The sequence below is a fragment of the Bradyrhizobium sp. NBAIM01 genome, from assembly GCF_020194115.1.
GTDB lineage: Bacteria > Pseudomonadota > Alphaproteobacteria > Rhizobiales > Xanthobacteraceae > Bradyrhizobium > Bradyrhizobium yuanmingense.
This window is the reverse complement of the sequence record NZ_JADYVU010000009.1, coordinates 1-57,671: the sequence shown is the minus strand read 5'-3', so window position 1 is coordinate 57,671 and position 57,671 is coordinate 1. Positions and strand designations below refer to the sequence as shown.

The 57,671-nt window shown below is 64.9% G+C and carries 47 protein-coding genes and 1 tRNA gene (1 of these 48 running past the window's edge); 10 read left to right on the top strand and 38 right to left on the bottom strand.

The window, feature by feature from the left end; all coding sequences use genetic code 11:
- The 3 genes from I6F31_RS26010 to I6F31_RS26000 form a co-directional block, all read right to left on the bottom strand.
- Positions 1-554, bottom strand: partial view of a branched-chain amino acid ABC transporter ATP-binding protein/permease gene (locus I6F31_RS26010; RefSeq protein ID WP_225112879.1) — the 5' end (the start) only. The gene continues 1,117 nt to the left of window position 1, outside the view; the window shows 554 of its 1,671 coding nt (coding positions 1-554); the start codon lies at positions 552-554; its stop codon lies off the left edge, out of view.
- Positions 551-1,426, bottom strand: coding sequence for a branched-chain amino acid ABC transporter permease (locus tag I6F31_RS26005; RefSeq protein ID WP_109143775.1), 876 nt, complete (start codon positions 1,424-1,426; stop codon positions 551-553). Before I6F31_RS26005 ends, I6F31_RS26010 begins: the two co-directional genes overlap by 4 nt.
- A 64-nt stretch (positions 1,427-1,490) precedes the next feature.
- Complete coding sequence (locus I6F31_RS26000) at positions 1,491-2,705, bottom strand: amino acid ABC transporter substrate-binding protein (protein WP_225112880.1); 1,215 nt, start codon at positions 2,703-2,705, stop codon at positions 1,491-1,493.
- 255 nt (positions 2,706-2,960) lie between these two features.
- Here I6F31_RS26000 and I6F31_RS25995 point away from each other — a divergent pair, with 255 nt between their 5' ends.
- The 4 genes from I6F31_RS25995 to I6F31_RS25980 all read left to right on the top strand — a co-directional run bounded on the left by I6F31_RS25995 (position 2,961) and on the right by I6F31_RS25980 (position 9,648).
- Positions 2,961-3,836 (top strand): helix-turn-helix domain-containing protein, encoded by an 876-nt coding sequence (locus I6F31_RS25995; protein ID WP_225112881.1) that lies wholly within the window; start codon positions 2,961-2,963, stop codon positions 3,834-3,836.
- 212 nt (positions 3,837-4,048) lie between these two features.
- On the top strand, positions 4,049-5,341 hold the full coding sequence (gene fsrB, locus I6F31_RS25990; RefSeq protein ID WP_036039542.1) for a siderophore utilization protein FsrB: 1,293 nt from the start codon (positions 4,049-4,051) through the stop codon (positions 5,339-5,341).
- Between the two features lie 87 nt (positions 5,342-5,428).
- Positions 5,429-6,256 carry a hypothetical protein gene (locus tag I6F31_RS25985; RefSeq protein ID WP_225112882.1) on the top strand — a complete coding sequence of 276 codons (828 nt, stop codon included), beginning with the start codon at positions 5,429-5,431 and terminating at the stop codon, positions 6,254-6,256.
- A 302-nt stretch (positions 6,257-6,558) separates the two neighbouring features.
- Positions 6,559-9,648, top strand: coding sequence for an adenylate/guanylate cyclase domain-containing protein (locus I6F31_RS25980; RefSeq protein ID WP_225186328.1), 3,090 nt, complete (start codon positions 6,559-6,561; stop codon positions 9,646-9,648).
- 27 nt (positions 9,649-9,675) lie between these two features.
- Here I6F31_RS25980 and I6F31_RS36735 read toward each other — a convergent pair whose 3' ends face one another.
- The 8 genes from I6F31_RS36735 to I6F31_RS25940 all read right to left on the bottom strand — a co-directional run bounded on the left by I6F31_RS36735 (position 9,676) and on the right by I6F31_RS25940 (position 22,720).
- Entirely contained in the window at positions 9,676-13,266 is a 3,591-nt protein-coding gene (locus tag I6F31_RS36735; RefSeq protein ID WP_225186327.1) for a Dyp-type peroxidase, read from the bottom strand.
- Between the two features lie 519 nt (positions 13,267-13,785).
- Positions 13,786-14,781 (bottom strand): FAD:protein FMN transferase, encoded by a 996-nt coding sequence (locus tag I6F31_RS25970; RefSeq protein ID WP_225147966.1) that lies wholly within the window; start codon positions 14,779-14,781, stop codon positions 13,786-13,788.
- Positions 14,778-15,347, bottom strand: coding sequence for a nitrous oxide reductase accessory protein NosL (locus tag I6F31_RS25965; protein ID WP_036039555.1), 570 nt, complete (start codon positions 15,345-15,347; stop codon positions 14,778-14,780). The genes I6F31_RS25970 and I6F31_RS25965 overlap by 4 nt, the downstream gene beginning before the upstream one ends.
- Positions 15,344-16,171, bottom strand: a complete 828-nt coding sequence (locus I6F31_RS25960) for an ABC transporter permease subunit (RefSeq protein WP_225140876.1) — start codon at positions 16,169-16,171, stop codon at positions 15,344-15,346. Before I6F31_RS25960 ends, I6F31_RS25965 begins: the two co-directional genes overlap by 4 nt.
- Positions 16,168-17,088, bottom strand: a complete 921-nt coding sequence (locus I6F31_RS25955) for an ABC transporter ATP-binding protein (RefSeq protein WP_225186326.1) — start codon at positions 17,086-17,088, stop codon at positions 16,168-16,170. Before I6F31_RS25955 ends, I6F31_RS25960 begins: the two co-directional genes overlap by 4 nt.
- Positions 17,085-18,443, bottom strand: a complete 1,359-nt coding sequence (locus I6F31_RS25950) for a nitrous oxide reductase family maturation protein NosD (protein ID WP_109143766.1) — start codon at positions 18,441-18,443, stop codon at positions 17,085-17,087. Before I6F31_RS25950 ends, I6F31_RS25955 begins: the two co-directional genes overlap by 4 nt.
- 13 nt (positions 18,444-18,456) lie before the next feature.
- Positions 18,457-20,403, bottom strand: coding sequence for a TAT-dependent nitrous-oxide reductase (gene nosZ, locus I6F31_RS25945; RefSeq protein WP_128261662.1), 1,947 nt, complete (start codon positions 20,401-20,403; stop codon positions 18,457-18,459).
- Between the two features lie 22 nt (positions 20,404-20,425).
- Positions 20,426-22,720, bottom strand: a complete 2,295-nt coding sequence (locus I6F31_RS25940) for a NosR/NirI family protein (RefSeq protein ID WP_225186325.1) — start codon at positions 22,718-22,720, stop codon at positions 20,426-20,428.
- 198 nt (positions 22,721-22,918) lie between these two features.
- Between I6F31_RS25940 and I6F31_RS25935 the strand changes: the two genes are divergently transcribed.
- The 4 genes from I6F31_RS25935 to I6F31_RS25920 all read left to right on the top strand — a co-directional run bounded on the left by I6F31_RS25935 (position 22,919) and on the right by I6F31_RS25920 (position 28,899).
- A complete protein-coding gene (locus tag I6F31_RS25935) occupies positions 22,919-23,797 on the top strand; it encodes a ferritin family protein (RefSeq protein WP_225186324.1) in 879 nt (292 codons plus the stop codon).
- Between the two features lie 479 nt (positions 23,798-24,276).
- A complete protein-coding gene (locus I6F31_RS25930; protein ID WP_225186323.1) occupies positions 24,277-25,308 on the top strand; it encodes a TRAP transporter substrate-binding protein in 1,032 nt (343 codons plus the stop codon).
- Positions 25,309-25,338: 30 nt separating this feature from the next.
- The gene (locus tag I6F31_RS25925) at positions 25,339-27,228 is read left to right on the top strand and encodes a TRAP transporter large permease subunit (RefSeq protein WP_225186322.1); all 1,890 of its coding nucleotides are present in this window, start codon (positions 25,339-25,341) and stop codon (positions 27,226-27,228) included.
- Positions 27,229-27,249: 21 nt separating this feature from the next.
- Positions 27,250-28,899, top strand: a complete 1,650-nt coding sequence (locus tag I6F31_RS25920; RefSeq protein WP_225112888.1) for an acyl-CoA synthetase — start codon at positions 27,250-27,252, stop codon at positions 28,897-28,899.
- Positions 28,900-28,953: 54 nt separating this feature from the next.
- Here I6F31_RS25920 and I6F31_RS25915 read toward each other — a convergent pair whose 3' ends face one another.
- The 9 genes from I6F31_RS25915 to I6F31_RS25875 all read right to left on the bottom strand — a co-directional run bounded on the left by I6F31_RS25915 (position 28,954) and on the right by I6F31_RS25875 (position 38,689).
- Positions 28,954-29,931, bottom strand: a complete 978-nt coding sequence (locus I6F31_RS25915) for a TRAP transporter substrate-binding protein (protein WP_057029200.1) — start codon at positions 29,929-29,931, stop codon at positions 28,954-28,956.
- 39 nt (positions 29,932-29,970) lie between these two features.
- On the bottom strand, positions 29,971-31,284 hold the full coding sequence (locus I6F31_RS25910) for a TRAP transporter large permease subunit (RefSeq protein ID WP_035999234.1): 1,314 nt from the start codon (positions 31,282-31,284) through the stop codon (positions 29,971-29,973).
- A 2-nt stretch (positions 31,285-31,286) separates the two neighbouring features.
- The gene (locus I6F31_RS25905; RefSeq protein WP_035999231.1) at positions 31,287-31,880 is read right to left on the bottom strand and encodes a TRAP transporter small permease; all 594 of its coding nucleotides are present in this window, start codon (positions 31,878-31,880) and stop codon (positions 31,287-31,289) included.
- A 158-nt stretch (positions 31,881-32,038) separates the two neighbouring features.
- Entirely contained in the window at positions 32,039-32,836 is a 798-nt protein-coding gene (locus tag I6F31_RS25900) for an MBL fold metallo-hydrolase (protein WP_035999229.1), read from the bottom strand.
- A 13-nt stretch (positions 32,837-32,849) separates the two neighbouring features.
- Positions 32,850-33,626, bottom strand: a complete 777-nt coding sequence (locus I6F31_RS25895) for a TatD family hydrolase (protein WP_036039597.1) — start codon at positions 33,624-33,626, stop codon at positions 32,850-32,852.
- Between the two features lie 13 nt (positions 33,627-33,639).
- The gene (gene metG / locus I6F31_RS25890) at positions 33,640-35,586 is read right to left on the bottom strand and encodes a methionine--tRNA ligase (RefSeq protein WP_074448020.1); all 1,947 of its coding nucleotides are present in this window, start codon (positions 35,584-35,586) and stop codon (positions 33,640-33,642) included.
- Between the two features lie 108 nt (positions 35,587-35,694).
- Positions 35,695-36,741, bottom strand: coding sequence for a DNA polymerase III subunit delta' (locus tag I6F31_RS25885; protein WP_225140893.1), 1,047 nt, complete (start codon positions 36,739-36,741; stop codon positions 35,695-35,697).
- Positions 36,738-37,424, bottom strand: a complete 687-nt coding sequence (gene tmk, locus I6F31_RS25880; RefSeq protein ID WP_225112893.1) for a dTMP kinase — start codon at positions 37,422-37,424, stop codon at positions 36,738-36,740. The genes I6F31_RS25885 and tmk overlap by 4 nt, the downstream gene beginning before the upstream one ends.
- A 2-nt stretch (positions 37,425-37,426) precedes the next feature.
- Positions 37,427-38,689 (bottom strand): D-alanyl-D-alanine carboxypeptidase family protein, encoded by a 1,263-nt coding sequence (locus tag I6F31_RS25875; protein ID WP_225112894.1) that lies wholly within the window; start codon positions 38,687-38,689, stop codon positions 37,427-37,429.
- 154 nt (positions 38,690-38,843) lie between these two features.
- Here I6F31_RS25875 and I6F31_RS25870 point away from each other — a divergent pair, with 154 nt between their 5' ends.
- On the top strand, positions 38,844-39,800 hold the full coding sequence (locus I6F31_RS25870) for an alpha/beta hydrolase (protein WP_225129931.1): 957 nt from the start codon (positions 38,844-38,846) through the stop codon (positions 39,798-39,800).
- On the opposite strand, the gene I6F31_RS25865 is transcribed toward I6F31_RS25870, so the two are convergent.
- Positions 39,794-40,720: a septal ring lytic transglycosylase RlpA family protein gene (locus I6F31_RS25865; protein ID WP_057029204.1), complete on the bottom strand. Its 927-nt coding sequence runs from the start codon at positions 40,718-40,720 to the stop codon at positions 39,794-39,796. The genes I6F31_RS25870 and I6F31_RS25865 overlap by 7 nt on opposite strands.
- A 791-nt stretch (positions 40,721-41,511) precedes the next feature.
- Between I6F31_RS25865 and I6F31_RS36550 the strand changes: the two genes are divergently transcribed.
- The gene (locus I6F31_RS36550) at positions 41,512-41,640 is read left to right on the top strand and encodes a hypothetical protein (protein WP_260347296.1); all 129 of its coding nucleotides are present in this window, start codon (positions 41,512-41,514) and stop codon (positions 41,638-41,640) included.
- 33 nt (positions 41,641-41,673) lie between these two features.
- Here the strand turns inward: I6F31_RS36550 and I6F31_RS25860 are convergent, their stop codons facing one another.
- The 17 genes from I6F31_RS25860 to I6F31_RS25780 form a co-directional block, all read right to left on the bottom strand.
- Positions 41,674-41,964, bottom strand: coding sequence for a hypothetical protein (locus I6F31_RS25860; protein ID WP_036031443.1), 291 nt, complete (start codon positions 41,962-41,964; stop codon positions 41,674-41,676).
- 106 nt (positions 41,965-42,070) lie between these two features.
- Positions 42,071-42,391: a DUF1476 domain-containing protein gene (locus tag I6F31_RS25855; protein ID WP_225125373.1), complete on the bottom strand. Its 321-nt coding sequence runs from the start codon at positions 42,389-42,391 to the stop codon at positions 42,071-42,073.
- A gap of 223 nt (positions 42,392-42,614) precedes the next feature.
- Positions 42,615-42,806, bottom strand: a complete 192-nt coding sequence (locus I6F31_RS25850) for a hypothetical protein (RefSeq protein ID WP_035999201.1) — start codon at positions 42,804-42,806, stop codon at positions 42,615-42,617.
- Between the two features lie 169 nt (positions 42,807-42,975).
- On the bottom strand, positions 42,976-43,650 hold the full coding sequence (locus I6F31_RS25845) for an endonuclease/exonuclease/phosphatase family protein (RefSeq protein ID WP_225147972.1): 675 nt from the start codon (positions 43,648-43,650) through the stop codon (positions 42,976-42,978).
- Positions 43,650-45,683 carry a VTT domain-containing protein gene (locus I6F31_RS25840; protein WP_225186321.1) on the bottom strand — a complete coding sequence of 678 codons (2,034 nt, stop codon included), beginning with the start codon at positions 45,681-45,683 and terminating at the stop codon, positions 43,650-43,652. The genes I6F31_RS25845 and I6F31_RS25840 overlap by 1 nt, the downstream gene beginning before the upstream one ends.
- Before the next feature lie 192 nt (positions 45,684-45,875).
- Entirely contained in the window at positions 45,876-46,172 is a 297-nt protein-coding gene (locus tag I6F31_RS25835) for a hypothetical protein (RefSeq protein ID WP_035999192.1), read from the bottom strand.
- 787 nt (positions 46,173-46,959) lie between these two features.
- Positions 46,960-47,049 (bottom strand) — tRNA-Ser (locus I6F31_RS25830).
- A gap of 119 nt (positions 47,050-47,168) precedes the next feature.
- On the bottom strand, positions 47,169-47,513 hold the full coding sequence (locus I6F31_RS25825; RefSeq protein WP_225147974.1) for a hypothetical protein: 345 nt from the start codon (positions 47,511-47,513) through the stop codon (positions 47,169-47,171).
- Between the two features lie 122 nt (positions 47,514-47,635).
- Positions 47,636-47,959 (bottom strand): hypothetical protein, encoded by a 324-nt coding sequence (locus I6F31_RS25820; RefSeq protein WP_036028057.1) that lies wholly within the window; start codon positions 47,957-47,959, stop codon positions 47,636-47,638.
- 315 nt (positions 47,960-48,274) lie between these two features.
- Entirely contained in the window at positions 48,275-48,592 is a 318-nt protein-coding gene (locus tag I6F31_RS25815) for a hypothetical protein (protein WP_036028058.1), read from the bottom strand.
- 391 nt (positions 48,593-48,983) lie between these two features.
- Positions 48,984-50,834 (bottom strand): dihydroxy-acid dehydratase, encoded by a 1,851-nt coding sequence (ilvD, locus tag I6F31_RS25810; protein WP_109143722.1) that lies wholly within the window; start codon positions 50,832-50,834, stop codon positions 48,984-48,986.
- Between the two features lie 291 nt (positions 50,835-51,125).
- The gene (locus I6F31_RS25805) at positions 51,126-51,986 is read right to left on the bottom strand and encodes an ABC transporter permease (protein WP_036012321.1); all 861 of its coding nucleotides are present in this window, start codon (positions 51,984-51,986) and stop codon (positions 51,126-51,128) included.
- Positions 51,983-52,912 carry an ABC transporter permease gene (locus I6F31_RS25800; protein ID WP_225186320.1) on the bottom strand — a complete coding sequence of 310 codons (930 nt, stop codon included), beginning with the start codon at positions 52,910-52,912 and terminating at the stop codon, positions 51,983-51,985. Before I6F31_RS25800 ends, I6F31_RS25805 begins: the two co-directional genes overlap by 4 nt.
- Entirely contained in the window at positions 52,912-53,898 is a 987-nt protein-coding gene (locus I6F31_RS25795; RefSeq protein ID WP_225147976.1) for an oligopeptide/dipeptide ABC transporter ATP-binding protein, read from the bottom strand. Before I6F31_RS25795 ends, I6F31_RS25800 begins: the two co-directional genes overlap by 1 nt.
- Positions 53,895-54,878: an ABC transporter ATP-binding protein gene (locus tag I6F31_RS25790; RefSeq protein ID WP_225147977.1), complete on the bottom strand. Its 984-nt coding sequence runs from the start codon at positions 54,876-54,878 to the stop codon at positions 53,895-53,897. The genes I6F31_RS25795 and I6F31_RS25790 overlap by 4 nt, the downstream gene beginning before the upstream one ends.
- A gap of 2 nt (positions 54,879-54,880) precedes the next feature.
- Positions 54,881-56,518 (bottom strand): ABC transporter substrate-binding protein, encoded by a 1,638-nt coding sequence (locus I6F31_RS25785; RefSeq protein WP_225186319.1) that lies wholly within the window; start codon positions 56,516-56,518, stop codon positions 54,881-54,883.
- A gap of 30 nt (positions 56,519-56,548) precedes the next feature.
- Positions 56,549-57,364, bottom strand: a complete 816-nt coding sequence (locus I6F31_RS25780; protein WP_057029215.1) for a sugar phosphate isomerase/epimerase family protein — start codon at positions 57,362-57,364, stop codon at positions 56,549-56,551.
- Positions 57,365-57,671: the final 307 nt, after the last annotated feature.

Below are 57,671 nucleotides of genomic sequence, written 5' to 3'. Positions count from 1 at the left end.
TCGTCGGCGCCGATGGCGCGCAGGGCCAGCCCGTAGCGCGAGCGCCCGAGCATCCACCCCACCAGGAAGACGATCGTGGTCAAACCGAGGAGCTGCCAGTAGAGAACGTCCTGCGTCACCGCACTGAAGAGATAGCGGCCGACCGACTTGTGGATGTTGACCTCGTACCAGATCACGAGCTGCCGGATCAGCTCGGCCAGGCCGAAGGAGAAGATCACGAAATAGATTCCGGACAGCCGCAGCGTCGAAAGCCCGGTGATTGCGGCGGTGAGTGCGCCCACGCCGGCTGCGGCCAGCAGCACGACCGGCCAAGGCATGGTCTCGCCGAGCACCGCAGCCGTGTAAGCGCCGAGCCCGAAGAACGCGACCGTTGCAAGCGAGATGTAGCGCGTCGGGCCCGAGAACATCGCCCACGCGGTCGCCAGGATCGTGAAATAGAGCACGCTGATGCCGAGCGCGAGATAATAGCCGTTGGCATAGAGCGGATAGGTGACGAGGCATGCGGCGAGGGCGAGGCCGGCGCACCACAGCAGAATGCGGACGGGCCCCGTCATGACGCCGCCCTGCCGAACAGGCCGGTGGGCTTGATCACGAGCACGCCGAGAAACAGTGCGTAGGTCGCAGCCAGCGTCAGACCGGGATCGACCAGCCGCGCCACCGCGGTCTCGACCACACCAAGCAGCAGCCCGGCGACCAGCGCGCCGATGACGTTGCCGACACCGCCCATGATGACGACGACCAGCGCCTTCATCGTGAAGACCACGCCCATCGCGGCATTGAAGGTGAGGAACATGCTGATCAGCACACCGCCGACGGCGACGAGGCCGCCGCCGAAGGCAAACGCCAGCCCCGACAGGGCCGCGACGTCGATGCCGACGAGACGCGCGGCGTTGGCATCGACGGCGATGGCGCGTACCGCAGTGCCGATCCGGGTGCGGGTGAGGGCGAGATAGACGGCGCCGCCGACCAGCGCCGCGAACAGCAGCGCGACGAGCCGATTGACGGCAAGCGTCGAGCCCATGATCGTCAGCGGAATGGAGAGATAGCTGTAGCTGTAGTACTGGCCGCCAAAGGCGACCAGCATGGCGCCCTGGATCACGAACAGAACGCCGAAGGTGACGAGGATGCTGTCGATCTCCTGTGCGCCCCGGTCCTTGCCGCGCCGCATCAGCCGTTCCAGCAGGAAGCGATATAGCAGCCAGTTCAGCACCATCGCGACCGGGACCGCCAGCAGCAGCGCCGCGAGCGGGCTCAGCCCAAGGCCGCCGTAGAGCGAGAACGCGCCGAAGGCGGCCGCGACCAGCGACTCTCCATAGGAGAGGTTCATGATCCGCGCCACGCCATATTGCAGCGTCAGCCCGAGCGCGATCAGCGCGTACATGCCGCCGAGCACGAGGCCCGGCAGGATGATGTCGACGAGCAACATGAAGCGGCGTCCCCTTGAGCGGACGGCAGGCAGGCCTCGCCGACGCAAGGCCTGCCAACCAGCCTTACTGCCACTGCGGCTTGGGCACGACCGCGGCGCGCGCGCCCGTCAGCGAGGTTGGCGCGAGGGCGTAGAACTCGCCGTTCTGCCACTGTCCGACGCTCCAGACCTCCTGCAGCAGCCCGTCCTTCAGCTTGACCTTGCCGATGATGGTCTCGAATGTGCCCGCACGGATTTCCGCCGCGACAGCGGTGCGATCCAGCTTGCCGACCTTTTCGATCGCCTGCTGGAGCACCTGCAGGCTCGCATAGGTGATCGAGCTCGCCCAGCGATCGGGCTCCTTGCCGGTCGTGGCCTTGTGGCGCGCCAGATACTCCTTCAGCTGCGGAGACTCGGCATTCCAACCGCCGATGCCCATCACGCCGTCGCTGTTGGCGGCAAACTTGCCCTTGTAGAGCGGGAACGCGGTGCCGACGCCGACATAGAAAACCTTCGGGTTGAACTTCAACAGCTGCGCCTGCTCGGTCAGCGCGATCGTATCCGGCGGATAGCTGAAGGCGACGAACGCATCCGGGTTCGACGCGATCGCATCCTTCAACAGAGGCTGGAGATCCTGCGTGCCCATCGGATAGGTCTTGTCATAGCCGAGCTTGAAGCCGTGCTTCTTGAAGGCCTCGCGGCCCGCGGCGGACAGCTCGATGCCGAACTGGTCGGCGATGCTGACCATCGCGATGTTCGCCCCGATCTTGCCTTCGCTCTTCAGCTTGCCGAGCAGATCGGCGAGCCCCTCGGATATCTGGGCCGACGTCCCGAGCCAGAACGTCGCGTTCGACCAGCGCTTGGCAAGCTCCGGCGCCTTGTCGGTCACTGACGTGACCGCGAGGTGAGGGTAGCCCAGACGGTTCAGAGTCGGGCCGACCGCGAGATTGAGGCCCGTGCCCCACGGCGAAAGAATGAAATCGACCTTGTCCTGGTTGGCGAGGCGCTCGATCGCCTTGACGGCTTCTTCCGAGCTGCTGCGGTCGTCATATTCGACCACCTCGATCGGCAGCGTCTTATCGCCGAGCTTGATGCCGCCGGCGGCATTCACGTCCTTCACCCACAGCTCATAGTTGGGCAGGGTGGTGATGCCGGCGCCGCCGGCATAAGGACCGGTCTTGGAAATGGCGTAGCCGATCCGGATCTTCTCCTGCGCATCGGCCGAGGACGTCCCCAGCGTTCCGGCCAGAGCCGCAAGGCCAACGACGCGCAGCAACGTTCGACGGTTCGCTGAAAACATATCGTGTCTCCCTCCTGTTGCACTCAAGCGATGGTCGGCATCGCAGTGAGTGGTCGTTTCCTCTTGATCCCAACTTTCTCTAGGGCGGCATCATTGAGCCGGCCGCCACCCGGACTTGACCTAGCAAGCATCCCAAGCTTTGCTCGCACAATGGACAAATCCGGTGAAAGATTGGACGGTTCTGGTCTCGGTGGCCAAGTGCGTCGAGGCGTCGCGGGCCCAGATCCGGCACCGGCAACCGCCCCGAGTGGGGCTGTGCCTGTGGGCGCCGAGCTGATCGCGGCGCACTACGTCGCGCGGCGATGGACGCTGACCTCGAAAGCGGCCCGTCCGTTCATTCATCTGCTCTGCCTTCCCGGCGGCGGGACCGCTGAGATCGGTCAGGCCGGCAGGACCATGCGGACGGTCGGATCCGCGCTGGTCTGGCTCCCGGCGGGATCCGCCGACTATCTGGAGGTGTCGGCAGGCACGACGGCGCAGCTGCTGCAATTGCGCGCCGGTATCTGGCATCGCTATCTCCCGCCGTCGGCGGAGGCGGCCTATCTCGCGCTCGAGGGCGCAGGCGGCATCCTGGCGTTGCAGGTCGAGGCCGATCTCGCGGCCACGTTCGCGCGTTCGATCGCGGCGATCGCCGCCGAGATCGCCTCGCCCGCACGCAGTAGTGCAGCGTCGATCATGTCGGCGGAGCTGACGCTGTGCGTGCTGCGATTCTGGCGCCTGTTCGCTGGCGATGGGAACCGCAACGAGGAGAGCAGCAGCACCGAGATCCTGAGCCGGTTCCGCAGGCTGCTCGAGGAGCGCTATCAACAGCACTTGCGCGTCAGCGATTACGCCAGGCTACTCGGCACCACGCCGGATCGCCTGCACGCGCTGTGCAGCCGCGAGCTGAAGCGCTCGCCGAGCGAGCTGATTCAGCAGCGCCTCGTCAGGGAAGCGGCGACGCGGCTGGAGGCTGGAACCATCGCCGTCAAGCAGATCGCATTTGCGCTGGGCTTCACGGACACCGCCTATTTCAGCCGCTTTTTCCGCAAGCACACCGGCGAGGCACCGGGCGTATGGCGTCGGCGCGTTGCGGCACGCGCGAGAGCGGGGCGATCGAGACCGACGCTGAATTTTGCCGATTGGCCGTAACGCACGCGGCTGCGTCGACACCCGATCACGCATGGACGCTTTGTCGCGCAGCTTATTGGCCAGTCTCGATAAATTCTAATGTCGGACCTCTCGCACTGCAACTGTCCCTGCGTTAGGCCGAAGGCCCACCGGCTGAACTGCCGGCGGCGAGTCCAATCGAAAAGCGGTCCGGCAAATGAGGGGCCGGGCCCAGTGGGAATGAGATCTGAGCGATGAGAGCGATATTCGGCAAACTGCATCGCTGGGCGGGACTGCTGACGGCCGCCTTCCTGTTCTTCTCCGGCATCACCGGCGCGATCATCTCTTGGGATCACGAGCTCGACGACGTCCTGAACAGCCATCTGTTCGATGTCTCGACGAAGGGCCCGGCCATTCCCTCGCTCGAGCTTGCCAAGATGATCGAGCAGCGCGATCCCCGCGCGCGCGTCGTCTACCTCTTCATGACGCCGGAGCAGGGCCACTCGCTGTGGTTCTTCGTCATGCCGCGAATCGACCCCGCGACCGGCAAGCGTTACCCGCTCGACTACAACCAGGTCTTTCTTGATCCCAACACCGGTGCGGAGCTCGGCCGGCGCTATTGGGGCGCGGTCTGGCCCGTCACGCGGGAAAACTTCGTCTCGTTTCTGTACAAGCTGCACTACACGATGCACATCCCGGAATTCTGGGGCAGCGACCGCTGGGGCATGCGCGTGCTCGGCATCATCGCCATCATCTGGACCATCGATTGCTTCGTCGGGTTCTATCTGACGCTGCCCTCGCGCCGGCGCGCCAAGGCCGCGCGGGCGCCTGAGGTCACGCGCCAGCTCGAGCGCGGCTTCTGGGCGCGCTGGGCGCCGGCCTGGACCATCAAGACCTCGGGCAGCGCCTACCGGATCAATTTCGACATCCACCGCGCATTCAGCCTGTGGACGTGGGGCGTACTGTTCATCATCGCCTTCACCGCGTTTTCGCTGAACCTCTACTTCGAGGTGTTCTCGCCGCTGATGAAGATGGTGTCGAACTACACCCCGACACCCTATGAGCAGCGGCCCTATCGCGATCTCGATAATCCGATCGAGCCCAAGATGACCTTCGCCGAGATTGCTGCCCGCGCGGCCGCCGACGGCAAGGCGCGAGGCTGGACCACCCCGGTCGGCGCGCTCAGCTACGGCCCGGCCCATGGCGTCTACGCCGCCGCGTTCTTCCATCCCGGCGACGATCACGGTGCCGGCGGCGTCGGCCCGGCGCAGCTCTATTACGACAGCGAGGACGGCCGCCCCATTGGCGAGCGGCTGCCCTGGGTCGGCACCGCCGCCGACATCTTCGTGCAGGCGCAGTTTCCGCTGCATTCGGGGCGCATCGTCGGACTGTTCGGGCGTATCCTGATCTCGGTGATGGGCCTCGTGGTCGCCGCGCTCTCTGTCACCGGCGTCGTGATCTGGTGGCGCAAGCGCCGCGCCCGCGTTCGCGTGCGGGAGACGGCGGCCGTGCGGCTGAACCGGGAGCAACTGACGCCGGCAGAGTAGGGCACCCGCGTTCCGCCAATGGATGAACCTTGGCACGCGGCCTCGGCACAAAGATGGGAGATCGCTTTCCAGTCTTCCGGAATTGCAATGAGATTGCTTGCCTTGCTCTGCGTGCTCGTCCTGGCCGCGCCCGCCGGGGCGGCCGCGCCCGAGCAGCATTATCTCGACCTGCGTGACCGCTACATCGCAAAATTCTCGAATGCCAAGGAGAGCGACGAGATCTATAAGCAGCACGATGCGGCCCTGAAGGAGCTGGCCGGCGTGCTGCGCGGTCTGATCGGTCCGGTCGCGATCAAGGGAGTCCCGGCCGAGGGCAAGTCGAATGTCGATACGCTGTTCAAGGACGACATCGGCTTCGGCCATCTCGACGGGCTGAGCTTCGCATCCGAAGGCGACAAGATGCAGGCCGTGGTGACCACGACCGGGCTGCTCAAGCACTGGCTTGGCGAGCATCGCGAGGACGGCATGCCTCAGGACAGTGGCGCCGCGTTGAAATCCGACCGCTTCTATTATTACGCCATCCAAGACGCCGCCTTCGCGATCTACGCGGAGCTGCCGATCACCAAACCGGCAAGGGCGAGCGTCGCAGCCGCTGTGCTCGGCGTGCGCGGCAATGGCGGCCTCAAGGGCCCGCCGGACGAAATCGATGTCGTCGCGATCCAGGGCGACAAGGTCTATTTCCTCGCGGCAAGGGAGGCCGTGAAGACCGCCCCGATCGCGACCTGCGAGAAGGTCTGGAAGCAGAGGATGGCCAAGCCCATCGACAAGAAAGACCCGCGCGGCGAGATGGCCCGCGAGGACAAGGCAATGACCGCCTTCACGGCGTGCTTCGCCAAGGAAGCCCCGAGCCAGAGCTGGTATGCGGCCGCCGTCAAGAAGGCGCAGAGCCAGCTGGACCGGCTGCCGCTTCCCTAGGAATGCCAGCTCGATATTCTCCGCCGTGATCCTCCGGCTGTGAACCACCGGCTTTGAACCACGCCTTAGACGGCGCAGGCGAGGCGGCGCCGCGCCGTCGGCAAACGGAAGACATGAGGTTTTTGAATAGGTTAGGCCAATGCGGTCGTCCTGATCGTCATATTCGGCGGATGCAATCCCCGCGAGCTTCCACTTGCGGGTTGGGCGAGTTACTATGGCCTTTTGCGATACTTGCTGCATCCGGTCTGGCACCCGCTGGAGACCGTTCTTGCGGTTCGTCAACGAGTTGGCTGCGATTGACGATGATTACGCAGACCCGCGACCCCAGAGGCGAACGTCATCGATTGACGGTGCTGTTCTCCGACCTTGTCGGATCAACCGCCCTGGGCCGGGATGTCGAGTCCGAGCACCTTTCCGAACTCCTCAGCCAGTTGCGGCAGATCTGGCATCGCGCGGTGGCGAAGCACGGTGGTCGCATCATCCGAACGCAGGGAGACGGTGCGCTCGCCATTTTCGGCTATCCCCAATCCGGCGAAGATGACGGTCGTCGTGCTGCGGAAGCAGCACTCGATATTCACGAATGGGTCGGAGAGCTGCGCCACGATGGCGTATCGCCGGCGCTGATGCCGCTTCGAATGCATTCGGGTATCCATGCCGGCACCGTGCTCCTGACCCAAGGCGACATCGAGTCCGGCCGGTATGACCTGATCGGCGATGTCGTGAACACGGCAGCGCACCTGTCGCGCCACGCCGGTCCGGATCAGATCCTGGCCAGCCTCGATGCCCTTGGGCCGCATGCCAACTTCTTCGAGCTCGCCGCCCACCTCCCGGCGGCTTCGGGAATGCCGCAGGCGAGGCTGGTGTTGGGTCGAAGCACGGCGACCCGACGCTTCGAAGCAACCTCGCGCCGCGGCCTGACACCCTTCATCGGCCGCAACGAGATATTCGGCTTCCTGACACGCTTTCTGAGCGAAGCACCTGCGCAGGCGCAACGCTGCGCGGTGGTCGTCGGCGGGCCCGGACTCGGCAAGACGCGCCTTCTGGAAGAGGTGCTGGGGCACGTCGGCACCGAGCGCATCAGGCTGCTGCGAGGCAGTTGCGAGAGTTACGTCGGTGCCGAGGTTCTGCAACCATTCCTGCAAATGCTGCGCGCTGCGCTGGGAATTCGAGCGGACGCCTCCCTCGTCGAGGCAAAGGAGACGGCGCGCGCGGCTCTGGAGCCATGGGCGGCCCAGCTCGGTCCGAATGCAGAATCGATCCTGGCACTGGCGTCGGCCGGCGCCGATGCGCGTGGCGGCCGCATCACCGTCGATGGCGTCGTCGGCGATCTGCTCGGGTTCTTCACCGGACTGTCGGCACATGGCCCGCTGGTGCTGGTGATCGACGACTGGCAATGGTCTGATGACGCGAGCCGCCAATTGCTGCAGGCTTTGCTGGAATTGCCCAACGGACCTCGCGTCATCCTCGCCAGCCGGCCGCGCGAGGACGGCACCGAATGGATTTCCGGCGCGCCGCACCTGTTTCTCGAACCGTTTCAGGGGCCGGAAACCGACTTTGCCGTACGACGTTGGGTCCCGCAGGCCGATCCCTTCCTCGTAGCCCGCATCCATGCCTATGCGGGCGGGGTGCCGTTGTTCATCGAAGAGCTCTGCCATTCCATCGCCGCCAACGATCCGGCCTCGTTCGAAGCGCGCAGCAAACAGGGCTGGATCGCAACCCTGGTCGCTTCGCGCCTGGCACGCCTGCCGCCCGATGAGGCGAAGGTGGTGCGCGCCGCGGCCGTTATCGGCAACACCGTGCCGCACGGGTTGCTGGTTTCGGCCTGCGGCAGCGAACCCGACCCGGCCATCGTGCGGGCATTGGCGGATGCGGACTTTCTCTTTGCGGATCCAGCGGGCGGCGTCCTTCGCTTCAAGCACGGCATCACGCGCGATGCGGTCTACGACACCATTGGCCTGCACGAGCGTCAGGCATTGCACAAGCGGATCGAAGACACCCTGCTGGCGCGGTCCGAGCAGGCTGATCGCGAGGATGCGATGGAAGCTCTGGCCTACCATTCGCAAGGCGCAGGTCATTGGGAAAGCGCAGCCCATTATGCTGAACGTGCCGGCGACAAGGCCATGGCTGCATTTGCGCTCGATCGTGCCAGTGCGCAGTACCAGGTCGCGATGCAGGCGCTGGATCGCGTGCCCGATCGCTCGCGCGAACAATCGCTGCGCTGGTGCCTGCTGGCCAACAAGCTGGGTATGGCCAACATCTTCGACCCGCTGTCGCTGACCGACGATACCTCCGTGTTCGAACGCGCGGTCGCGATCGCGTCCTCCCTCGGCGAGACCGCCGCGATGGCCAGCGCCTATGAATGGCTCGGCTACATGTGTTACGGGTTCGGCCGCTTCCGGGAGGCCGTGACGCACACGCGGACGGCACTGGAATTGGCACGCAAGCTCGAAGATCGTCGCCTGATCGCCCAGATCGAAGCTACGCTCGGGCAGATTCTGGCTGCAAGCTGTCAGTACGACGAAGCGATCGCCTTGATCGACGCTGCCATTTCGACCAAGCAGCAACGCAGCCGGCGTCATGGTGCGATATCCTTCGGGGCGGCCTATGCGCTGTCGTGCAAGGGCGGTGTCTTGGCGGATCGCGGCGATTTCGAGGGCGCCCACGCCTGTTTCAGTGAAGCCATGGCTCTGGTCGAAGGCTCGACTCACCCAGTCGTCAATTCCGTCCGCAACTGGATTGCGGTCGCACTGATCTGGCAGGGCCGCTGGCAGGAGGCGGAGCAGCTCGCCGTGGAAGGGGCGCGCATCGCCGAGAACACGCGCAGCCTGCTGCTTCTGGCGGATTGCCGCGCCGCCTCGGGATTTGCCCGCTGGTCGGCGACCGGCGACGCCGACGGCTTGCTGCAGTTGCGGAATGCCGCGGAATGGATGGAGCGGCGCAATTTTCACTTCTACACGTCGGTTCAGTACAGCTGGCTCGTCGAGGCGGCGACCGCCGAAGGCGATGTCGAGACGGCGCGGCGGTATGCCGCCCATGTCCTGCGCCGCGCACGCGAAGGCGAGCGATTGGGCGAGGCGGCAGCATGCCGCTCGCTGGCGAAGCTCGCAGCGCTGCGCCAGGATCGCGGCTTGAGCGAGCGCTGGTTGCGACGTGCCGAAACCTCCGCAGGCTGGCGCGGTTCGCTGCGCGATGCGGCTCTGAACCTCTCCCTGCGCGGCGAGCTTCTCGCAGGGCAGGGCCGGGGCGAGGCGGCCCGCCAGACCATGATGGAAGCCGCCGAGAAGCTGCGCGCGCTCGGCATGCACTGGCATGCGGAGCAGACGATCAGGCTCGTCATCGGCACACCCGTCGTCTATGCCAACGATCAGCTCGCTCGGCATTGTGCCGTCTAACCCCTGCGCACCTTCCCTTACACGGCTCTAGGGTGGAGGTGGGCTCGGCGCGGGAACTCTTCCGTCCATCGTCAGGCTCATTGGAATGGGGCCGGTCCTTAAGGGCAGCTCCGTCTCCACCAGTGCGCTGAAGAAACCCAGCATCACCGCCAGTGCCGGGTCTGCTCCGGGACATGAATGCGTCGGATGCCCCGCGACCCTGCGGTTGCCGCCGAAGGCGTGGTAGATGTCCTGGCGGCCTTCGGCGAGACTTTGCTGGGTGGCGGAGACTGCGCCGGCGACGATGACGTCTCCGGGCCTCACCTCGACGCCTCCGATGGTCTGCGAAACAACCGCCGTCCGCCAGATCAATTCGGGCACCGCGCGAAGTTGCATCGCGGGGATGAAGTCGTCTCTTAGCCGGTTGAGGGCGTCCATGTAGTTCTTTGCCTTCGTGCCGGCGTAGCGAGCGCGCAACGCCCATAGCGTTCCTTCGCGCAGCCATTCGTTCAGTATCCGCCGCAGGTTGCCGTCGACGGTCGGAATGAATCCCATCATGGCGCCTGCGACCGTGCGCGCCACGAACGGAATGTCGCCGTTGCCCCGCGGCGAGTTGTAAACCGCCTTCGTCACCGGCGCGTTCGTCGGCCCGAACTGCGTCAGGAAATTTTCCATGGCACGGCGCGCAGCATCGCCATGCGCCGCGCCGATCGCCTCCACTGTCGCGTTCGGGTGCGGCTGGAAGATGTAGCGTGAAGGGGACAGGAAATGCCCGGGATAGCCGGGCGGCTCGCCCGGCGTCCAATCCCAGCGATAGCCGACGCGGCGGAAATGACCCCCGTCTTCGCTCAACCCGAACCACGCTTCGCAGAAGGCGGCGAGCAGCGGATCCACCAATTCGTGCACGTCGACGGTCAGCTCCCAGCTCGCTTCGCCGTCGCTGGCGGCATAGTCGATCGTCTGCTTGACAAACAAGCCCAGCACCTTCTGTGTGACCGCGCGCGCCAGCTCGAATGCGGCGGGTTGGTCAAGGGCCATGATCGCGGCATTGCAGGCCTCGGATTCCTGCTCGTAGACCTGGTCTGGCTGCCCGGCGTCGCGGCCAAGATAGAGGATGCCGAACGACCGCAGCATGCGGGGAAGATATCCGGTGATGGTCAGCTTGGTGTCGGAATCGGCGAACACCTTGTAGACCATGTCGCGGTCGGCCACCAAGACCCCGAAGGGCGTGCGAAGCGCGCCGCCGTGGCGCTCGCGGATCGCAGCCCAGATCGAGGCGTTGACGAAATGCGAGGCTGAATCCGGATCTTCGAGCGCTGTCTTCCACGCGGCCATCGCCGCGGCTTCGCCCTGCTGGCGCTCGATCAGGCGCAGACGCGCGATCTCCTTTTCTCCCCGATCCGCGCACCATGTCACGGCCGGTTTATACCCCCGGCTCGCCGCCCATTGCTTTAGATCGGCAAGCGCCTTCTTCGATGGCGCAAAGAAATATGCTCCCCATTCCAGACGAACGAACGGACGAGGTTCGTCGTGGAGCCGGTCCGAGCCGTCGAGCGCGACGCGAATGGTTTGGCCTTCATGCTCGAAACGGAAATGCCGGAGCCGGCCAGGCTCGGCGAGGCCGAGGAAAGGATCGCTTACCCCCGAGGACGAACCCGCGCTGTTACCGCCAGAGAGCCAGCTCTGCACCACCTCGAACTGCTCGCCGAGGCTGGCATTGTAGGCCATGAAAACCAGGCCGCGCTCTGGTTGCTGGCCGGATTTGGCGGCTTGCGCGTCGACGGGCGGACCGTAGGACATGCCGCGCCTGACGATCCGTGGGGGCCGGGCGCCGGCATCCGCCTTGGTGATCGACACGCGCGGATTGGCGCGCCGTATGTGCGCGTGAAACGGGCACGATTGGGCCTGCGGGTCGGCGTCGTAGTTGAAGTCGTTGTGGCCTTTGTCAGGGGGCGGAGTAGGGGTCAGGGGTTGCCCGGCCTGGGGATGGCCGGTCGGCCAGCGTCCCATCATCTTGGCCATCAGCGTCTCGCGCGTCAGGGCAGGTGCGTCCGGTCCGGCCGTCTCGGCTGCTTGTCGCGTCGCGCGGGCGAGCACATCCTCGAGCTGCTCGACGTCCTGTCGCAGCTTACGCAGTGCCATGAAGCTGCCGTCGCGGAGCATTGCGTGAGCACGATTGGTCGCGTTGCCGAACGGCGCCGTCTCGTCGGCGATGTTTGGATAGCCGCACAGAATTTCGCCGAGATGCACCTGATTGGAATAGTGCGTGCCGGCCTCGCACTCACGCAGCACCGGGTTCGAACTGCCGTCGGCGAACCCGAAATGGTCCTGCATGTCGCGGGATCTCTTGTCGCGCTGCCGCTGCATCCATTGGATCGAAAGGGGCCTGATACCCGCATCGACCTCGACCAGGCGCTTCATTTCGGCCATCAACGCATGTCTCGCATCCGCCGTCGTCTGCGCGTCCTTGGGTAGCAACAGGCGGAGTTGAAGGACGGCATGGACCGAGCTCATGCTGATGCGCGGCGCCGGGTCGCCTTCGGGCAGGTCGGGCGCGTCGATCCCGAGCGCCCAATTGCTGGCGGGAAGGCGCCATCGCTGCGGATGATTCCAGCGCACGTCGCCGAGCAGGCCGGCGCGTCTTTCCATGCCCTGCACGAACTCTTCCGGCAGAGTGCGCACCTCTTCGTCCGACAGGCCGGCCTGACGCAGTCCCTCGACCGTGAATGCGATGTTGGTGACGATCTGCCCCGGCGTCAGAACGTCGGCTTCGGAAGTCACCTCGAGGACGTCGAGAAACGCGGCCAGTGCGGCCGGATTGGCGAACTGCAGCAGCAGCAGGCAGCCGTGATCTGAATTGTAGGCGGTCAGAATTCCGCCTTGCACGTTACCGCGATCCTGCAACGGCAGTTCGGCCGGCGGGGCGAGGGGCAGGTTGCGCCGTACCGGCGCCACATCGGGCGGGGCCATCAACCAGCGCAGGGCCTCATCATAGCGCCGGCGGGCGCGCTTGACGCCTTCCGCGTAGGTGGGGTCGTTGATCATGGTGACGAATTCCGGCAGCAGCTCGTGGCCGGCCCGATGCAGAAGCACCCCGTCATGCGTCCCCGGCGGATAGAAGTCGGCCAGACGGTAGAGTCCCGCCAGTGCGCGGATGCCGTGGCGAAATGGAGGCCGGGCGGCGGCTTCGATGCTGAGCGGTTTGCTGAAGCCGGCATTGGTCGGATCGACGCCGACCTGGCCGTCGACCTCGAATATCGAGTGTCGCGCGATGTCTTCCGGCGAGGGAATCCTGATCCGCGTGACGATCTTGTCGGCGCCGGCGCCAGAGGCGCGCCGATAGACCCGCTCCTCCATCCGCAGGAAGCGCGTGTCATCCACGGTCAGGTCGGGAGTGGCATAGAGGAAATAGGCTTCGGTCTGCTTGCTCTTGAGCCAGATACCCCAGTTTTCGTACGTGTTCTCGTATCCCAGCACATAACCATCGGTATTGCAGAAGATGAGGTCGAGCAGCCGGGCGGCCTTCTGCCAGATGACGCGGACATAGGCTTCCCAGGAGCCGTCGAACGTGGCGGTCAGCAGCACATAGTCCACGCCGTCCACGGATTCGTCCTCGGGTTCGAGCACGGCGATGCCCACCGAGTGGATCCGCCCGACGCGGTCAACGGAATCGGTCAGCACGCGGGCGAGCTCGTATTCATACGCGTTGGCGCGTCCGCCATTCAGCGCCCGTAGCACGTATTTGACGCGGGTCTTGTACGTGGTCGCATCCAGGGACGGCACGAATCCCTTCTTGATCGGAGCCATCACCCTGAAATCGGACGTGCCGGCCATGCTGCCGGTCTTGATGGTCAAATCACGACGCATGTTTTTGGCTCCCCTGCTGCGAGCGTCTCTTCGCTGCGCGCTCCCAAAATGTGAAAATTACGGCTTCACTTCCTCAAACGTGCAATCTGGCTCGCAATGTTTCCAATGCGCTCATGGACTTAATGCAGGCATTTCGGTCGCGAAGTTGGTCGTTGCGGCAGCTCGAGCCAGAGCGGATCAACTCTGCGGCTGCGGCTCTCCAGCTTTTATGAACTGGCCCACAATTCCGAACTTTCTTCGCGGTCGCAAACCGGGAAGTCGCCGGAAGGAAACGAGCGTCGTCGTTGGGTATTATGCCAATAATTCGACCGACTTGCCGGCCGCGTCGATCACGTGCACGCGGTCGATATCGACACGCCGCAACAGCGATCGAATCTGGCCGTCCGGCATCAGGCTGAACGCCGTCGACAAGGCGTCCGCTGCAGTCGCGCTGCGGGAAACAGTGGTCACGCTGCGATAGCGGTGGGCGCAGCCGCCCGATCGGGGATCGAACAAATGGTTGAAGCGCGCCCCGGAATCGAACTGGCAACCGTAACCGCCTGAGGTGGAGACGGCGCGGTCGACGATCGGCAGCACCGTTTTGGTGTGGCCCGCGCTGTCCGGATCGGCGATACCGACGTCAAAGGGGCTTCCGTCCGGACGCGAGCCGATCGCCCGGGCCTCGCCCATGTCGACCAGGCTGTGCGAGATGCCGTGCGCGCGCAGCAGGTCGACCACCTTGTCCGTAACGTAGCCCTGCGCGATCCCGTTCAGGGTGACGGCCATGCCCTTGGGCATCACGATCCGGTCGCGGCTGACCGACAGCCGGCTGCTGTCGACGCGCGCCAGCGCAGCCTCGATCTCGGCTGGGCGAGGGCCGGCCGGATCGGCGTCAGCTCGCGCGAAATGGCGGGCATAGAGCTCCCACAGCGGCTGCACCGTGACGTCGAACAAACCGCCCGTCAGCGTGGCGTAGCGCTGCGAGGTTGAAAGCAGATCGACCATTTCGGCGGCCGGATCAACCAGGACACCCGTCCGGTTCAGCGCGACCAGGGCGGAATCGTCGAGATAGAGACTGAACAGCCGTTCGAGCCGGCGCGCCTCGGCGCAGGCCAGCGCGATCAGCCGCTCGGCCCGGCGGCGGTCTTCGTCGTGAATCTCCAGCGCTGCGACCGCGCCGAGCATCGTGCCGCGCCAGGTGACCGGCGCGGCCTCGGCACAAACGGGACGTCCGACGGACAGCGCGCCGAGCCCCGCGGCAGCGGCGCTGATCCGGATGAAGCGTCGGCGGGACAGCATTGGCGTCATGGCGTCCTCCTCGCTCCGTCACCCGGCGCCCCTTCGGACGCTTCGTCCGGCGCCGCGCCGCCGGCATTCGCGGAAGCGAGGACGTAGTCCCGCGGCACCTCGTCGAAGCCGACGATCCTGCCGCCGTTCTCACTTGCGAATCTCTCGGCGGCGGCCCGGTCCGAGAACGGCACGGCCTCGTCGCCGCCCATGCCGCTCTTGACTCGGCTCTCGATCACGAACAGCGCCTTGCGCGCCTCGATCCAATTGTCGGCGCTAGGCTTGTCCCAGTCGGGCGCCTTGCCCATGTCGGACACGTAGATCGCCAAAATGTCTTTGGGCTCATCCGGCAGCATGGTGAAGGCGATCGCATCGCGCACCGACGAGAACCAGACGGGCTGGATCAAGCTCGCGGCGAAGATGTGACCCTTGGGTCCGGGATGCTCGAGCACGTTCATGCCGCAGTAGTGGCCGATGTCCTCCGCGGTCATCCGATGCGGCGGCGGGATATTGGCAGCCTGCTTGTCGTTGCAGCCCGCGAGCGCGAGCGGCAGCAGCAGGGCGAGCAGCAGCGTTCGGCGCCTCATAGCTCCCTCCGCGAGAAGGCGAGCGCGGCCAGGCCCAGCGGCAGCAGCGTCCAGCCGAGCAGGGAGGTCAGCAGGACCGGCACCGTCAGCGACGTGGTTTGGGCGAGGCCGGCCATGCCGGCGAACGTGCTGACATTGGCGAAGCCGGTCAGATTGATCAGCCGGTAGGCGTCGGTCGGGTTCGCCAGCAGCATGACGTTGAGCGCGGCCGCAGAGATGCTGCGACCCTGGTCGAGCGCAAGTACGCCCAGCAGCGCCATGTCGTAGATGAGCACCAGCAGCAGCCACAATCCGATGCAAATGCCGGCAGCCGTTCCGCGATCACGCACGAGCGCGCTGACCAGATAGCCGATCGCCACAAACGCAGCTCCGAGCAGCACCGAGGAGCCGATCATGGCCACGAAGGCCACGAGACTGTCGCCATCGATACGGCCGCCCGTCGCCGCCAGCGCCGCCACGGCAAGTCCGTAGCCAAGGCAGGTCGCGAAGGCGAGAACGGCGAGATGGCCCAGGAACTTGCCGAACAGCACCTGCGACCTCGCCACCGGGTAGCTGAGCAACAACAGCATCGTCCCCCGCTCCATCTCGCCGACGATGGCGTCGTGGGACATCAGCAGCGCGATCAGCGGAACGAGAAAGATGGTCAGGCTCGACAGGCTGACGATGACAACGTCGAGCGTGCGCACGCCGACATTGCCGGTCGGCGCGCTGCCGAGAAACGTCAGCGACAGGGCAAGCCCGGCCAGCAGCAGCGTTGCCGCAAGCACCCAGCGATTGCGGATCGCCTGATGGATCTCCTTGGCTGCGATGATCAGGATGTTCATGAGGCCTGCTCCGATCGTCGGAGAAAGTGAGCATAGAGCTCGTCGAGGCTCGGCGGGACCACGTCGACGTCCTCGACCGAATTGCCGGAGGCGGTGGCGCGATGCAGCAGCTCGATCTTCCGCTCCGGTGCGGCGTCGATCTCGACGAGGTGGCCGTTCAAGCGGCGGCAGGTGGCGTCTTGCGGAGCCCATCCGGGCATCTCGCTGGGCGAAAGGCCGGCGACCTTGAGGCGGATCCTGGTAGGCAGCCGGGCGAGACGACGGAGCTCGTCGATCGATCCGTCCGCGACCTTGACGCCGCGGTTCATGATGATGACCCGGCCGGCGCGCTCTTCGAGCTCGGTCAGCGCATGCGACGACAGCAACACGGTCGCACCTGCCGCGGCGAGGCGCGCGATGATGTCGTAGAAGGTCTGCCGCAGCTCCGGATCGAGACCGGTGGTCGGCTCGTCCAGCAGCAGCACGCGCGGCTGCCCCAGCAGCGCCTGCGCGAGGCCGAGACGCTGGCGCATGCCCTTCGAATAGGTGTTGACCCGGCGGCGGCTGGCGGCGCCGAGGCCCACGGCATCAAGCAACTCCAAGCCCTTGGCAACCGGCTCCCGCTTCAGCCTGGCGTAAAAGGCCTGCGTCTCGCGGCCGGTCAGGGCAGGGTCGAAGGAGACGTTTTCCGGGAGATAGCCGAGCTGCCGTCGGCCCGCGAATTCACCGGCGGCGGGATTGTCCCCGAGAACCTCGATGGAGCCGCTGGTCGGCCGGATCAGCCCGAGCATGAGCTTCATGAGCGTGGTCTTGCCGGCGCCGTTGTGGCCGATCAAGGCGACCAGCTCGCCCTGGCCAAGCGTGAAGGAGGTATCGCGCACGGCCTTGACCGGCCCATAGGTCTTGGTGACGTCGCTGACGCGTACGATCCCCGTCATGGCGTTTCCTTCGCTGCGCGGCCGTTCGGCGGCGACACCATCGGATGGCTGTCGACGACGCCGCCAGGCAGCAGCGCGGGAAATTGCGCCTGCGCCCAGCGGATCACCTGCACTGCGGGGCTGTTGATCAGGACCTTCGCGGCCGGCGCGGTCCACAGCACGCGATCGACGAGGTCGTTCGGCCGATACGCCGTATCGGCGATACCATCTCCGTTCAGGTCGAAAGCCGGATTGTCGCTCCAGTAATTGCCGCGCCCGCCGATCGACCAGTCGAGATGCCGGGTGCCGACATATTTCACCTGGTTGGCGTTGCTGACGAAGGAGTTGCCCGTGATCTCGTTGCCTTCGGAGCCGGCCGTGAAGTGCACGCCGATCGCGCAGCGCTCGAACCAGTTGTTGCGGAACTTGTTGTGGTTGGTGTTGTAGATGAACACGCACTTTTCCGGGCCGGTCTTGAGAGAGCTCTCCCGCTTCTGCTGCGGGAGCATGCCTCGCTCCTCGGCCGGCCCGTCCTCCGGCTTCTGCATCGTCGGGTTCAGCTGGCCGCCGGTGACCCGGTTGCCTTCGATCACGGCGTAGTTTGCGTAGTTGAAGAGAAGTCCATAGTCGCGATCGCGATCGGAGCTGTTGCCGCGGATCACCAGACGGTTCGAGTACATGATGGCGTAACCGACGTGGTTGCCGATCGACACGTTGCCGCTGACTTCGCTGTCGTTGGTGTACATGTAGTGGACCGCGAAGCGAACCTGCTCGAAGCGGTTGTCGATGAAGCGGTCCTTGCTGCTGGAGATCGAGAAGATGCCGTCGCGGCCATAGCGGAACGTATTGTTAGCGATGGTGACATCGGGCGCGTTCCACAGCGAGACTCCATTGCCGGCCTCGCTGAGACGCCCGCCGCGCAGTCCCTCGATCTCGTTGCGCGCCACCCGCGAGCCCCTGGCGCCATGCACATAGACACCGAACAGGTTTTCCACCAGCCGGTTGTCCTCGATCCTCGCGCGCTCGGCCGTCTTCTGCAGGAAGATCCCGGAATTCATCGCCTGCAAGTCGCGGCCGGACCCGCGAATGGTCAAGCCGCGAATGGTCACATCGGCCGCGCTGACGGTAATGACGTTGCCGGAACCATCGCCATCGAGCACAGCGTCCCGACTCCCGACCAGCTGCAAGGGGCGGTCGATCCGGATCGGACCATGATATTCGCCCGGCGCAAGCTCGACGACGTCGCCGGCGCGCGCATGATCCAGCACGGCTTGCAGCGGCTGGCCGGGTGCAGCCGTCAAGGTCTCCGCTTCGGCGAAGCCGGATAATCCGGCGGCCGCCAGCGCCGCCGGAAACATGCGTAACAGAAGTCGCACGAAGTCACTCCGATCAGACCGATTTCGGTTCGACGAACATCCTGCCTTTCATCTCCATATGCATGGCGTGGCAGAACCAGGAGCAATAATACCAGTAGACGCCTGGCTTGTCGGCCGTGAAGGTCACCGACGCGGTGGCCATCGGCCCGATCTCCATGTTGATGCCGTAGTTGACGATGCAGAACCCGTGCGTCAGGTCTTCGACCGCGTCGATGTTGGTGACGAAGACGGTCACTTCGTCACCTTGCTTGACCTGGAACTGATCGAGTCCGTAGGCCGGCGCGGTCGAAGTCATATAGACCCGCACCTTGTTGCCGTCGCGGATCACCTTGGAATCCGCCTCGAGGTTGATGCCGTCGGCCTTGGCCTGCTTGACCGCATCCGCAAAGATCGGATCCGCGCGGTCATAGATCGAGACGGGGTTGATCTTGGAGCGGTGGACGATGGTCGCGTCATGCGGCTCGGCGAAGCTCGGGCCGTCATGCACGAGCTTCATCTGATCGCCCGAGATGTCGATCAGCTGATCGTTCTCCGGCTTGAGCGGGCCGACGTTCAGGAAGCGGTCCTTCGAGAACTTGTTCAGCGAGATGAGCCATTTTCCATCCGCCTCCTTGGTCTGGCCCATCGAGGTGTGGTTGTGGCCCGGCTGATAGTGCACGTCGAGCTTCTGGAGGATGGGGTTGACCTTCTCGCCCTTGAAGGCGCGCTTGGCGAGGTCGATGTTCCACTTGCAGACCTGGCTGTCGAGGAAAAGGGTGGTGTAGGCGTTGCCCTTGCCGTCATAGGCCGTGTGCAGCGGGCCAAGGCCAAGCTCCGGTTCTGCAACGACAACGTCGCGCGGCTTGATCTTGTCATCGAACAGGTCGTCAAATTTGCGGACGTCCATCACAGTCACGGTGGGCGAGAGCTTTCCGGCCGCCACGATGTGGATGCCGTCCGGAGCGGTGTTCATGCCATGCGGATTGTTCGAGACCGGAACGTAGCGGGTGTAGGCCGAACCCTTGCGGCCGTCGATCACGGGCACGCCGTTCATCTCCTTGAAGTCGCCCTTTTTCACGGCCTCTTCGATCCGCTTGATGTTGAAGATGACGACCCAGTCCTGTTCGCTGGCGGTCATTTCCGCGAGAGTGACGCCTTCCTCACCGTTGTAGCAGGTCGCAAAGCAGTACTTGCCCTGGTAATCGGCATCGACATTGTCGAGGTTGCCGCTGACGATCACCTGCCAGGCTACCTTCATCGTGTCGCCGTCGATCGCACTGAAGATCGAGCGATACTGCTTGGGATCGTCCAGGATCTTGCCGTCATTGGGCAGCGGCACGCCATCCTCGCCGTTGGCGAAGACATAGCCCGTGCGCGGATATTTCTGCAGGCGGAGGCCGTGAACGGTGTGCTGGTTCGGCAGTTCGATGATCTTGTCGCACTTCATGATGTCGAGCCGCACCCGCGCGACGCGGCTATTGGCCTTGTCGTTCATGAAAGCATAGCGACCGTCATAGGTGCCGTCCGTGAACGAAATGTGCGGGTGGTGGAGGTCGCCGTTCAAGTAGGTGCCGCCGCGGTTCTTCAGGAACTCGCGGGTCGCAGGTTGCATCCCCTCGGTCAGAACTTTGATGCTTTCGTTGGTCTGCCCCCAGCCGGTCGCGCTGCAGCGATTAAAAACCGGAACGCGCATCAATTCGCGCATCGAGGGAAGGCCGACGACCCGCATCTCTCCGGACTGGCCGCTGGAGAAGAACACGTAATATTCGTCGAGCTCGCCGGGCGCGACCTCGGTCTTGTGAACGGCCGGCCGGGCTGCCGGTGCTTTCGGCGCGGCATTCTTGGTCTGCGCGTCCGCAGGCGCGACGAATCCGCCGTCCTTCAGCATCACTCCGCCGGCAAGGCCCACGCCCGCTGCGGCCGCCGTCGTTCCGAGCACGGTTCGTCGGCTGACGCCCTTGGTTTTTTCGTTTTCACTCATGATTGCCTCCTCGGCTTCGGGTTCAGTTTGGGGGTGGAGAGAGGACTGCCGATGCGGCAACGGGCTTGCCACCGGCGGTAATGACGGTCGCGGGACCCTTGCCGCCGGAGCGCATCGAGGGCGACGACATCGCCGCGAACTTCTCGCGCTTGAGCCGCACCTGGATCATGTGCGGGCAGCGGTGGTCGTCGTAATAGAGTTCCTGACAATGCATGCAGTAGATGCATTCGTTGACGTTGATGTGCCCCTCGGGATGGATCGACTGCACCGGGCATTCCTTGGCGCAGCGCTGACACGGCGAGCCGCATTCTTCCCAGCGGCGCAGCCATTCGAACGTCCGCATGCGCCCGGGAATCGCGAGCGCCGCGCCGAGCGGACAGAGGTAGCGACAGAAGAAGCGCTCGATGAAGAGGCCGATGACGAGCAGGGCGACTGCATAGGCCACGAACGGCCAGCTTCGTGAGAATTTCAGGATGATCGCGGTCTTGAACGGCTCGACCTCGGCAAATCGCTCGGCCATCTCGACGGAGTAGAGCGACAGCCCGAACAGTCCGAGAAAGATGATGTACTTGATCGGCCATAGCCGTTCATGCAGTCCCCACGGCACCGTTATTTGCGGCACCTTCAGCCATTTCGCAGCCGTGTTGGTGAGCTCCTGCAGTGCGCCAAAGGGACACAGCCAACCGCAGAACGGTCCGCGCCCCCAGAACAGGAGCCCGCCGGCCGTCGCCGCCCATAGAATGAAGATCAGCGGCGCGGCGAGGAAGAATTCCCAGTGGAAGCCGGTCACCAGCGCGTTGGTGAAGGTGACGACGTTGACGACGGAGAGCTGCGCGTTGGCGTACCAGCCGAGCCAGACCAGAACGAAGGCGAGATAGCCCCGCCGCACCCAGGTGTAGAGCACCGGGCGGCGCACCAAGAGGTTTTGGAAGAAGAAGACGCCGGTGAGGGCGGCCAGCATGAAGGCGGTGATGGCGATCGAGACCGTGCTCGATCGCCAGATCCGCATCCAGAGTGGCTCGTCCGCCTCCGCCGGCGGGGCGGCCGCGACGGCTGCCTGCGAGGGCGGAGGCGCTGCGCTCTCTGGCACGGTCACGGCCCGCTGCTCGCGGCGTATGTAGCTATCGGGCAGGGTGTAGTTGACGTCGAAGGTCAGGAATGCCTTGTCGCGGCCGCCGAGGCTGCGCTGCACCAGGAGCTGAAGCTGCCACGGCTGCGTTGGATCCAGCGTGAACTCGGGAGGCGTGACGAACAGCGCGATTTCCCTGAACTCCGGCGCGCCGACCGCGTCCAGCGCACCAAGGCGGGTATGGTTCCGGTCGCGGAAGCGGGTGCTGTTGCCTTCCTGCAGGATTTCGATCCGATCGAAGATACCACCGCGCACATAGGCCGAGCCCTTGAAGGAGTAGGGGCCGTTGCCGGCGACGATGATCGCCTGCTGTCCGGGCTTAAGGCCCTCCTTCAAGCGTCGATAGCCATCCTCGCCAAGGAGGCTGCGGCCGATCGTGGGCGCACTCGCGAGGGCGACGTAAAGATCGATGAAGGTGTCGTTCGCGTCACCCGGTTCGGGATATTGAGTCGCCGCAGCGCTGCCGGATTTTGCAAAGGCGTCGTTGATGTCTCCGATGCCGAGATGAAGCCGGCGGATCGAACCGTCGCCGACGAGGCTCTCCCAGTCGCGGACTTCGCTGTGTTCGAGATCCAGCGTCTTGATGACGGGGGGCAGGGCAGCTGAAACCGCCGCGCCGTTGCCGCCGCCAACACGGCCGCTTCGGATCAGCTTGGACGCCGCACGAACGATGCTGTCGCCCATCACCAGCACGGTGACGGTTGCGCCGCTGACGATGTCGACCTGCGGTGGCCTCTCGGCACCACTTGCGACCGGCTTCATGTCTTTGCCGATCAGCGCGTTCACGGCAGCGATGATGCGCGCCTCGGGAATGCCGACCAGCACGATCGGCTCCTTGTGATCGACGAGCTTGATGCCGGTCATGACGCCGTTGGGATCGATTCCAGCCAGCAAGTGAATCGGTTTGCCGGAGTAGCCGACGGTGTTGGCGAAGTCGGAGTTCAGGAACACGAAACCTTGGAGCTGGTCGCCACGATAGACGGGCACGATGGGCGGATCGCCCTGCGGAGGTCCGAACCGCTCGGCGCTTGGGAAGAAGTCAGCAGGCGATGTTTTGGAAAGATAACCGGCAAGATTTCCTGCGGCGCATGCGGGTTCGAGCCACAGCGTTGCACAGATCGCAAAGAGGACGGCGAGCAACGGGCCGCCGAGCCAATCGTTTGCGGTTGCGGAACAACTCCGGGCCATGAGCACCACAGGTGGAACAGCCGCCCCAAACGAGGACAGCTTTTCATTCGATTCGAAAGTTTGATGTCCCGGGATCGCCGCTGACGCCGGGTTGGCAGGCTCCTTGCCTGAGCCGAATTGACTCGCGTCAATACAGCCTTGTTAGTATCCGGACACGATGCCTCATTGCGCTGGATCAAACAGCGAAGGAATTCGGCAATGCCTCTGCTTCGAAAGGCTCTCCTGGGAGCCGAGCCGACCGGTGCCTTGCAGTCGCTTGATGAGCTGTTCGCGCTCGCGCATGCCATGGAACAGGAGGCCGCGAACAGGTACAGCGGATTTGCCGATGAGATGCGTCGGCAGAACAAGAACGACTTGGCGGCGGTATTCACCCAACTCGCAGCCGCGGAACGCGAGCACGTCGACAGCGTCGCACGATGGTCGCAATCGCGCTGCGGCAAGGATCCGGATCCTGCGCTGGTGCGCTGGGAAGCGCCCGAGACCTTCGATGCAGAGACCGCCGCTGAGGTGAACACCTCGCGGCTTTTGACGCCGTACCGCGCGTTAGCGATGGCAGTGCGCAATGAGGAACGGGCCTTCGCGTTCTGGTCCTACCTGGCAGCCTATTCCCGGGATGCTGAAGTCAAGAAGGCGTCCGAGGCCATGGCAAGGGAGGAACTCGGCCATGTCGCCGCGCTGCGGAAGGAGAGGCGGCGCGCATATCGCCACGAACACGAACGGAGCCGTGCCGAGACGTCGGCGGAGCCTCGACCGCCGCATATCGACGCGCAGCGGCTCGAGCTCCGCCTGGCCGCGCAACTTGCCGAGATGGAACCACGCCTGAGCGGGCCAGCGGCGGTCCGGATAAGGGGCATTCGCCAACAGGCAATCGAGATGGCCGACGCCGCCGTGGGTGCGGGAAGCTTTCCGGCGCCCATGGAACGCAAAGGCCCATTGGAGGTCGCCGAAGCGCTCGTCGACGGCTACCTCGAAGGCGCCGAACGGGCGACCGATGCGGCCCACCTCGAACGCCTGCAGCGACTGGCAGAGCAAGCGATCTCGAGATTGGCTTGGCTCCGATCGCTGTCGGCGGCGTAACGCGCTTGCGGCAATCGTGGCTATGGGTGCCGTCGATCGCATGGCGGCTTGTCCGAAGGACAGTGGCCGGCAGGCCGTCGAAAGCGTCCCAGACGGAATCTCAGGGTGGGCCTCGGTGCGATGCGAGCGGTCGGATGCCGTCGCCAGAGCAAAATCCACAATTCGCATAAGGTATATTATGGAATATGTTTATGTACAATCAGATCAGTTATTTAGGCGGAATTGCTGACATCCGACCTTCGCCAAAGCCCGTATCTCCGTCTGCGCGTCGGCCGTCGTCTTAGCTCTTGACGTCTACTGTGCATGGGGTTGTTTTTCAGGTTTTGAAACGGGTCGAGGTCTGCGAAAGCCGATATTGCCGTGACCTTGTCCGGCTGCAATAAGCGAGGCATCCGCGAGATCGCAGATGACCCTAAGGCCGACCGCCCGTATAGGTTTGCATCTCAGAACAACAACAAACCTTCCGAGGAAGCAGACCCATGGTCCTTTCCACGCGCTATTCCCGACGCACGCTTCTCAAGGCTTCCGCCGCGACCGCGGTCCTCGGCGGCCTCGGTGCGCCCCATGTGGCCCGCGCCCAGAGCGCCGAGTTCACTTACAAGTACGCCAATAACCTGCCCGACACCCATCCGCTCAACGTCCGCGCCAAGGAGATGGCGGCGGCGATCAAGACCGAGACAGGCGGCAAGTTCGACCTGCAGATTTTCCCGAACAACCAGCTCGGTTCCGACACCGACATGCTGAGCCAGATCCGCTCCGGCGGCGTCGAGTTCTTCACGCTGTCCGGCCTGATCCTGTCGACCCTGGTGCCGGCGGCGTCCATCAACGGCATCGGCTTCGCGTTCCCAGACTACGACACGGTCTGGAAGGCCATGGATGGCGATCTCGGCGCCCATGTCCGCGGCGAGATCAAGAAGGCCGGCCTGGAGGTCATGGACAAGATCTGGGACAACGGCTTCCGCCAGACCACGTCGTCGACCAAGCCCATCGCCGGGCCTGACGACCTCAAGGGCTTCAAGATCCGCGTGCCGGTGTCGCCGCTGTGGACCTCGATGTTCAAGGCGTTCGATGCGGCGCCCGCCTCGATCAATTTCAGCGAGGTTTATTCCGCGCTCCAGACCAGGATCGTCGAGGGCCAGGAGAACCCGCTGGCGATCATCTCGACCGGCAAGCTCTACGAGGTGCAGAAGTACTGCTCGCTGACCAATCACATGTGGGACGGCTTCTGGTTCCTGGCCAACCGCAGAGCCTGGGAAAAGCTGCCGCAGGACGTGCGCACCGTCGTCGCCAAGAACATCAATGCCGCCGCCGTCAGGGAACGCGAGGATACCGCCAAGCTGAACGCCAACCTGCAGCAGGAGCTCGCGGGCAAGGGCCTGGCCTTCAACCAGCCGGCCATCGCGCCGTTCCGCGACAAGCTGCGCTCGGCCGGCTTCTATGCCGAATGGAAGGGCAAATATGGCGATCAGGCCTGGGGGCTTCTGGAGAAGGCCGTGGGCAAGCTGTCGTAGCGCGTTGGGGCCGTCGAGGTCGGTATCAGGATGGCTCACGTCGAGATCGAGGTGACCGAAGTGGTGGGCGAGGTGACGTTGCAGTCCCCTCGCCGACCTTCGCTGCTGGCCTCAGTCGAGCGCGTGCTCGGCCTCGTCGTCGAAATCCCGACGGCGATCCTGGTGGTCGCCGAGATCGTGATCCTGTTTGCCGGGGTGGTCGCACGCTATGGCCTGCACCGGCCGCTGATCTGGTCGGACGAGCTCGCCTCGATCCTGTTCCTGTGGCTCGCCATGCTGGGAGCGGCGGTTGCGTTCCGCCGCTCCGAGCACATGCGCATGACGGCGGTCGTCGCCAGCGCCAGGCCGGCGATGCGGGCCTATCTCGATCTGGTCGCGACCTCCGCGGCCCTGGCGTTCCTGATCCTGATTGTGTGGCCGGCCTCCGACTACGCCTATGAAGAAAGCTACATCACGACGCCGGCGCTGCAGATCTCCAATATGTGGCGCGCCGCCGCGCTGCCGGCCGGCATCGGCCTGATGGCGGCCTTTGCCCTGCTGCGGCTCGCGCGCGCCGCCGACCACCGCATGGTTGCGGCCGCCGTGCTGTCGGTTGCGGTCGTGATCGGCCTGTTCTGGCTGGCCGAGCCATTGCTGCGGCCGCTCGGCAATCTCAACCTCATCATCTTCTTCGTCGGCGTCGCCGGCTTCTGCGTCTTTGCCGGGGTTCCCATTGCGTTCGGCTTTGGTCTTGCGATCTACGGCTATCTCGCGCTGACCACGCGCACGCCGGTCATGGTGCTGGTCGGGCGGATGGACGAGGGCATGAGCCACCTCATCCTGCTTTCCGTGCCGCTGTTCGTGTTTCTGGGGTTACTGATCGAGATGACCGGCATGGCGCGGGCCATGGTGGCGTTCCTGGCAAGCCTGCTCGGCCATATCAGGGGCGGCCTGCATTACGTGCTGGTCGGCGCGATGTACCTCGTCTCCGGCATCTCTGGCGCCAAGGCGGCCGACATGGCGGCAGTCGCGCCCGTGCTGTTCCCGGAGATGAAAGAGCGCGGCGCCAAGCCCGGCGATCTCGTCGCGCTGCTGGCGGCCACCGGCGCCCAGACCGAGACCATCCCGCCCAGCCTCGTGCTGATCACGATCGGCTCGGTCACGGGCGTCTCGATCGCCGCCCTCTTCACCGGCGGCCTCCTGCCCGGCGTCGTGCTCGCCGTCACGCTCTGCATGCTGGTGTGGTGGCGCTACCGCCACGAGGACATGGGCCACGTCCGCCGCGCGACGGCATCCGAGATCGGCAAGACCTTCGTCGTCGCCCTGCCCGCGCTCGCGCTGCCTTTCGTGATCCGCTATGCCGTGGTCGAGGGCATCGCGACCGCGACCGAAGTCTCCACCATCGGCATCGTCTATGGCGCCCTCGTGGGCCTTCTGATCTACCGCCGCTTCGACTGGCGGCGGCTGTTTCCGATGCTCGTCGAGACCGCCGCGCTGTCGGGTGCGATCCTCCTGATCATCGGCACGGCGACCGGCATGGCCTGGGGCCTGACCCAATCCGGCTTCTCGCGCTCGCTGGCTGCAGCCATGACGGGATTGCCGGGCGGGGCTGCGACCTTCATCGCCGTGTCGATCCTGGCCTTCACCATCCTCGGCAGCGTGCTGGAGGGCATCCCGGCGATCGTGCTGTTCGGACCGCTGCTGTTTCCGATCGCCCGCGCCGTCGGCGTGCACGAGGTGCACTACGCCATGGTGATCATTCTCGCCATGGGTATCGGGCTATTCGCCCCGCCCTTCGGCGTCGGCTATTATGCCGCCTGCGCCATCGGGCGCGTCGATCCGGCCGAAGGCATCAGGCCGATCTGGGGCTATCTGCTGGCGCTGCTGGTGGGATTGATCATCGTCGCGATCTTCCCCTGGATCTCGATCGGATTTCTTTGATGCGGTTTAAGGAGGGTGTCGATGAGTGAGCGACAGAATCCGTACAATATCGGCCTCGACAAGACGCAAGCCAACTATGTGCCGCTGAGCCCGCTGAGCTTCCTCGCGCGCAGCGCCGCGGTCTATCCCGATCACGTCAGCACGGTCTATGAAGGCCGCAGCTTCACCTGGGCTCAGACCTATGAGCGCTGCCGGCGGTTCGCCTCGTGGCTTTCGAGCAAGGGCATCGGCGTCGGCGACACCGTCGCGGCGATGCTGCCGAACATTCCCGCGATGAACGAGGCGCACTTCGCGGTGCCCATGACCGGCGCCGTGCTCAACGCGCTCAACATCCGCCTCGATGCGCCTTCGATCGCGTTCCAGCTCGATCATGGCGGCGCGAAAATCATCCTGGTCGATCCAGAGTTTTCAGGCGTCATCACTGCGGCCCTGGCGCAGATGACCGGCCCCAAGCCGCTGGTGGTCGACGTCGACGATGCATCGTTCAAGGGCGGCACCCGCATCGGCGAGATCGAATACGAGGCAGCCGTCGCCGAAGGCGATCCAAGCTTCGCGCCGATCACGCCGAGCGATGAATGGGACGCGATTGCGCTGAGCTACACCTCGGGCACGACGGGCAATCCCAAGGGCGTCGTCACCCATCATCGCGGCGCCTATCTGAACGCCGTCAGCAACATCCTCGCCGGCAATCTCGGCCAGCATCCGGTCTATCTCTGGACGCTGCCGATGTTCCACTGCAACGGCTGGTGCTTTCCCTGGACCATTGCGGCGGCCGCCGGCATCAATGTCTGCCTGCGCAAGGTCGAGCCGACCAGGATCTTCGAGCTGATCAAGCAACACGGCGTCACCCATATGTGCGGCGCGCCGATCGTCTACAACACGCTGATCAACGCGCCCGATGCACCAAAGGGCGATGCGGCCCGCCGCGTCGTCGGCCTGATCGCGGGCGCAGCGCCGCCGGTCGCGGTGCTGGAAGGCGCCGAAAGCATCGGCATCAAGCTGACGCATGTTTACGGCCTGACCGAGGTCTACGGCCCCGCCTCCGTCTGCGCCGAGCAGCCGGGCTGGGATGACCTGCCCGCCGCCGAGCGCGCGCGCATGAAGCGCCGGCAGGGCGTGCCCTACCCGCTGCAGGAAAGCGTCACCGTGATCAACCCGCAAACGATGCAGCAGGTGCCGCGCGACGGCGAGACCATCGGCGAGGTCATGTTCCGCGGCAACATCGTGATGAAGGGCTACCTGAAGAACGAGAAGGCGACGAAGGAAGCTTTCGAAGGCGGCTGGTTCCACACCGGCGATCTCGGCGTGCTCGACGAGCACGGCTACGTCATCATCAAGGATCGCTCCAAGGACATCATCATCTCCGGGGGCGAGAACATTTCCTCGGTCGAGGTCGAGGACATCCTCTACAAGCACCCGGCCGTGCTGTTCGCGGCCGTGGTGGCAAAGCCCGATCCGAAATGGGGTGAAGTGCCCTGCGCCTTCGTCGAACTGAAAGAGGGCGCCAGTGCCAGCGAGGCGGATATCATCGCCTTCTGCCGCAGCCAGATGTCCGGCTTCAAGACGCCGAAGGCGGTCGTGTTCGGGCCGATCCCGAAGACGTCCACGGGCAAGATCCAAAAGTTCCTGCTGCGCAACGAAGTCGGCTCGGTGAAGGCGATCTCGGCCTGACCAGCGGCCAAAGAAGCTTCCGCCCGCCTGCGGCGGGTGGAAGCTCTCTCATCCTCACATCTTCTTGTAGGCGTCGAGCACCGCCTGACCGTCGGCCCCTGCCTTCTTAAGCCAGTCGGCCGTGAGCTGGTCGCCGATCTTCTGGAAGCCGGCCTTCAGTGCCGGGCTCGGCGGCTCGACAGTCATGCCTTTGGCCTTGAGCTGACCGAGGTACCAATTGGCCTTCTCTTCCCAAGCCTTCCAGCCGCGCGTCTCCGCGGTGGCGGCGGCCTTCAGGATGGCCTCCTGGGTCGGCTTGTCGAGCGCCTCGAACGCAGCCTTGTTGACGAAAGTGTAGTTCTTCGGAATCCAGGCCTGCACGTCATAGAAGTATTTGAGCGACTCCCACGCCTTCGAATCGTAGCCGGTGCCGCCCGACGACATGAAGGAGTTCACCACGCCGGTCGCCAACGCCTGTGGCAGTTCCGCAGCCTGGATCGTGACCGATTGCGCGCCGACCAGTTCGCCGATCCGCGCGGTCCCGACATTGTAGGCGCGCCACTTCAGACCCTTCATGTCCTCGATCGTGGCCAGCGGCTTGTTGACGTAGACGCCCTGCGGTGCCCACGGCACCACGAACAGCAGCTTGAGACCTTGCGCGTCGAGCTTCTTGGCGATCGCAGGCTTGGAGGCCTGATACAGCTTCGTCGCCTCGGGGAAGCTGGTCGCGAGGAACGGCACGACGTCGACGCCGAAGATCGGGTCTTCGTTCTCGTGGATCGACAGCAGCACCTCACCCATCTGCGCCTGCCCGGTCACCACGGCGCGCTTGATGTCGGGCGCCTTGAACAGCGAGGCGCCCGGATGAACCGTGATCTGGAGCTTGCCCGAGGTGGCGGCTTCGACGTCCTTGGCGAACGCGACCAGGTTTTCGGAGTGCGGATTGTCCGCAGGATACGCTGCCGGCAGGTTCCATTTGCTCTGAGCCAAGGCAGGTGTCGCGGCCAGCACAACGCCGGCAATCAAGGATGCGTGGAATAAACGAGACATCATCGGACTTCTCCTCACAGTCGATCTAGAGAACGGGTACGCTCAGTCTGGGAAAGCGAGCTTCGGCAGGAACGTCACGATCTGCGGATACTCCGTGATTATGAAGACCGCAGCGAGCAATAGCACGAAGAACGGGAAGGCCGCCCGCGCGACCGTGAACGTATCGCGGCCGCTCATGTTCTGGAGCACGAACAGGTTGAACCCCACCGGCGGCGTGATCTGCGCCATTTCGACGTGGATGATCAGATAGACGCCGAACCAGACCAGGTCGAGGCCGGCCTGCCTGACCATGGGCAGCACGATGACAGCGGTCAGAACGATCATCGAGATGCCGTCGATCAGGCAACCCAGGATGATGTACATGATGCTCAGATACAGCGCCAGCATGCTCGGCGTGAGCTGCTGGCCCTGGACCCAGGTGGCGAGCGCGGCCGGAATCCCCGTATAGGCCATCGCCGCCGTGGTGTAGGCCGCGCCTGCCAGGATCAGCATGATCATGCAGGTCAGGCGCGTCGCGCTCATGATGCTCTCGAGGAAGTTCTTGCGCGTGAGCGTGCCGCTCCACCAAGCTAGCAGCAGCGCGCCGGAAACGCCCCAGGCCGCGCACTCCGTCGCCGTCGCAAAGCCGAGAACGAGCGACAGGAACACCGCCAGGATCAGCAGCAGGCAGGGCGCGAGCTTGGCGGACTCGCGCAGCTTCTGCCGGAGCGGCATCGGCGGATCGCGCGGCGGAACCTTTGTCGGGTTGAGCAGCGACCAGATGATGATGTAGCCGGAATAGAGCGCGATCACGAGCAATCCCGGCAGGAAGCCGCCGAGAAACACTTGAAGCACGGAGACGTTCGCCGTGACGGCATAGACCACCATCGGAATCGACGGCGGGATCAGCAGGCCGAGCGTGCCCGAGCCCGCCAGCGATCCGAGGCTCAGGCCCTTGTCATAGCCGCGCTTGTCGAGCTCCGGCAGCGCGATCTTGCCGATCGTCGCGCAGGTCGCCGCCGACGAACCCGACACCGCCGCGAAGATGCCGCAGCCGATCACGTTCACATGTGTCAGCCGTCCCGGCAGCCACTGCACCCAGGGCGACAGGCCGCGGAACATTTCCTCCGACAATTTGGTGCGGAAGAGAATCTCTCCCATCCAGATGAACAACGGCAGGGCCGCCAGCGTCCAGGATGAGCTCGCGCTCCAGGTGGTGGTCGCAAGCACGGTGCCGAGCGGCAGGCTCGTGGTGAGCGCCATCGCCACGAAGCCGACCAGCCCGAGCGAGACCGCGATCCAGACGCCGCTTCCCAGCAGCAGGATCATGACGCCGAGCAGGACGAACGACAGCTCGATCATGCCGAGACTGGCCATGGTCAGCCCCCACCGCCCTGCGAGATGCGTTCGACGAACTCTTCCGGAGTTTCGTCGGGCGAGCCCTTCTCGTAGCTCGGACGGTTGCCGCCGATGACGTTGACCATCTCGTCGATCAGCGCGATCGAGAGGATCACGAGGCCGCCGGCGAAGCCGAGCTGGGGAATCCAGAGCGGAAGCGCGACCACGCCCTGCGCCACGTCGTTGAAGCGCCAGGAATCGTAGGTCATCTGCACAGCATGACGGGTGAAGTAGAGAATGAAGGCAGCGGCAATGCCGAGCGCCACGACCTCCGCGATCTGCTTGGTCCGCCCGTGCAAGCGCTCCAGCAACAGGCCGACGCGGATCATCTCTCCGCGCTTGAAGGTGTGAGCGAGGCCGAGGAACGCCATCGCCGCCATGCACCAGGACGCAAAATCATCGCCGGCGGGAATGTTGAGCGCAAACTGGCGCCCGACCGACATCACCATCATGATTGCGAAGATCGCGACCAGGAAGACGCCCGCGGCATAGCCCGCGCCGAGATAGAGGAGGTCCAGCGCGCGTCGTACCGGTCCCTGAGTCGCTACATCGTCCTCTGCCAACGCGATCCCCATCCTCACACGATGCGACTCGACGGACCGATAGCATCCGACTGCCGGTCCTGTTTGAATATCGCCCTGCCCAACGCCTGTCTTTCAGACGTTAGATCAACATGATGGGGCCGGTGCAAGCAAGGTCTATGCCGGCTGGCAGGAGAATTTCCACCGCGGGTTTAGTGCGTCTCGAGCCGCAGCCCGTCATAGGCCGGCACCACGCCAGGGGGCAGCGACTGCCGGATAACCTCATAATCGACGTCGGCGGTCATGTTGGTGATGACCGCGCGCTTCGGCTTGAAGCGCTCGATCCAGGACAGCGCGTCGTTGATGCTGAAATGGCTGACATGGCCGGTGTAGCGCAGGCCGTCGACGATCCAGAGATCGAGATTTTCCAGCGCCTCCCAGCTCTCGCGCGGGATATCATTGAGATCAGGCGTGTAGGCCGCATCCCCGATGCGGTAGCCGAGCGCGGGGATGTTGCCGTGCTGCACCAGAAAGGCGGTCATCGTCACCGCGCCGCCCTTCCCCAGAATGGTCTGGCTTTCTCCCGCCTCGATCGAATGCCGCGTCAGGATCGGCGGATAATCGCTGCCCTCGGGCGAGATGAAGCAATAGGAGAACCGCGACAGGATGTCCTTGGCGGTCGACTGGTTGAAATAGGTTGGAATGCGCCGGCGCATGTGCATGACGACCGAGCGCAGATCATCCATGCCGTGGGTCTGGTCGGCATGTTCGTGCGTCAGGAACACCGCGTCGATGTGGTCGACATTGGTCGAGAGCAATTGTTCGCGCAGGTCCGGCGAGGTGTCGATCACGATGCGTGTCGTGCCATGCTCGGACGTCCGTTCGACCAGCAGCGAGCAGCGACGACGGCGGTTCTTGGGATTGTTGGGATCACAGGCGCCCCAGCCGAGCGCCGGGCGCGGCACGCCGGCGGAGGAGCCGCAGCCCAGGATCGTCAGCGTCAGCGTCATGTGGCTCCCAGTCTCAAGCTTTCACCTTCGAGAACAGGCGGAAGAAGTTTTCGCTGGTCTGGCGCGAGATCTCGTCGAGCGACACGCCGCGCGTCTCGGCGAGCACCTTTGCGACCTCGACCACGTAGGCCGGCTCGTTGCGCTTGCCCCGAAATTTGCCGGGCGCAAGATAGGGCGAGTCTGTTTCGACCAGGATACGATCGGGCGGCAGTTCGGCTGCGATCGCGCGTAAGGTCTCCGATTTCTTGAAGGTCAGGATTCCCGTGAAGCCGATATAGAGCCCGAGCGACACCGCCTTCAGTGCCAGCTCGCGCCCGCCCGTGTAACAATGCAGGACGGCGCGAAACGATCCCTTTGCGGCCTCCTCTTCCAGGATGCGCGCGCAGTCCTCGTCGGCCTCGCGGGTATGGATCACCAGCGGCAGTCCGGTGGTGCGGGCGGCGGCGATGTGGGCGCGAAAGCCCCTCGCCTGCGCCTCCGGCGAGCCGTTGTCGTAGAAATAATCGAGCCCGGCCTCGCCGAGCGCGACGACCTTGGGATGCTGGGTCAGCGCAATCAGCTCATCCGGCGCGATGCCGTCCTCCTCGTCCGCATGATGCGGATGGGTGCCGACCGAGCAATAGACGTCGTCATAGCGCTCCGCGATGGCGAGCAGGTCCTGCAGCCGCCGGACCCGCGTCGAGATCGTGACCATGCGGGCGATCCCGGCGGCTCGCGCCCGCGACACGATACCGTCGAGATCTTCCGCAAAGTCCGGAAAATCCAGATGGCAATGACTGTCGACCAGCATCGTGCGAACGCCTTCAGGCCGCCGGCTCGACGTAGCGCGGGAACGCCGGCATCGGCGCCGGCAGCGTCGAACCGGGCGCGATGCGCTTGGCGCCGCCGAGCATGTCAAAATTGCGCTCGGCTTCGGGGATGCCGAGGCTGTCGAGCAGCTTGCCGGAGGCGGTCGGCATCGCGGGCTGAGCCAGGATCGCAATCTGACGCACGACTTCGGCGGTGACGTAGAGCACCGTCTTCTGCCTGGCCGGATCCGTCTTGGCGAGCGCCCACGGCGCTTCACCCGCAAAATAGCGGTTGGCCTCCGCGACCACGGCCCAGACGGCGTTGAGCCATTGATGAATCTGCTGCGTCGCCATGGCTTCACGCGAGGCAGCGATCATGCCGTCGGCCATCGCCAGGATCGCCTTGTCGTTGTCGCTGAACTCGCCGGGCTCGGGCAGCACGCCGCCGAGCTGTTTTGCGATCATCGACAGCGAGCGCTGCGCGAGATTGCCGAGATCGTTGGCGAGATCGGCGTTGATGCGCGCGACAATCGCCTCGTGATTGTAGTTGCCGTCCTGGCCGAACGGCACCTCGCGCAAGAAGAAGTAGCGCAACTGGTCGACGCCGTACTGGTCGGCGAGGTTGAAGGGATCGACAGTGTTGCCGACCGACTTCGACATCTTCTCGCCCCTGTTGAACAGGAAGCCGTGGGCATAGACCCGTTTCGGCAGCGGGATGCCCGCCGACAAAAGGAAGGCCGGCCAATACACCGCATGGAAGCGGATGATGTCCTTGCCGATGACGTGCACGTCGGCCGGCCAATAGCGCCAGTTCTTGTCGCTCTCATCGGGGAAACCGACGCCGGTGATGTAGTTGGTCAACGCATCGACCCAGACATACATCACGTGCTCTTCGTCGCCGGGCACCTTCACGCCCCAATCGAACGTGGTGCGCGAGATCGAGAGATCGCGCAGGCCGCCCTTGACGAAGCTCACCACCTCGTTCTTGCGCGAGTCCGGCCCGACGAAGTCGGGCTGATCCGCATAGAGCTTGAGCAGCTTGTCCTGGTACTCCGACAAGCGGAAGAAATAGCTCTTCTCCTCCACCCATTCCACCGGCGTGCCCTGCGGCCCCAAGCGCACGCCATCGTCGTTCACACGCGTCTCGTCCTCGGCGTAATAGGCCTCGTCACGGACCGAGTACCAGCCCGAATAGGTGTCAGCGTAGATGTCGCCGTTCGCTTCCATGCGGCGCCAGATCTCCTGGCTAGAGCGGTGATGCTGCTCCTCGGTGGTGCGGATGAAGCGGTCGAACGACACGTCCAGGCGCTCGTCCATCTCTCTGAAGCGGCCGGCATTGCGCGTCGCGAGCGCGGCGGTGGACATGCCTTCGTTCGCCGCCGTCTGAATCATCTTCTGACCGTGCTCGTCGGTGCCGGTCAAAAAGAACACATCCTTGCCGTCGAGCCGCGCAAAGCGCGCCAGGGCGTCGGTCGCGATCGCCTCATAGGCATGACCGATATGCGGGCTACCGTTGGGATAGGCGATCGCGGTGGTGATGTAGAAGATGTTGTCGCGCGCGGCGGCAACCGCAGGCGCGGCAACGTGCGCAGAAGCGACGGGCTTCGGCGAACGAGGAGCCTTTGGCTTCGGCGCCTTTGGCTTCTCAGGCGTCACGACGGGAGTCGGTGCGGCGGTCACGGCAGGCGCAGCCGCATTTTTCGCGACCTTCTTCGCCGGAGCCTTGGCCGGCTTTTTGGCAGCTTTCTTCACCGCCTTCTTGGCGACGACCTGCTTCTTCGCGGCCTTCTTTGCGGCGCCCTTCTTCACGCTCTTCTTGACGGCAGCCTTCTTGGTCTTCTTGACCTTCTTGGCAGCTTTGGCCGCGCGCGCCTTGGCCTTTTTCGCGGCTTTCTTGACGGCCTTCTTCGCAGCCTTCTTGCCGCTCTTGCGTTTGACGGATTTCTTAGCTCGCGTTGCCACCACGAATTCCTTTACCGGCTTCTCGAATTTTGGAAACGGCTCGGCGTTCCGTTATTGTTTTGCGCATGATCTTTCGGAAAACCGCTGCGCACTTTTCCGGATCATGCTTTAGCGCGTTGCGTCCGCCAGCCAGCCGAACACCGAGAAAACCAAGGGCTTTCGCTCCAGATTGTAGGTTTCGGTGTCGCGCGCGGCGCGGACGATCTTTTCCCATACCTCAGCTAGCCGCGCAAGGCGCGGCAGGTTCTGGTTGGCATTGGCCTCATCCGCATGCAGGCGCTCCGCAATCCAGCGGTCGATGCCGTCGATGAAGGCCGCAAGCGCCACGCGGTCGCTGGTGCCGAGCGAATCGCCGAGCGTGTGCAATTCGCGCGGATCGACCTGCGGCAGGCGCGCGAGCAGCGCTGCCGTGCGCTGCTGAAGCTTCAGGGCCTCGCCACCGAGCAACGTCAGCGTCCGTGCGACGCTGCCCTCGGAGGCCTCGGCCGCCTCGCGCAGCGCGGCATCGTTCGGATCGAGCTCAGCCGCCGAAGCGGCGGCGCCGATCACATCGTTCGTGGTGAGCGGCCGCAGGCGCAGCTTGCGGCAGCGCGACTGGATCGTGGCGAGCACCCGCGCGGGCGCGTGGCTCACCAGCAGGAACAGCGATTGCTGCGGCGGCTCCTCCAAGATCTTCAGAAGCGCGTTGGCCGCGTTCGGATTGAGCTCGTCGACGGTGTCGACGATGCAGACGCGCCAGCCTTCGGCCGCGGCGGTCGAGCCGAAGAAACCGATCGTCTCGCGCGTCTCGTCCACGGTGATCACGGTGCGCATCACGCCGCGCTCGTTGGCGGTGCGCTCGAGCGTCAGCAGGCCGCCATGCGAGCCGGCCGCCACCTGCCGCGCCACGGCGTCGTCGTGATCGATCGCAAGGCTTTCGGCGCGCTGCACGGCCGGCGCCAGCGGCTGCGCATGGGTGAGCACGAAGCGCGCCATGCGATAGGCCAGCGTCGCCTTGCCGATCCCCTGTGGCCCGCCGATCAGCCAGGCATGCGGAATGCGTCCGCTGCGATAGGCATCAAGCAGCGCGGCCTCCGCCTCGCGATGGCCGAACAGCTGCGACGTCTCGCGCGGATGCGGTATGGCGGTTTCGCGCTCGGCCTGACGCGGGCTCATACCGACACCACTGACGCAGGCGTTGGCAGCAGGCGCTCGCGCAGCGCCGTCCAGACGCGCGCGGCGACCGTGTCCGGATCGGAATTGGCGTCGATCAGCACGCAGCGCGCGGGATCCTCCGCCGCGATCTTGCGATAGGCTTCGCGGAGGCCCTGGTGAAAGCTGAGCTTCTCAGCCTCAAACCTGTCGGGCGTGCCGCTGCCGCGGCGCGCGGCGGCACGTTGCAGGCCGATCTCGACCGGCAAATCGAGGATGATGGTGAGGTCCGGCTTGAGGTCGCCGATCGTCACCCTTTGCATCGCGTTGATCAGGCCATCGGGCACCTGGCCGAGGCTGCCCTGATACGCCCGCGTCGAATCCGCGAAGCGGTCGCACAGCACCCAGACGCCCTGGCTCAGCGCCGGCTGGATCACGGTGCGGACATGGTCATCGCGCGCGGCGGCAAACAGCAGCGTCTCGGCCTCGGGGCCGAGCAGCTTGCCCATGCCCGACAGCACCAGATGACGCATGATTTCAGCGCCCGGCGAGCCGCCCGGCTCCCGCGTCACGCGGATGCGCAGCTTTGCCGCCTTCAGGCGGTCGGCGAGCTTCTTGATCTGGGTCGACTTGCCCGTGCCCTCGCCGCCTTCAAAAGTGATGAAGCGTCCCCGTCCGGACGGCCGCTGTGCAGCGCTCTCACTCATGATCAGAGCTTCTCGGCGCCTGCGCGGAACATGCCGATCACGAGCTCGCTGGCGCCGTCGATCGCGCGGCGCATGGTTGAGCCGGTGCCGATCGCCTCCGCGGCGTAGACCGGCGTCTCGACCGCGATGTTGCCGCTGCGCCAGACCCTGACCACGCCGACCCGCTGGCCGGCCTCGATCGGCGCGCGCACCGGGCCACTATAGACGATGCGCGCAATCAGCTTGTCGCTGCCGTTCTTGTGCACCATCACCTTCACAGGGGTCTTGGCGATGAGCTTGACCGACCGGCTCTCGCCGCCGAACACCTTGGCGTAGCCGACCGGCTGCTCGGCTGCGATCAGGGTGCGGGTCTCGAAATTGCGAAAACCCCATTCCAGCATCTTCTTGGCTTCCGTGGCGCGGTCCTCGGGATCGTCAAGTCCGTTGACGACGACGATCAGCCGCGTGCCGTTCTGCACGGCGGAGCCGACCATGCCGTAGCCGCCTTCCTTGGTGTAGCCGGTCTTCAGGCCGTCAGCGCCTTCCATCGAATTGAGCAGCGGATTGCGGTTTTGCTGGCGGATCTTGTTCCAGGTGAACTCCTTCTCGCCGAACAGTTTGTAGAATTCGGGGAAGTCCAGGATGATGTGCCGGGCAAGCATGCCGAGCTCGCGCACCGTCATCTTGTTGCCGGGATCGGGCAGACCGCTGGAATTGGCGAAGGTCGACCTGGTCATGCCAAGCTCGCGGGCGCGCTTGGTCATGAAGTCCGCGGCAAAGATGCGCTCATTGCCCGCCATGGCTTCGGCCAGCGCGATGCAGGCGTCGTTGCCGCTCTGGATGATCGCGCCGCGCAGGAGATCGTCGACAGAGACCTTGCTGTTGATGGCGGCGAACATGGTCGAGCCGCCCGAGGGGGCCCCGCCTCTGCGCCAGGCATTCTCGCTGATCCGATACTCGTCGTTCAGCTTGATGTCGCCCTTCTTGATGGCATTGAAGACGACCTCCGCGGTCATCAGCTTCATCATGCTCGAGGGCGCGCGCAGCTCGTCGGCGTTCTTCTCGAACAGCACGCTGCCCGAGGAGGCTTCGATCAGGATCGCGGTCGGGGCATCGCCGTCGAAGCCGGCATCTTCCGCTTTCTTGCCGCCCTGGACGCTCTGGTTGGCCGCATGGAGCGCCCCGCCCCAGCCGATGGCCGCCGCCAAAACCGTCGCGATCAGCCCGCGCGCCAGCGTTCCGGCGGTGAGCCGGTTGCGACGAAGCAAAGGAAGACGAAGTGCCATGGCGAAGCCCTGAGAGAGGCGTTCTAACAGCTGGAACAGATGCGAACAACACGCGGTTGGACGCTTGTCGCCGAGATTGCACGATTCTCGCTGCGCCCCTATCGTGACGCCTCATGTTTTTCGACCAAACCCCTGAAACAAGGCGGAAAAGCGAATGCCCTCAACCCGCATGATCAAGGCCAACGGGGTCGAGCTGTTCGTCCGCGAAGCCGGCCAGGGACCGCTTGTGGTCCTGTGCCATGGCTGGCCGGAACTGTCCTATTCCTGGCGCCACCAGATCCCGGCAGTCGCCGAAGCCGGGTTTCACGTCGTCGCCCCCGACATGCGCGGCTATGGTCAGAGCGCGGCGCCACTCGATATGAACGCCTACTCGATCTTCGACACGGTCGGCGACGTGGTGGGCCTCGTCCAGGCGTTCGGTGAGACAAAGGCGATGGTGGTCGGCCACGATTGGGGTGCACCGGTCGCCTGGCACGCGGCGCTGTTCCGGCCGGACATCTTCACGGCGGTCGCGGGCCTGAGCGTGCCGCCGCCGTTCCGGGGCCGCGGCAAGCCGCTCGACCTGCTGCGCCAGGGCGGCGTCACCAACTTCTACTGGCAGTATTTCCAGACGCCCGGCGTCGCCGAGGCCGAGCTCGAGCGTGACGTCGCGCGCACCATGCGCATCGTCCTCGGCGGGCGGGGCCTCGCCGATCCCACCGCGGCCATGTTCGTGCAGGAGGGCAAGGGCTTTCTCGGCCACGCGGGCGCCGACGAGCCGCTGCCTGGCTGGCTCAGCGAGGCAGACCTGGCCTATTTCACCGAGGCCTTCCGCAAGTCCGGCTTCCGCGGCGGGCTCAACTGGTATCGCAACATCGACCGCAATTGGGAGCTGACCGCGCCCTGGCAGGACGCGCAGATTCACCAGCCTTCCCTCTTCATCGCAGGCTCGAAGGACGCCGTCATCACCGGCCTGATCGGGGCCAAGCGGGTCAACGAGCTCGAGCGCGTGCTGCCCAATCTGAAGCGCAAGCTGATCATCGAGGGCGCCGGCCATTGGGTGCAGCAGGAGCGGCCCGAAGAGGTGAATGCGGCGCTCGTCACGTTCTTGAAGGAGAGCGCGGCTCAGTAGAGGCCGCGGCCGCTCAGGATGCTGCGGGCCTCGGCGGCGCCGTCGGTCGAGGCGGCCGCGCTGTCGGCCGCGTAGCGACCGTCCTCGCCATAGGACACCGCGCGGGCGTTCTGGAGCGCCTGGCCCCGGCTGCGGCTCGAGGCCGACATTTCCGAGGTAGCATTGAGCGAAGCCATATCGGCCGAGGTACTGCCGAGATTGTACGGCCGCCCCTCCGGCATCGGGACCTCGCCGCGAATGGCACCGCGGGTCGAGGACGGCAGCTCCGGCACAAACGGCTTAGCCGAGGCGACCCGGACCATCGAGGGCGACGGCGCCGGAACGCCGGTGCGCAGGGTCGCCAGAAGCTGGCGGTCGTCGGAGCCTTCTAGCGGCGCGCGGCCGACATATTCGACGCGGACCTTGGCGACGCCGTTCCCTTTGAATTCAAGGAGTTCGGCGGCTTTGTTGGAGACGTCGATGAGGCGGTTGCCGTGGTAGGGCCCGCGGTCATTGACGCGGACGATCAGCGACTTGCCGTTCGAGACGTTGGTCACCCGCGCATAAGACGGCATCGGCAGGGTCGGATGCGCCGCGGTCAGCGAGGTCATGTCGAACACTTCGCCATTGGCGGTCAGGCGGCCGTGGAAACTGTCGCCGTACCAGGAGGCCATGCCCTCAGCTCGGTAGTTGACGTCCTCCTCCGGCACGTAAGTCCGGCCCGCCACGACATAGGGCTTGCCGACGCGGTAGGTGCCGCCACCCTTCGGGACCGGATCGCCGAAGGCGACCACCCGCGGGCTCGAGGACACGCCGTATTTCGGGTCGACGCGGCTGGCGAACTTGTTTGAGGAGGCGCAGTTGGCGAGCGCAAGGCAGGTCGCGACCGCCGCAACACCGCGCGCGGCTCGCAAAACCGAATCTGACCGATGGATCCCCATGCGCCCCAAATACCACTTCGCCGGAGGCGTACCCAACCCGCTTTGGCTACGGGAGCGCTGTCCGGTCATCTCATCCGAGGCGGCCCACCACCGTCTCGGAAGCGGTAACGATAACGCAACCCGAACGCGGCGGAAATGGGGAGCCCACGGCGATCACGCCGGGATGGTAAACGAGACGTTCGCATTTTTCCGTTGTTCTACGGGGCGATGGCCCCCGCACTGTGCCAGTGCCGGACAGTCTGTTGCGCCAAATCCTCACTCCACCCCCATTGTCGCGCCGCTCACCGAAATTCTTTTGACTGTGCAAGGCCGCCCGCGTTCTCTCGGATGCGAGGGCGGGATTTGGAATTTAACGATGATCGAGACGGTTTCGGCACTGATGGGTCTGGTAAGCGCGGGGATCTTCCTGGCCCATGCGTTCGAGGGTTACCGCACGAGGGCCTGAAGGCACTCGCGCGGACGGCAAGCATCACCTCTTTCAAAGCGGCGCGTTCGGACGGTCTTGGTCGATCCACTCGCGCATCGAACACGAGAGCGGCAGGTGTCCCATGCGTAATCATGACCTCGTATCCGATGGCTTCCTGGCCTTGACCGCCGGCGGCTTGGTGCTGCTCTGCTCGAGCCTCGTCGCGCTGGCGTTTGCCTGAACCGCACGTCCGCCTGTCCAACACGGGTTCTCTCCATTGCGGCGCAGCAGGCGCGGCTGTCCCCGCTCCCATTCAGTTGATTGAATTATTGCGTTCGGCGCCTCGACCAATTGCAAGAGGCCATCACCAACGAGGGTGACGCAAATGCTTGCCGAGAAGTTCTTCCTGGTCTTGGAATCCCTGATCCGCGGCAACCGCACCTATCCGGATGGAAGTCCCCGGGTCATCAGCACCTCCCCGCATGTGCCGGTCAGGCTGCCGTCAGCGAAATAACCGGCGCGTCCGCCAGCCGCCGAAATCCGCCGCTCAGCGCAGGCCCAACAGCGAGCGGCGGTAGAAGCCGCCGCGGGCCTCGTTCTGGCAGACGAAGCTGCCGTCGAAGCCCTGGCCGTAGCGCTTCTGCCCCTTGCGGTAATAGACGCCCTTGCCGAAGTCGAGCCAAACCACCTTGTCGCGCGGGCAATGACGCTGGGCCTGCGCCTCGTATCGAAACGGCGTCAGCGGCGTCGCCGAGACCTCGGCGCCACCTGCAGCGACCAGCATGGCGCCGGCGCATGCGATTGCGCCGGACCATTTGCCAAAGCTGCCCCGTGACATGCCCCCACCTCCCGCTCGCCGCCGTCTCCGGCGGCTGGCACGGTAGCACGAAACGGCACAGCCCGCGGAAGGCGGCAAGCGCGCCGAATGAACGCGGCAGCGGGTGTCATTGCCGGTCCGCTTCGAGCTGCGCCAGCGCCTGGTGCAGACATTCTTGAAGCCTCTGCGCGACCTGCTCGCGCGCGATCCCCTTGCCTGCGAGATCGCCCGCCACCTTGCCGACCACGTGGTCCATCGTCCGGCTCTCCAGATGGTCCGTCACCAGCGCAGCCGCGTAGCCTGCAGCGGCATCGCCACTGAGCCCGAGCTGGCCTGCGGCCCAAAGCCCGAGCAGCTTGTTGGACCGCGCCGTGGCCTTGAACATCAATTCCTCGTCGTGGGCGAATTTGGCTTCAAAGCCCCGCTCGCGCTTGTCGAACGTGGTCATGGTCAGCTCCATTCTGCGTCGCTGATGAGGATCGGACTTGCTGGGAGCGAACGTCTCCATGGTTCAGGTCAGTTTTGGATCATCAGAAGCTTCCTCCCGGAAGCGAAGCGCCGTCAAGCCTGCCGATGGGAAGCAGACACCCAAGCGGCATTGGCGGCCGACAATCAAATGCAGGCCGCCAGCAGATGCGATTTTTTGAAATTGCGCGGCTAAGCGCGTTCGCTCAGCCCTTCGCCGCCGCCGCTTCGCGCGCCAGCCGCTCGGCCTTCAGCCGTTCCTTGTTGGCATAGAACGCCTTCTGCGCCGCTTCGTGGTCGCGCATGGCCTTCTCGGCCTCGATCCGCCGAGCCGCATCGCGAGCGTGGCGCTGTTCGGGGGTCAGGGGTTTGCGTCGGAAGGAAAGGTCTTCAGTCATGCTGAATGAACGTGGCCGTGAGGAAAAAGTTCCGCATGGTCCTTTTCGAGACTGTCGGCCGCAGGCATAAAGTTGTCTGAAAACAACCCCATGCACAGTAGCTAAGTTCCTCTAGCACAACGCTTTTCTCAATGAGGGCCAGAGATCCGCACTCCGGTCGCTGGAACCGTTAGATCGCGATGTCCGCGATCACGGGCAAATGGTCGGAATAGGCGCGCGCCGCATGGTCGGTCCAGACTTTCTCGATCCGGCTGTCACGCGTTGCGTAGATCCGGTCGAGCCGCATGAGGGGCAAGCGCGATGGGAAAGTCCGCAACCGCGTCCGGTTCGGGCAGGCCTGCGCGAGCACGCGCCGCACCGATTTCACCCAAAACCAGTCGTTGAAATCGCCGAGGACGACGGTCCTTTCCGGCCTCACCAGGCTCACCACGGCCTGAGCCTGCGCATAACGCTCGTGGATGCTGAGGCCGAGATGAGTGGCGACCACGCGGACGTCGCCGAAAGGCGTCAGCAACCCCGTCGCGATCGCCCTGCGCGGCTCCCGCTCTCGATACGACACGTCGACGATCTCGGGCACGCTGGAGAACGGAAAGCGGCTCATGAGCATCTGGCCGTAGTCACCGTCCTCCGTGACGATCGACTTGGCATGAACGCGATGATCGCCGACGACGCGCGCCAGCTTCGCGAACGGATCGTCCGACCGCGATCGGGAATCCACCTCCTGAAGCGCGACGACATCCGGCGACCATTTGCGCAGGATGGAGCAAACACCCTCCAGATCGAATTTCGGATTGAGATTGAACGTGCCGTGCACATTCCACGTCATGAAGCGCACGGGCACCATCAGCGCCTCCCAGCGAGCCATGTCGTCACGAATTGCGCGCCGACGCAGACCCCGAGCCAGCCGAGGAATGCCAGTATCAGAAGCACTATGTTGCTCCAGGACGCATTTCTGGCGAGCTCTGCAATCTGCGAGCCGAGAACCGCCATGGCCAGGATTCCGGGCGTGCTGCCCAGCAGAGTTCCAACCATGAAGTCACGAAGAGGCAGCGTGCTTGCGCCTGCCACGACGTTTACCAGTGAGAACGGTGCTATGGGAAGCATCCGGATGACGACAACCGCCAGGATCCCCTTCCCGACCACGCGTTCCTGGATGCGCGCCGCACGGCGTCCCAGCAAGCGCTGAAGGCGCTCTCGGCCCAGGAACCGTCCGATCGCAAAAAGGAGGAGCGCGCTGAGCAAGACGCCCGCCATTGCGGTGACGAAACCCAGCCAGGGCCCCAGGGCGGCGGCCGTTGCCGCAATGAGCACGAGAACCGGAAAGACGACGAGCCCGCCAAGGACGAAGGCTGCGATCGCCAATGGCGGCCCCCAGATGGACTGCGAATAGGCAGACAGAAGCGCCGAAAGATGACCTGCATCGGCGACATCGCTCAAGGACGTGTAAGACCAGGCCAGCGCCAGCCCAAAAAGAGCCACGGCTATCGCAACGATCCCGATGATGGTTTTCGTCGTCCACATGCGAGATGCCGTGCGCTCCAGATGAAGTGGCAGCTCAGGGTCCGCCACAGGCTGAACCAAGCTGGCCAGCGTGCTGGTTAGAACCGAAGACTGGACTTTCCGCAACGTCTTGGCGCCATGAGATGTGGAGACGTCGTCTAGCAGAGCGAAGAGCCGATGCTCGTTTCTTGCGATGGCCTGCTCGTCGAGACCGCAGAAATGAGCGATGAGACGACGGCGGACGGAGGCGATGAAATCCCGATGCTGCTCGGATTCAGCTTCAAAGATGAGGTCGCATTCGCTGTCGGCGCCCATGGAACGATTGTTCAGATTGGCGGAGCCGATCCGCAAGATCCGGTCGTCGACCACCATGAGCTTGCTGTGCACCATCACGGCGGCTTCCTTATTGCCGCTGCGGGAGACCGGATGGACGAAGCGGATGCGATCGGCCACGCCAGCCGCGCTGAAGCAGTTGATGAAGGCGCCACGGCCGTTCTGCATGGCCTGGGACTCAAACCACGAGGAATGCAGTTTCGGAGCGACCACCAGAACCCGAAGCGACGGCACGCGGCACATCTGCTCCGCCAATTCGTGCGCCATCCGGGTCGCGCTGGTGAATTGATTTTCGATGTACACGAAGCTCGTTGCCGACCGGATCGCCGCAATGAAGGAGCGTTCGACCTCCTTGATGGTCGAGCCTGCAGGACAGACCACCTCGGTCCTGGCGATCCCGACCGGCACGTGCTCGGCCTCCACAGGCACGTTCGCCGGCCAGCGACCGTTCCTCGGTGCGCACCATTCATCGGACTGTTGGCCTGCCGCACGCCAGCGTTGCTCCGCGAGGGCGAACAGCTGCTCCGCAGCATCGCCGTCGACCAGGCACTGAACATCGTGAAACGGCGGATACGGCTTGCGCTGAGGGTCGCAGCGCATGGCATTGTCGGCGCGGTGGTCACTCGTGTCCCAGCGCCTGATCGTCAGATCGAGGCCGCCGACGAACGCCAATGAACCGTCGACACAGACGATCTTCTGGTGTTGCGCCGAACCGAACGGAAGCGTGGCGTCCAGATGAAACCCGACGCGGCCATCGGTGTCGGCGGTAAATTTCGCCGCGGAATTCCACTCTCTCTCGGAAGCGTAAAAAGAGACGAAGTCCCAGACGAGAATGTTGATGCGCAAGGCGGGCCTGCGCTGCACCAGCGCGCGCAGGAAGGGACCCAGCTCCTCAGGCAGGCCATCATCCGCACGTCCGGAGGCTCCGACCAGGCGTGTCCTGCTATGGATGTCCCATCCGATGATGTAGACGAAATCCTGCGCCTCCAGCAGGGCCTCCCGCAGGGCTGCGAAATAGGCGGCGGCATCGTTCAGAACCGCCACGCGCCGCGCCCTGCACCGCCGCCAGACGGTGTCGCCGGGAGTGAGTGTCGATGCGCTCTGAAGCAGGTGAACCTCGCAATTCGCGTTTGCGTCTAAACGCGCTGGAGGCTCAAGGGGTTCCACGCGGTCAACGGCTGCGGTTCGATGCGAATGCCGAATGTCCCGCGCCCTCTGGGCCCGTCGCACAAGTCGTCATTTGGTGCGGACAAACTTCGCGCCGGCGCTCCTCAACACATCGACAATTTTCTCAGGGGCATCGCCGTGAAAATCGACGGAAACCTCGATCAGGCCTTCCAGCTTCTGCCGCCCCTCCGGTGTGGGCGCTGTCTTGACGTCAGGACCTGCCGCGCGTGTTCCCACGGTGTTCGCAGCGCCGGCAGGCTGGACGAAGACGTCGCCTCGCGGCACGCCGCATTCCTGCACGACATGCTCAACCGCAAGCTCGGCGCCGCGGCGCGTGTCGAATTCTCCAATGATGGTGCTTTCCAAGGCTGCTCTCCGTGTGCTCGAGACTGCGAACAACAGGCGAGCCGAGGCCAAGTTCCTGAGGGAGCATGCAAGAGGATGACGGTCGGATCCCAGGCGCTGATGATCAGAACCGAATGAGTCCAAACAGGAAGAGCAGCGCCACCGTGACCAGGCCGGAGATCAGCAGCGAGCCGAGACATCCCAGCCGGTTCGAGAAAAAGAAGAACATGCGTTGGCCGCTGTGAAGCTTGCTGCGGGCTAATCTCTCTAAGTCAGTAGCGTTCCTGCGCAGTTTCGCGTGTCCGTGGCTCTAGCACGCAACGCTTCCTTCCACTGCATTTCAACCAGTCCCGATCCTCCTCTTGAAGACTGGAGATCCAAACGCAACATGGGTCTACGGCACCGCCGCAATCCGTCTCTCCAACATCGCGGGCCGGACTTGAGCGAGGAAGATTGAACAGATCCGTCGGGCTGCGGTGTTAGGAATGGCTCTGGGCCAAATGACCCGAGCGGCACCGGGGCGCCGCCAATCCAGACCTTGGAGTGACGCGCCGAGGCGCCCCAGTCTTTCCAGCGCAGGCTAGTGCAACACGCGAGCGGCTTCGGCGAGCCGGACCCTTTCTCTCAGCTCCTCGAGCTCCTCGATCGCGTCCAGCAATCTCACCAGCTCGCGGGCAATATGTGTCAAACCGGACTTGGATTGCTTTAAGATACGAACTCGCTGTGCCATCGGTGCACGCCTCCATGGTCGGGCACGTCCAATTGGCAAGGAGCGTGCCAGCCCACGAGGGGAACTTATGGCGATTTCTGGCGGAAGGGGTGGGATTCGAACCCACGGTACCCTTGCGGGCACGCCGGTTTTCAAGACCGGTGCCTTAAACCACTCGGCCACCCTTCCAGTCCCGGGAATGGGTGTCGCTTAACGTAGTCGACCGCGCAAGGCAACGCCAAGTTGGCGCAAGTGCTCAAACCTTTGCCGGCCGGAGCGCGGCGCGTTCCTTTTCCTGCACAACCTGTCTAGCTCTTCGGGCAATCAACCAGGACGGCACTCCGGATGTACTTGGTCCTCTGCCGGTCGCCGACGTTGCGCCCGAATTGAGGGCTGTAGTTCAGGTCGTAGCGGCACCCTGCCTGCATTGCCTTGTAGATCGCGCCCCGTTCGATCACGTAACTCCCTTGTGGGAGCGTCTTGAGGCGGACCTGTGTGATGGTCTGCTCCTGGCCGTGGTCCGGGCCGAGATAGGTAACGCGATCGGTCGAGCCGACCGACCAGACCACCGCAACTGCGCACATCAGTGAAACGGCGAAAGCAGCGACCAGCCCGAGTTGCGGTCGCTCGACGGAGTCCAGAAACGAGCTCATGCCGTTTCGTGTCGTTCCGGGCCTTGCGGTTCAAAGGCTCCCTCACCTTTGCGTCGCGCAACAGAAAGCGCGGCGCCCCGCGAAGAGCGCCGTCCTGAAATTCTTTGTTGTTTGCGTCTAGCTCAGTAGCCGCAGGACGCGCAGTTCATCTGCACCGGGGCGTAATAGGAATAACCCGGCGAGACCATCTCGACGCGCTGCCGGGTGGCGTATTGCGGCGGGATGCGCTCGTACTGGACGCTGGGCGGCGCGACCATTACGGTCTGCGGCACCATCACGGTGCGGTACTGCGCCGGCGTGCGGTGCGCGACCACGGAGCCGGGCGAGACCATCACGGTCTCGTCGACGGTGCGGTATTGCGGCGGCACATATTGTTGCTGGTAGCAGGTCGTGCACGGCGGCGGCGTGTAGCAATTGTAGCAGCCGGCGGAGGCCGCACCCGTCATGGAAATGGCGGCGACGGCCGTTGAGAAAACGACAGCGAGAGTACGAGACATTGCGGTGGTGCCCCAGTTGCCCGAAACGGATCTGCGAAGGTCGCGGGAGTATACGGCGCAAAACCTTGCCTTGCCGAACTTCGTCGAGGCATCCTTAATGCGAACGATCGATCGCGGCGGAGCGGTAAGAACTCATTGACCACGCGCATTAACGCGCGGGATGTTTGCGCGGCGGTGCGCATGACAGCGAGTCCGCGATCGGACATCGCCGCGGCACTCGTTCGAGCATAATTTGCAGTTCATCCTCGTTCCATGTTCGAGCTTTCAACGCCTCGCTGCTCTTTCCAGAAACTCCAACAGCGAGGGATCGGTCTCCTCGAGTTCGACGAAGCGACGGCGCAGCTCATCGGCGATTTCAGCGGTGGCATCGCGCGACCATCCCTCCGCGGTATTGAAGGCCACGATACGTGCGGGATGGAGATATTGCCCTTCGGCGAGATGTCTGAGCAGGGTCGCGCGATTGGCGTCCTCCTCGGCCGTCTCGCACCAAGCCCGGCCCAGGCGGCGGCCGAAATCATCGAGCACAAGATAGACGTCCCGGTCTGTCGTGATTTGCGGCACGAGTGATGGAGAATGACTCATGGCTAACTCCGCTATTGGCAATCCGAACCTTTGCGGACGAACCTCGATACGGCGACCGCCTCGGCTGGATTCGGAAAAAATGGATTTCGACGATTTTTCTTAGGATGGCACGATTAAATAAAAATAAAAACAAAATTAATAAAAATTAAATAGCAAAATGTGGACAATGGACTAAGTTGATGATGCCTGGCGGGCGAGCCCGCACGTCGGGTGCCCACTGAGCAAACGGCTCCCGCTCCCACCCCAACCAGCCCCACGCCCTAGGGAGGCGGGGGCCGTTCTTTCCCGATCTCCGTTCCGGCTACTTCCTGCAACGGCGCATCCGGGTGGTCGCACGGAGCCGCGAGGCGTTCCGAAGATCGCCGATCCAGGCCAGTGGCGCCGATGCCGCCTACTTCGGACGCCGCTTGACCTCGCGCACCGCACCGCGCGCGGCACTGGTGGTGAGCGCGGCGTAAGCCTGCAGCGCGGTCGAGACGTTGCGCTTGCGGCCTTGCGCCTGCCAGGCGGCATCGCCCTTCGCCTCCTCCGCGGCGCGGCGCTTGGCGAGCTCCTCGTCGGAGACCTCGAGGCTGATGCTGCGGTTCGGGATGTCGATGGCGATGATGTCGCCCGTCCGCACCAGACCGATATTGCCGCCTTCGGCGGCCTCCGGCGACAGATGGCCGATCGACAGGCCGGAGGAGCCGCCGGAGAAGCGGCCGTCGGTGACGAGCGCACAGGCTTTGCCGAGGCCCATCGATTTCAGATAGCTGGTCGGATACAGCATCTCCTGCATGCCGGGGCCGCCGCGAGGGCCTTCATAGATGATGACCACGACCTCGCCGGCGACGACCTTGCCGCCCAGGATGCCTTCGACCGCCGCGTCCTGGCTTTCGAACACGCGCGCTGGGCCGGAGAATTTCAGGATCGAGGCATCGACGCCGGCGGTCTTCACGATGCAGCCGTCCTGCGCGAGATTGCCGTAGAGCACGGCGAGACCGCCGTCCTTGCTGAAGGCGTGCGCGAGATCGCGCACGACGCCCTTCTCGCGGTCGGCGTCGAGCTCGTCGTAGCGGCGCTCCTGGCTGAAGGCGACTTGCGTGGGGATGCCGCCGGGCGAAGCGCGATAGAAGGTCCGGACCGTCTCACTCTTGGTGCGCTTGATGTCCCAGCGCTCCAGCGCCTCGTTCATGGTCGGCGCGTGCACGGTCGTAACAGAGGTGTCGATCAGCCCGGCGCGGTCGAGCTCGCCGAGGATGCCCATGATGCCGCCGGCACGGTGCACGTCCTCGACATGCACGTCGGCGACGGAAGGCGCGACCTTGCAGAGCACGGGCACGCGGCGCGACAGACGGTCGATGTCCTTCATGGTGAAGGCGACCTGCCCCTCATGGGCGGCAGCCAAGAGATGCAGCACGGTGTTGGTCGAGCCGCCCATCGCTATATCGAGCGTCATCGCGTTTTCGAACGCCTTGAAATTCGCGATGTTGCGCGGCAGCACGGAGGCATCGTCCTGCTCGTAATAACGGCGGACCAGATCGACGATGGTGTGGCCGGCCTCGACGAACAGGCGCTTGCGGTCGGCATGGGTTGCGACCACCGAGCCGTTGCCGGGCAGCGCCAGGCCCAGCGCCTCGGTGAGGCAGTTCATGGAATTGGCGGTGAACATGCCCGAGCAGGAGCCGCAGGTCGGGCACGCCGAGCGCTCGATCACCTTGACGTCCTCGTCGCTGACCTTGCTATCGGCGGCGGCCACCATGGCGTCGATGAGGTCGACCGCCTTGGTCTTGCCGGCCAGCTTGACCTTGCCGGCCTCCATCGGCCCGCCCGAGACGAACACGGCGGGGATGTTGAGCCTGAGCGCGGCCATCAGCATGCCGGGCGTGATCTTGTCGCAATTGGAGATGCAGACGAGGCCGTCGGCGCAATGCGCGTTGGCCATGTACTCGACGCTGTCGGCGATCAGCTCGCGCGACGGCAGGCTGTAGAGCATGCCGTCATGGCCCATGGCGATGCCGTCATCGACCGCGATGGTGTTGAACTCTTTCGCCACGCCGCCGGCCTGCTCGATCTCGCGCGCCACGAGCTGGCCGAGGTCCTTCAGATGCACGTGGCCGGGCACGAATTGGGTGAAGGAGTTGACCACCGCGATGATCGGCTTGCCGAAATCGGCGTCCTTCATGCCCGTCGCGCGCCAGAGGCCGCGGGCGCCCGCCATGTTGCGGCCGTGGGTGGTGGTGCGGGAGCGATAGGCTGGCATGGCGGTTTCCGTCCTCGGGTTTGCGTCGGCCGGGGCGGGAAAATGTGGAGCCACCTCAGGCCTTTCCGGCCGGATAGCGCACGGGGGCAGCCCGCGCAACGGGAACTTGGGTCGGACAGGGCTCCCCTGCTCCCGGCGCGGGGGGCTCGTCGCTCACTCTCTGTCATTCCGGGGCGATGCGCAGCATCGAACCCGGAATCCATCGGGCGGCAGCACCCGCGGGACAATGGATTCCGGGTTCGCGCCTTTCGGCGCGCCCCGGAATGACGGCGGAGGGCGTCGGAGCCCCTATTACAGCGTCGGATCGAGCCGATCGCGCAGCCAGTCGCCGATCACCGACACGGCCAGCGTGGTCACTACGATGGTCGTCGCCGGCGCCAGCATGATCCAGGGGGCGCGGGTCAGATATTCCCGGCCGTAGCCGACCATGTTGCCGAGGCTGGTCATCGGCGGCTGCACGCCGAGGCCGAGGAAGGACAGGCCTGACTCCATCAGGATCACCTCGGGGAACACGAGCGTGGTCGAGACGATCAAGGTCGAGGCGATGTTGGGCAGGATGTGCCGGAGGTAGATCCGCGACGGCGTCGCCCCTAGCTGGCGGACGGCAGCGGCGTAGCCCTGCGCATTGGCGGAGATGGCAAGGCCCCGCGCGATGCGGGCGTAGCGCTCCCAGCCGAACAGGCCCATCAGCCCGACCAAGAGCGGCAACGAGTTGCCGAAGAAGGCGAGCACGGCCAGCGCCATGATCAGGAAGGGCATGCTGGCCTGGAAGTCGGTCAGCATCAGCACGAGCTGCTCGACGAACCCACGAAAATGCGCGGCGAGGAAGCCGAGTGTGGTCCCGACCACGGCCGAGATTGCGGTCGCGCCGAACGCGATCAGCAGCGAGATGCGGATCGAGACGAGCAGCCGCGACAGCACGTCCCGGCCAAGCTCGTCGGTGCCGAGCCAGTGCGCGGCATTGCCGGGCGCAGCAAGCCGGTTGCGCAGGTCGAGCTGCGTGAAGCCGTAAGGCGCGATCTTCTCCGCAAAGGCCGCGATCAGCAGCATCGCGACGATCCAACTGATTGCCAGCGCGACCGAGACCGGAATGGCCGGCAGGCTGATGCGGCGTGAAAACGCCTTGGTCTCCTTCAGCGTCGCGTCGGTCATGCGTGCGCTCCTTTGCTGCGCAGGCGCGGGTCGAGGAAGCCGTAGAGGAAGTCGACGATCAGATTGGACGTCACCATGGTCATCGCAACCAGCAGCAGGATGCATTGCACGACCGCGAGATCGCGGTTGGCAACCGCAACGACGAGAAGCCGCCCTACTCCCGGCCAGGCGAACACGCTCTCGACCACGACCGCGCCTGCGATCAGCGTGCCCACCATGAAGCCGAGGATAGTCACGGTCGGGATCGCTGCATTCGGCAGCGCATGCGAGGTCACCACCTTGCGCCACGGCACGCCTTTTGCGGATGCGGTGCGGATATAGGGCTGGCCCAGCACCTCCAGCATGGCGCTGCGGGTGAAGCGCGCCAGCACCGCCGCGCCGCCGAGGCTGAGCGTTGCGATCGGCAGGATGGCGTGGCGCCAGCTGTCCTGCCCGCCCGAAGGGAGCCAGCCCAGCTGCACGGCGAAGATCAGCACCAGCAGCAGCGCCAGCACGAAGCTCGGGACGGTAAAGCCGGCGACCGCCGTCATCATCACGGCGCGGTCGATTCCCGAGCCGCGATGCAGCGCGGCGTAGATCCCTGCGGGAACGCCGAGCGCGACCTTGAAGAAGAACGCCGGCAGGGTCAGCGCCAGGGTCGCGGGAATGCGTTCCAGCACCAGCTCGATCGCGGGCCGGCCGTCGCGCATGGAGCGGCCGAGCTCGCCCTTGGCGATGGCGCCGAAATAATCGAAGTATTGAGCCCAGATCGGGTCATCGAGGCCCCACGCCTTGCGGAATGCCGCGAGCACCTCCGGCGGCGCCTCCGGTCCCAGGATCATCAGCGCGGGATCGCCTGACAGCCGCAACACGACGAAGGCGAAGGTGACGACGAGCACGATCGTGAGCGCGGCGCGTCCGATCCGAATGGCGAGATAGCGTCCCATCACGCGGCGTCCCGTGACGCAGCGCCGGTGACGAGATGGCAGGCCACCTGCCTGTCGCCGCCGACGGCGGACAGCGCCGGCACCTCGCGCGCGCAGCGCGCAATGGCGCGCGGGCAGCGCGGATGGAAGGCGCAGCCCGTGGGGCGCGCGGCCGGGTTCGGCGGGTCGCCTGCTAGCACGATGCGGCCCGCGCTGCGGCGGCCCGGCGCGGGCGAGGCCGAGACCAGCGCCTGGGTATAGGGATGCTCGGGCCGCGCGAACAGATCGTCCGCGCTGCCGATCTCGACGATGCGGCCGAGATACATTACGGCAACGACATTGCTGATCTGCCTGACGACGCGCAAATCGTGGCTGATGAAGAGCAGCGTCAGCGACAGTTGCGCCTGGAGATCGCAGAGCAGATTCACCACCTGCGCCTGGATCGAGACGTCGAGCGCGCTGACCGGCTCGTCGCAGACCAGGAAATCCGGCTTGGTGGCCAGCGCCCGCGCCAGCACGATGCGCTGACGCTGCCCGCCGGAGAGCGCGCCGGGATAGCGTGCGCCATGCGCCGGCGTGAGCTCGACGGCGCGCAGCAGCTCGCGGACGCGCTCGTCGCGCTCCGCCGGCGTACCGAGTCCGTGAATGTCGAGCGGCTCGCGGATCTGCGTTGCAACCGGCAGCCGGCGGTCGAGCGCGCCGAGCGGATCCTGGAAGATCATCTGCATCCGCGCGCGCTGCGCACGCCACGCCGTCGTCCCCGGCGCGGCCATCGGCTTCCCGTCGAACCGCACTTCGCCGCTGTCAGGCGGCTCGAGGCCGAGCACGATGCGGCCCGTCGTGGACTTGCCCGAACCGGATTCGCCGACGAGACCGAGCGTCTGGCCCCTTGGAATCGTCAGCGACACGCCGTCGACGGCATGCACGGCCGCAGCTCTCCCGAACATTCCGGAGCGCATCGCATAGGTGCGCGAGATCGCGGAGACCTCGACGAGCGGCGGACTCATTCGGCGGCCATCCCGAGCAGCGCGCGGCGCGATGTCTCGGCACGGACGCAGGCGACGCTGCGATCATCGGCGATCGGCGCGAGGGGCGGCGCCGCAAGGCCGCATGCTTCCGCGACAAGCGCGCAGCGCGGCGCGAAGGCGCAGCCGCCGGGCATGTGCGCAGGATCAGGCACCGTGCCGGGAATGGCGGTGAGGCGCCGCCGCGGACCATCGAGCGGCGGCAGCGCGCCGATCAATCCTTGCGCGTAGGGATGCACGGGATCGGCGAACAGCTGGTTGCTCGGGGCCTGCTCGACGATGCGGCCGGCATACATCACCGCGACGCGGTCGCAATTCTCCGCGACGACGCCGAGGTCGTGGCTGATCAGCACCATGGCCATGCCGAGCTCGCGGCGGACCGTGGCGAGCAGCTCCAGGATCTGCGCCTGAATGGTGGCATCGAGCGCAGTGGTCGGCTCGTCCGCGATCAAGAGATCGGGATTCCCGGCCAGCGCCATCGCGATCATGATGCGCTGGACCTGGCCGCCGGAGAATTCGTGCGGATAGGCCTCGAGCCGGCGGCCAGCGTCGGGAATGCCGACGAGATCGAGCAGCCGCCGCGCCTCCGCCTTCACGGCGTTGCCTTGGAGATCGCGATGCAGCGCCAGCGCTTCGCAAAGCTGCCTGCGGATGGTCAGCACCGGGTTGAGCGCGCTCGCCGGATCCTGGAAGATCATGGCGATACGCCCGCCCCTGACCTGATCGAGCTCGGCGGCCGGTGCGCCGAGAATCTGGCGCCCGTCGAGCCGCACCGAGCCAGAGACTTGCGCATGGCGCGGCAACAGGCCGAGCGCGGCGAGCCACGTCACCGATTTGCCGGAGCCGGACTCGCCGACGAGGCCGATGGCCTCGCCCTTCTGCAAGGCAATGTCGACGCCGCGCAGGACCGGCACGCCGTTGAAGGCGACGCGCAAGTCCTCGATGCTGACCAGCGGCTTCACCTTTAGACCTCGAAATTGCCGGCGCGGAAATCCATCGCGAAGGCGGGCGCTGCCTTCCACTTGATCGATTTCGGCTTGGCCGTGAAGGTCGCGTTCTGGTGCAGCACCGTGTAGGCGGGATCTTCGCGCTCGGCGATCTCGAGCATGCGGCGGAACGCCTTCTTGCGCGCGGCCCGGTCGGTCGAGGTCTCCAGGAATTCGGAGAGCGTGTTCAGCTCGGCATTGGTCCATTCGCCGATCTGCTGCTGCTGGCCGTTCGGCCCGTGCTGGGCGACCAGCGACGACACCGGATCGTTGAAGGCGGCCGAGTTCGACCAGTCGCGCACGGCGCGTGCCGGCCCGCGCTCCATGATCTGCGACCAGTTCTCCTTGGTCTCGATCTGCACGTTGAGCCCGACCGATTTCCACATCTCGACCAGTATCTGCGCGGTCGCGACCTGGTTGGTGTAGTAGTTGTTGAGCAGGCGGTACGGGATCGGGTCGCCCTTATAATTGGCCTGCTTGAGCAGATCCTGCGCCAGCTTCGGATCATAGGCCGGCACGTTCCAGTCGGCGTTGAACATGTCGCCGTAGAATTCCCATTGCAGACCCTTCGGCACACGGGTGCGGCCGGCCCACAGGCTGTCGACGATCGCCTGGCGATCGATCGCGTGAGTGAAGGCGCGCCGCACCAGCGGATTGGCGAGCACGGCGTGGTTCTTGTCGAACACGGTAAGGCGATGATTCTGAATCGTGCCGCCCTGCACTTCGAAGGCGGAACTCTTCTCGATGCCGGCAATCTGGTCCGGCGGGATGTCGCAGGCGAACTGGTATTCGCCCGAGAGCAGTCCGTTGATGCGGCTCGCGACCTCAGGCACTTCGAGGAAGCGAATGCGCTTGAGCGGCGGCCGGCCGCCCCAATATTCGTCGTGGGCTTCCAGCGTCAGCGAGACGTCCGGCTTGAGCTCGACGACCCTGTAGGGGCCGGTCGTCACCGGCTTGCGGGCCCAGTCGAGATAGCTCGCCGCCTCTTCCCAGGCGCGGCGGTTCATGATGTCGGAGCCGTAGCGCGACAGCCGGCCTTCGATCGTGACGTCGGGCGTCGCGTTGTAGAAGCGCACCGTGTACTTGTCGACGGCATCGACGCGCACCAGGTCCGGCCAGATGCGGCGGGCGACCGCGGGGACGTCCGGCGGCAGCTCCTTGCCCGGGCGCGGCGTCGGGATCTTCTCGAACGCCTTGATGGTGGAGCGGTTTTTGGCCTCGGTCTCGCCGAACATGCGCTCGCGGCTGAAGGTGAACACGACGTCTTCCGCCGTGAGCTCGTCGCCATTGTGGAACTTGACGCCCTGGCGCAGCTTCACCTCGACGGTCTGGTCGTCGATGCGGCGCCATTCGGTGGCGAGGCCCGGCACAGCTTCGAGCTTGCCGCGCCAGTTCTTGGAGATCAGGCCTTCCCAGATCGAGGAGAAGAACACGCGCTCGCCGACATTGGACTGCTCACGCAGCACGTCGAGCACGTTCGCATTCGTGACCTTCTGCACGGCGACCGTCACCGACGGACGGTTGTCGGCTTGCGCGATGGCAAAACGCGGCAGCAGCAAGGTGCTTGCGGCGGCGCCGCCGGATTTCAGGATGGTGCGACGGGTGAGCTTGCTCATGAGGATAACCCCTGCCCTGTGTGATGTCGGTTATTCGGCGAGACCGAGCGCGGCGAGATGCGCCGCGCCCTTGCGGACATCGTCGTGGTTGCGGAGTTCGAGGATCAGCCGCGGATTCGACGTCAGCCGTCCTAGCGCGCGGAATACGGCGACCCAGGGAATGTTGCCCTCGCCCGGCGCCCAGTGCCGGTCGGCAAAGCCGTCGGTGTCCTGCAGGTGCACATGCGTCAGCATGTCGCCGGCGGTCTCGACGTAATAGTCGACCGGCGGCGCGCCGGTGGAGATGTGCGCATAATTGGCGTGCCCGGTGTCGAGCGAGACGCGGACCTTGCTGCTTTCCAACGCCTTGGCGAGGCGCACGCGGTCGCGTGGATCCTTGTCCTCGATGTTCTCGATGACGATCTCGCAGCCGATCGTCTCGGCACGCGCAATCACCTCGGCGAGCGTCGCCTTGACTCGCTCGACGATATTGGCGCGGTTGTCGGGATAGAGATCGAGATTGTTGTGGTCCCAGGTCGTGAACGGCGAGTGGATCACCATCTGCGTCGCACCGAGGAACTCGGCGGCCTCGAGGCCCTGCAGCAGGCGCTTCGTTACGGCCTGGCGGATCATCGGATCGTGGCTGTCGATCTTGAAGCCCCAGAACGGACCGTGGATGCCGAGCCGGCCGGTGTGCCCGGTGAGCATCTGCTTGATCTCGCCGGCAGTTGCGCGCCAGTCGCTATCGAGCAGATCGGCCCGGAAGAAGTCCTGGATTTCCAGATCGCGCTGCTTTTCGAGAAGCCAGTCACGATGCGCGGGGATCGATTTGATGGACAATGCGGCGCCCAGCACCGGCTTCGACATGGCATGCTCCTTCGTCGTCAGCGATGACGGGAGCAGCGCTAGACCAGTTCAATGACAGGCCCGTGAAATGCGCATTCCGCAGCGTGGACGAGATGTGGACATCCTGCCCGCGCGTGCTGCGGTTCAAGCAAAAGCGATCGCTCCGAGCGATGCCGAATGGGCACATGGCAAGCGCCATCGTGTCCGTAGTGATCCGGAATGGAATCCTAGCCGTCCTTCGCGTACATCGCGGGACATCGATCGGCGGCCACTTCCACGGGCATCACCCTCTGATCGCGCTACATGGGGTTGGGGGACCACATGGGGC

Coding starts and splice junctions, on each gene's coding strand:
- I6F31_RS26005 (WP_109143775.1), bottom strand. CDS start 1,426: ATGTTGCTCGTCGACATCATCCTGCCGGGCCTCGTGCTCGGCGGCATG.
- I6F31_RS26000 (WP_225112880.1), bottom strand. CDS start 2,705: ATGTTTTCAGCGAACCGTCGAACGTTGCTGCGCGTCGTTGGCCTTGCG.
- fsrB (WP_036039542.1), top strand. CDS start 4,049: ATGAGAGCGATATTCGGCAAACTGCATCGCTGGGCGGGACTGCTGACG.
- I6F31_RS25985 (WP_225112882.1), top strand. CDS start 5,429: ATGAGATTGCTTGCCTTGCTCTGCGTGCTCGTCCTGGCCGCGCCCGCC.
- I6F31_RS25980 (WP_225186328.1), top strand. CDS start 6,559: ATGATTACGCAGACCCGCGACCCCAGAGGCGAACGTCATCGATTGACG.
- I6F31_RS25970 (WP_225147966.1), bottom strand. CDS start 14,781: ATGACGCCAATGCTGTCCCGCCGACGCTTCATCCGGATCAGCGCCGCT.
- I6F31_RS25965 (WP_036039555.1), bottom strand. CDS start 15,347: ATGAGGCGCCGAACGCTGCTGCTCGCCCTGCTGCTGCCGCTCGCGCTC.
- I6F31_RS25960 (WP_225140876.1), bottom strand. CDS start 16,171: ATGAACATCCTGATCATCGCAGCCAAGGAGATCCATCAGGCGATCCGC.
- I6F31_RS25955 (WP_225186326.1), bottom strand. CDS start 17,088: ATGACGGGGATCGTACGCGTCAGCGACGTCACCAAGACCTATGGGCCG.
- nosZ (WP_128261662.1), bottom strand. CDS start 20,403: ATGAGTGAAAACGAAAAAACCAAGGGCGTCAGCCGACGAACCGTGCTC.
- I6F31_RS25940 (WP_225186325.1), bottom strand. CDS start 22,720: ATGGCCCGGAGTTGTTCCGCAACCGCAAACGATTGGCTCGGCGGCCCG.
- I6F31_RS25935 (WP_225186324.1), top strand. CDS start 22,919: ATGCCTCTGCTTCGAAAGGCTCTCCTGGGAGCCGAGCCGACCGGTGCC.
- I6F31_RS25930 (WP_225186323.1), top strand. CDS start 24,277: ATGGTCCTTTCCACGCGCTATTCCCGACGCACGCTTCTCAAGGCTTCC.
- I6F31_RS25925 (WP_225186322.1), top strand. CDS start 25,339: ATGGCTCACGTCGAGATCGAGGTGACCGAAGTGGTGGGCGAGGTGACG.
- I6F31_RS25920 (WP_225112888.1), top strand. CDS start 27,250: ATGAGTGAGCGACAGAATCCGTACAATATCGGCCTCGACAAGACGCAA.
- I6F31_RS25915 (WP_057029200.1), bottom strand. CDS start 29,931: ATGATGTCTCGTTTATTCCACGCATCCTTGATTGCCGGCGTTGTGCTG.
- I6F31_RS25910 (WP_035999234.1), bottom strand. CDS start 31,284: ATGGCCAGTCTCGGCATGATCGAGCTGTCGTTCGTCCTGCTCGGCGTC.
- I6F31_RS25905 (WP_035999231.1), bottom strand. CDS start 31,880: ATGGGGATCGCGTTGGCAGAGGACGATGTAGCGACTCAGGGACCGGTA.
- I6F31_RS25900 (WP_035999229.1), bottom strand. CDS start 32,836: ATGACGCTGACGCTGACGATCCTGGGCTGCGGCTCCTCCGCCGGCGTG.
- I6F31_RS25895 (WP_036039597.1), bottom strand. CDS start 33,626: ATGCTGGTCGACAGTCATTGCCATCTGGATTTTCCGGACTTTGCGGAA.
- I6F31_RS25885 (WP_225140893.1), bottom strand. CDS start 36,741: ATGAGCCCGCGTCAGGCCGAGCGCGAAACCGCCATACCGCATCCGCGC.
- tmk (WP_225112893.1), bottom strand. CDS start 37,424: ATGAGTGAGAGCGCTGCACAGCGGCCGTCCGGACGGGGACGCTTCATC.
- I6F31_RS25875 (WP_225112894.1), bottom strand. CDS start 38,689: ATGGCACTTCGTCTTCCTTTGCTTCGTCGCAACCGGCTCACCGCCGGA.
- I6F31_RS25870 (WP_225129931.1), top strand. CDS start 38,844: ATGCCCTCAACCCGCATGATCAAGGCCAACGGGGTCGAGCTGTTCGTC.
- I6F31_RS25865 (WP_057029204.1), bottom strand. CDS start 40,720: ATGGGGATCCATCGGTCAGATTCGGTTTTGCGAGCCGCGCGCGGTGTT.
- I6F31_RS36550 (WP_260347296.1), top strand. CDS start 41,512: ATGCTTGCCGAGAAGTTCTTCCTGGTCTTGGAATCCCTGATCCGCGGC.
- I6F31_RS25860 (WP_036031443.1), bottom strand. CDS start 41,964: ATGTCACGGGGCAGCTTTGGCAAATGGTCCGGCGCAATCGCATGCGCC.
- I6F31_RS25855 (WP_225125373.1), bottom strand. CDS start 42,391: ATGACCACGTTCGACAAGCGCGAGCGGGGCTTTGAAGCCAAATTCGCC.
- I6F31_RS25850 (WP_035999201.1), bottom strand. CDS start 42,806: ATGACTGAAGACCTTTCCTTCCGACGCAAACCCCTGACCCCCGAACAG.
- I6F31_RS25845 (WP_225147972.1), bottom strand. CDS start 43,650: ATGGTGCCCGTGCGCTTCATGACGTGGAATGTGCACGGCACGTTCAAT.
- I6F31_RS25825 (WP_225147974.1), bottom strand. CDS start 47,513: ATGAGCTCGTTTCTGGACTCCGTCGAGCGACCGCAACTCGGGCTGGTC.
- I6F31_RS25820 (WP_036028057.1), bottom strand. CDS start 47,959: ATGACGGGTGCGGCCTCCGCCGGCTGCTACAATTGCTACACGCCGCCG.
- I6F31_RS25815 (WP_036028058.1), bottom strand. CDS start 48,592: ATGAGTCATTCTCCATCACTCGTGCCGCAAATCACGACAGACCGGGAC.
- ilvD (WP_109143722.1), bottom strand. CDS start 50,834: ATGCCAGCCTATCGCTCCCGCACCACCACCCACGGCCGCAACATGGCG.
- I6F31_RS25805 (WP_036012321.1), bottom strand. CDS start 51,986: ATGACCGACGCGACGCTGAAGGAGACCAAGGCGTTTTCACGCCGCATC.
- I6F31_RS25800 (WP_225186320.1), bottom strand. CDS start 52,912: ATGGGACGCTATCTCGCCATTCGGATCGGACGCGCCGCGCTCACGATC.
- I6F31_RS25795 (WP_225147976.1), bottom strand. CDS start 53,898: ATGAGTCCGCCGCTCGTCGAGGTCTCCGCGATCTCGCGCACCTATGCG.
- I6F31_RS25785 (WP_225186319.1), bottom strand. CDS start 56,518: ATGAGCAAGCTCACCCGTCGCACCATCCTGAAATCCGGCGGCGCCGCC.
- I6F31_RS25780 (WP_057029215.1), bottom strand. CDS start 57,364: ATGTCGAAGCCGGTGCTGGGCGCCGCATTGTCCATCAAATCGATCCCC.